The sequence below is a fragment of the Fictibacillus sp. B-59209 genome, assembly GCF_036216745.1.
Taxonomy (GTDB): Bacteria; Bacillota; Bacilli; order Bacillales; family Fictibacillaceae; genus Fictibacillus_C; species Fictibacillus_C marinisediminis.
In genome coordinates this window covers 2,951-58,978 of sequence record NZ_JARMMC010000020.1, presented here as the reverse complement: position 1 = coordinate 58,978, position 56,028 = coordinate 2,951, and the positions used below count along the sequence as shown (strand labels likewise).

At 43.7% G+C, this 56,028-nt stretch carries 65 protein-coding genes, 2 pseudogenes and 1 riboswitch; of the genes and pseudogenes, 46 read left to right on the top strand and 21 right to left on the bottom strand.

Annotation, left to right across the window (positions count from 1 at the left end; genetic code table 11):
• Positions 1-148: 148 nt before the first annotated feature.
• From P4361_RS16700 to P4361_RS16680, 4 genes are all read left to right on the top strand, one after another.
• Positions 149-808, top strand: a complete 660-nt coding sequence (locus P4361_RS16700) for a type 1 glutamine amidotransferase domain-containing protein (RefSeq protein WP_053355369.1) — start codon at positions 149-151, stop codon at positions 806-808.
• Between the two features lie 155 nt (positions 809-963).
• Positions 964-1,287, top strand: coding sequence for a hypothetical protein (locus P4361_RS16695; RefSeq protein WP_328090149.1), 324 nt, complete (start codon positions 964-966; stop codon positions 1,285-1,287).
• Positions 1,288-1,350: 63 nt separating this feature from the next.
• Positions 1,351-1,632 (top strand): DUF5316 family protein, encoded by a 282-nt coding sequence (locus tag P4361_RS16690; protein WP_053355367.1) that lies wholly within the window; start codon positions 1,351-1,353, stop codon positions 1,630-1,632.
• Positions 1,633-2,068: 436 nt separating this feature from the next.
• Positions 2,069-2,599: a PAS domain-containing protein gene (locus P4361_RS16680; protein ID WP_328090147.1), complete on the top strand. Its 531-nt coding sequence runs from the start codon at positions 2,069-2,071 to the stop codon at positions 2,597-2,599.
• Positions 2,600-2,697: 98 nt separating this feature from the next.
• Here the strand turns inward: P4361_RS16680 and P4361_RS16675 are convergent, their stop codons facing one another.
• A complete protein-coding gene (locus P4361_RS16675; RefSeq protein WP_328090146.1) occupies positions 2,698-3,282 on the bottom strand; it encodes a hypothetical protein in 585 nt (194 codons plus the stop codon).
• Positions 3,283-3,629: 347 nt separating this feature from the next.
• Between P4361_RS16675 and P4361_RS16670 the strand changes: the two genes are divergently transcribed.
• The 3 genes from P4361_RS16670 (at position 3,630) to P4361_RS16660 (ending at position 5,893) form a co-directional block, all read left to right on the top strand.
• A complete protein-coding gene (locus tag P4361_RS16670; protein ID WP_231689148.1) occupies positions 3,630-4,415 on the top strand; it encodes a transporter substrate-binding domain-containing protein in 786 nt (261 codons plus the stop codon).
• Positions 4,416-4,477: 62 nt separating this feature from the next.
• On the top strand, positions 4,478-5,140 hold the full coding sequence (locus tag P4361_RS16665) for an amino acid ABC transporter permease (RefSeq protein WP_053355363.1): 663 nt from the start codon (positions 4,478-4,480) through the stop codon (positions 5,138-5,140).
• Positions 5,141-5,152: 12 nt separating this feature from the next.
• Positions 5,153-5,893 (top strand): amino acid ABC transporter ATP-binding protein, encoded by a 741-nt coding sequence (locus P4361_RS16660; protein ID WP_328090145.1) that lies wholly within the window; start codon positions 5,153-5,155, stop codon positions 5,891-5,893.
• 70 nt (positions 5,894-5,963) lie between these two features.
• Here the strand turns inward: P4361_RS16660 and P4361_RS16655 are convergent, their stop codons facing one another.
• From P4361_RS16655 to P4361_RS16635, 5 genes are all read right to left on the bottom strand, one after another.
• Positions 5,964-6,251 (bottom strand): DUF3817 domain-containing protein, encoded by a 288-nt coding sequence (locus tag P4361_RS16655; protein WP_256226505.1) that lies wholly within the window; start codon positions 6,249-6,251, stop codon positions 5,964-5,966.
• A 109-nt stretch (positions 6,252-6,360) separates the two neighbouring features.
• Positions 6,361-6,777: a GNAT family N-acetyltransferase gene (locus tag P4361_RS16650; RefSeq protein ID WP_062236214.1), complete on the bottom strand. Its 417-nt coding sequence runs from the start codon at positions 6,775-6,777 to the stop codon at positions 6,361-6,363.
• Positions 6,778-6,895: 118 nt separating this feature from the next.
• Positions 6,896-8,143, bottom strand: a complete 1,248-nt coding sequence (locus P4361_RS16645) for a hypothetical protein (RefSeq protein ID WP_328090143.1) — start codon at positions 8,141-8,143, stop codon at positions 6,896-6,898.
• Positions 8,140-8,553, bottom strand: a complete 414-nt coding sequence (locus P4361_RS16640; RefSeq protein ID WP_053355358.1) for a DUF6114 domain-containing protein — start codon at positions 8,551-8,553, stop codon at positions 8,140-8,142. Before P4361_RS16640 ends, P4361_RS16645 begins: the two co-directional genes overlap by 4 nt.
• A gap of 17 nt (positions 8,554-8,570) precedes the next feature.
• Positions 8,571-9,170, bottom strand: a complete 600-nt coding sequence (locus P4361_RS16635; protein WP_328090142.1) for a DUF6230 family protein — start codon at positions 9,168-9,170, stop codon at positions 8,571-8,573.
• A 204-nt stretch (positions 9,171-9,374) separates the two neighbouring features.
• Between P4361_RS16635 and P4361_RS16630 the strand changes: the two genes are divergently transcribed.
• Positions 9,375-10,868, top strand: a complete 1,494-nt coding sequence (locus tag P4361_RS16630) for a helix-turn-helix transcriptional regulator (RefSeq protein WP_328090141.1) — start codon at positions 9,375-9,377, stop codon at positions 10,866-10,868.
• 61 nt (positions 10,869-10,929) lie between these two features.
• On the opposite strand, the gene P4361_RS16625 is transcribed toward P4361_RS16630, so the two are convergent.
• Positions 10,930-13,026: a DNA topoisomerase III gene (locus tag P4361_RS16625; RefSeq protein WP_328090139.1), complete on the bottom strand. Its 2,097-nt coding sequence runs from the start codon at positions 13,024-13,026 to the stop codon at positions 10,930-10,932.
• 158 nt (positions 13,027-13,184) lie between these two features.
• Here P4361_RS16625 and P4361_RS16620 point away from each other — a divergent pair, with 158 nt between their 5' ends.
• The 3 genes from P4361_RS16620 to msrA all read left to right on the top strand — a co-directional run bounded on the left by P4361_RS16620 (position 13,185) and on the right by msrA (position 16,858).
• Positions 13,185-14,861, top strand: a complete 1,677-nt coding sequence (locus P4361_RS16620; protein WP_328090138.1) for a methyl-accepting chemotaxis protein — start codon at positions 13,185-13,187, stop codon at positions 14,859-14,861.
• Positions 14,862-15,029: 168 nt separating this feature from the next.
• Complete coding sequence (locus tag P4361_RS16615) at positions 15,030-15,860, top strand: aldo/keto reductase (RefSeq protein ID WP_053355353.1); 831 nt, start codon at positions 15,030-15,032, stop codon at positions 15,858-15,860.
• Between the two features lie 452 nt (positions 15,861-16,312).
• A complete protein-coding gene (msrA, locus tag P4361_RS16610; protein WP_256226497.1) occupies positions 16,313-16,858 on the top strand; it encodes a peptide-methionine (S)-S-oxide reductase MsrA in 546 nt (181 codons plus the stop codon).
• A 17-nt stretch (positions 16,859-16,875) separates the two neighbouring features.
• On the opposite strand, the pseudogene P4361_RS16605 reads toward msrA, so the two are convergent.
• A pseudogene (locus P4361_RS16605) lies at positions 16,876-17,692 on the bottom strand (amidohydrolase family protein); the annotation flags it as partial.
• Positions 17,693-17,738: 46 nt separating this feature from the next.
• Between P4361_RS16605 and P4361_RS16600 the strand changes: the two are divergent.
• The 11 genes and pseudogenes from P4361_RS16600 (at position 17,739) to P4361_RS16550 (ending at position 26,609) form a co-directional block, all read left to right on the top strand.
• A complete protein-coding gene (locus P4361_RS16600; RefSeq protein WP_328090135.1) occupies positions 17,739-18,089 on the top strand; it encodes a hypothetical protein in 351 nt (116 codons plus the stop codon).
• Positions 18,065-19,270 carry a M20 family metallopeptidase gene (locus P4361_RS16595; protein ID WP_328090134.1) on the top strand — a complete coding sequence of 402 codons (1,206 nt, stop codon included), beginning with the start codon at positions 18,065-18,067 and terminating at the stop codon, positions 19,268-19,270. Before P4361_RS16600 ends, P4361_RS16595 begins: the two co-directional genes overlap by 25 nt.
• Positions 19,271-19,455: 185 nt before the next feature.
• The gene (locus tag P4361_RS16590) at positions 19,456-20,301 is read left to right on the top strand and encodes an STAS domain-containing protein (RefSeq protein ID WP_328090133.1); all 846 of its coding nucleotides are present in this window, start codon (positions 19,456-19,458) and stop codon (positions 20,299-20,301) included.
• Positions 20,302-20,326: 25 nt separating this feature from the next.
• Positions 20,327-20,803, top strand: coding sequence for a hypothetical protein (locus P4361_RS16585; protein WP_328090132.1), 477 nt, complete (start codon positions 20,327-20,329; stop codon positions 20,801-20,803).
• A 206-nt stretch (positions 20,804-21,009) separates the two neighbouring features.
• Positions 21,010-21,633, top strand: coding sequence for a YhbD family protein (locus tag P4361_RS16580; protein WP_091007195.1), 624 nt, complete (start codon positions 21,010-21,012; stop codon positions 21,631-21,633).
• Between the two features lie 12 nt (positions 21,634-21,645).
• Positions 21,646-22,368 carry a polymer-forming cytoskeletal protein gene (locus P4361_RS16575; protein ID WP_265408272.1) on the top strand — a complete coding sequence of 241 codons (723 nt, stop codon included), beginning with the start codon at positions 21,646-21,648 and terminating at the stop codon, positions 22,366-22,368.
• Positions 22,369-22,391: 23 nt separating this feature from the next.
• Complete coding sequence (locus P4361_RS16570; protein WP_091007190.1) at positions 22,392-23,102, top strand: cytoplasmic protein; 711 nt, start codon at positions 22,392-22,394, stop codon at positions 23,100-23,102.
• Positions 23,103-23,186: 84 nt separating this feature from the next.
• Positions 23,187-23,383, top strand: a pseudogene (locus P4361_RS16565) (pentapeptide repeat-containing protein); the annotation flags it as partial.
• A gap of 13 nt (positions 23,384-23,396) precedes the next feature.
• On the top strand, positions 23,397-24,158 hold the full coding sequence (locus P4361_RS16560; RefSeq protein WP_328090130.1) for an ABC transporter ATP-binding protein: 762 nt from the start codon (positions 23,397-23,399) through the stop codon (positions 24,156-24,158).
• Between the two features lie 2 nt (positions 24,159-24,160).
• Positions 24,161-24,919, top strand: coding sequence for an ABC transporter permease (locus P4361_RS16555; RefSeq protein WP_328090128.1), 759 nt, complete (start codon positions 24,161-24,163; stop codon positions 24,917-24,919).
• Between the two features lie 157 nt (positions 24,920-25,076).
• Complete coding sequence (locus tag P4361_RS16550) at positions 25,077-26,609, top strand: MDR family MFS transporter (protein ID WP_328090127.1); 1,533 nt, start codon at positions 25,077-25,079, stop codon at positions 26,607-26,609.
• Between the two features lie 80 nt (positions 26,610-26,689).
• Here P4361_RS16550 and P4361_RS16545 read toward each other — a convergent pair whose 3' ends face one another.
• A complete protein-coding gene (locus tag P4361_RS16545) occupies positions 26,690-27,529 on the bottom strand; it encodes a protein phosphatase 2C domain-containing protein (protein ID WP_328090126.1) in 840 nt (279 codons plus the stop codon).
• Positions 27,510-27,974 (bottom strand): HIT family protein, encoded by a 465-nt coding sequence (locus P4361_RS16540; protein ID WP_053355343.1) that lies wholly within the window; start codon positions 27,972-27,974, stop codon positions 27,510-27,512. Before P4361_RS16540 ends, P4361_RS16545 begins: the two co-directional genes overlap by 20 nt.
• A 92-nt stretch (positions 27,975-28,066) precedes the next feature.
• Here P4361_RS16540 and P4361_RS16535 point away from each other — a divergent pair, with 92 nt between their 5' ends.
• Entirely contained in the window at positions 28,067-28,750 is a 684-nt protein-coding gene (locus tag P4361_RS16535; RefSeq protein ID WP_328090125.1) for a diphthine--ammonia ligase, read from the top strand.
• On the opposite strand, the gene P4361_RS16530 is transcribed toward P4361_RS16535, so the two are convergent.
• The 3 genes from P4361_RS16530 to P4361_RS16520 form a co-directional block, all read right to left on the bottom strand.
• On the bottom strand, positions 28,737-29,051 hold the full coding sequence (locus P4361_RS16530; protein WP_053355341.1) for a hypothetical protein: 315 nt from the start codon (positions 29,049-29,051) through the stop codon (positions 28,737-28,739). The genes P4361_RS16535 and P4361_RS16530 overlap by 14 nt on opposite strands.
• A gap of 98 nt (positions 29,052-29,149) precedes the next feature.
• Positions 29,150-29,977, bottom strand: a complete 828-nt coding sequence (locus tag P4361_RS16525) for a serine/threonine-protein kinase (RefSeq protein WP_328090124.1) — start codon at positions 29,975-29,977, stop codon at positions 29,150-29,152.
• A gap of 5 nt (positions 29,978-29,982) precedes the next feature.
• Positions 29,983-30,168, bottom strand: coding sequence for a hypothetical protein (locus P4361_RS16520; protein WP_053355340.1), 186 nt, complete (start codon positions 30,166-30,168; stop codon positions 29,983-29,985).
• Positions 30,169-30,339: 171 nt separating this feature from the next.
• Here P4361_RS16520 and P4361_RS16515 point away from each other — a divergent pair, with 171 nt between their 5' ends.
• The 3 genes from P4361_RS16515 (at position 30,340) to P4361_RS16505 (ending at position 32,956) form a co-directional block, all read left to right on the top strand.
• Positions 30,340-31,995 (top strand): diguanylate cyclase domain-containing protein, encoded by a 1,656-nt coding sequence (locus P4361_RS16515; protein ID WP_328090123.1) that lies wholly within the window; start codon positions 30,340-30,342, stop codon positions 31,993-31,995.
• Positions 31,996-32,056: 61 nt separating this feature from the next.
• A complete protein-coding gene (locus P4361_RS16510; RefSeq protein WP_328090121.1) occupies positions 32,057-32,302 on the top strand; it encodes a DUF3949 domain-containing protein in 246 nt (81 codons plus the stop codon).
• Positions 32,303-32,419: 117 nt separating this feature from the next.
• A complete protein-coding gene (locus P4361_RS16505; RefSeq protein ID WP_256226472.1) occupies positions 32,420-32,956 on the top strand; it encodes a GNAT family N-acetyltransferase in 537 nt (178 codons plus the stop codon).
• Between the two features lie 242 nt (positions 32,957-33,198).
• Here P4361_RS16505 and P4361_RS16500 read toward each other — a convergent pair whose 3' ends face one another.
• Positions 33,199-34,560, bottom strand: coding sequence for an alkaline phosphatase (locus tag P4361_RS16500; RefSeq protein WP_328090119.1), 1,362 nt, complete (start codon positions 34,558-34,560; stop codon positions 33,199-33,201).
• A gap of 369 nt (positions 34,561-34,929) precedes the next feature.
• Here P4361_RS16500 and helD point away from each other — a divergent pair, with 369 nt between their 5' ends.
• The gene (gene helD / locus P4361_RS16495; protein WP_328090118.1) at positions 34,930-37,278 is read left to right on the top strand and encodes an RNA polymerase recycling motor HelD; all 2,349 of its coding nucleotides are present in this window, start codon (positions 34,930-34,932) and stop codon (positions 37,276-37,278) included.
• Between the two features lie 256 nt (positions 37,279-37,534).
• Here the strand turns inward: helD and P4361_RS16490 are convergent, their stop codons facing one another.
• On the bottom strand, positions 37,535-37,756 hold the full coding sequence (locus tag P4361_RS16490) for a hypothetical protein (RefSeq protein ID WP_062236130.1): 222 nt from the start codon (positions 37,754-37,756) through the stop codon (positions 37,535-37,537).
• Between the two features lie 237 nt (positions 37,757-37,993).
• On the opposite strand from P4361_RS16490, the gene P4361_RS16485 reads away from it, so the two are divergent.
• From P4361_RS16485 to P4361_RS16475, 5 genes are all read left to right on the top strand, one after another.
• Positions 37,994-38,626: an SDR family oxidoreductase gene (locus tag P4361_RS16485; protein WP_256227298.1), complete on the top strand. Its 633-nt coding sequence runs from the start codon at positions 37,994-37,996 to the stop codon at positions 38,624-38,626.
• Positions 38,627-38,690: 64 nt separating this feature from the next.
• Positions 38,691-38,843: a hypothetical protein gene (locus tag P4361_RS23280; RefSeq protein WP_256227297.1), complete on the top strand. Its 153-nt coding sequence runs from the start codon at positions 38,691-38,693 to the stop codon at positions 38,841-38,843.
• Between the two features lie 46 nt (positions 38,844-38,889).
• Entirely contained in the window at positions 38,890-38,985 is a 96-nt protein-coding gene (locus P4361_RS23275) for a hypothetical protein (protein WP_369795818.1), read from the top strand.
• Between the two features lie 4 nt (positions 38,986-38,989).
• Complete coding sequence (locus tag P4361_RS16480; RefSeq protein ID WP_328090289.1) at positions 38,990-39,607, top strand: sterol desaturase family protein; 618 nt, start codon at positions 38,990-38,992, stop codon at positions 39,605-39,607.
• A gap of 87 nt (positions 39,608-39,694) precedes the next feature.
• Positions 39,695-40,165, top strand: a complete 471-nt coding sequence (locus P4361_RS16475; RefSeq protein WP_248251831.1) for a DinB family protein — start codon at positions 39,695-39,697, stop codon at positions 40,163-40,165.
• A 112-nt stretch (positions 40,166-40,277) separates the two neighbouring features.
• Here P4361_RS16475 and P4361_RS16470 read toward each other — a convergent pair whose 3' ends face one another.
• The gene (locus tag P4361_RS16470; RefSeq protein WP_156418955.1) at positions 40,278-40,418 is read right to left on the bottom strand and encodes a hypothetical protein; all 141 of its coding nucleotides are present in this window, start codon (positions 40,416-40,418) and stop codon (positions 40,278-40,280) included.
• A gap of 149 nt (positions 40,419-40,567) precedes the next feature.
• Positions 40,568-41,923: a glycosyltransferase gene (locus P4361_RS16465; protein ID WP_328090117.1), complete on the bottom strand. Its 1,356-nt coding sequence runs from the start codon at positions 41,921-41,923 to the stop codon at positions 40,568-40,570.
• Positions 41,924-42,130: 207 nt separating this feature from the next.
• Positions 42,131-42,242, top strand: a riboswitch (TPP riboswitch).
• A 120-nt stretch (positions 42,243-42,362) separates the two neighbouring features.
• Between P4361_RS16465 and thiC the strand changes: the two genes are divergently transcribed.
• The 12 genes from thiC to P4361_RS16405 all read left to right on the top strand — a co-directional run bounded on the left by thiC (position 42,363) and on the right by P4361_RS16405 (position 51,963).
• Positions 42,363-44,132, top strand: a complete 1,770-nt coding sequence (gene thiC, locus P4361_RS16460; RefSeq protein WP_256227295.1) for a phosphomethylpyrimidine synthase ThiC — start codon at positions 42,363-42,365, stop codon at positions 44,130-44,132.
• A complete protein-coding gene (locus P4361_RS16455; RefSeq protein ID WP_328090116.1) occupies positions 44,129-44,353 on the top strand; it encodes a hypothetical protein in 225 nt (74 codons plus the stop codon). The genes thiC and P4361_RS16455 overlap by 4 nt, the downstream gene beginning before the upstream one ends.
• 64 nt (positions 44,354-44,417) lie before the next feature.
• Entirely contained in the window at positions 44,418-44,795 is a 378-nt protein-coding gene (locus P4361_RS16450; protein ID WP_328090115.1) for a hypothetical protein, read from the top strand.
• A 157-nt stretch (positions 44,796-44,952) separates the two neighbouring features.
• Positions 44,953-45,708, top strand: coding sequence for a sugar phosphate isomerase/epimerase family protein (locus tag P4361_RS16445; protein ID WP_256227292.1), 756 nt, complete (start codon positions 44,953-44,955; stop codon positions 45,706-45,708).
• Positions 45,709-46,069: 361 nt separating this feature from the next.
• Positions 46,070-46,858: an SDR family NAD(P)-dependent oxidoreductase gene (locus P4361_RS16440; protein ID WP_328090288.1), complete on the top strand. Its 789-nt coding sequence runs from the start codon at positions 46,070-46,072 to the stop codon at positions 46,856-46,858.
• A 372-nt stretch (positions 46,859-47,230) separates the two neighbouring features.
• The gene (locus P4361_RS16435; RefSeq protein ID WP_328090287.1) at positions 47,231-47,896 is read left to right on the top strand and encodes a class I SAM-dependent methyltransferase; all 666 of its coding nucleotides are present in this window, start codon (positions 47,231-47,233) and stop codon (positions 47,894-47,896) included.
• Positions 47,897-48,018: 122 nt separating this feature from the next.
• A complete protein-coding gene (locus tag P4361_RS16430) occupies positions 48,019-48,465 on the top strand; it encodes a hypothetical protein (RefSeq protein WP_139223409.1) in 447 nt (148 codons plus the stop codon).
• A gap of 88 nt (positions 48,466-48,553) precedes the next feature.
• Positions 48,554-49,015, top strand: a complete 462-nt coding sequence (locus P4361_RS16425) for a GNAT family N-acetyltransferase (RefSeq protein ID WP_256227291.1) — start codon at positions 48,554-48,556, stop codon at positions 49,013-49,015.
• A 51-nt stretch (positions 49,016-49,066) separates the two neighbouring features.
• The gene (locus P4361_RS16420; RefSeq protein ID WP_328090286.1) at positions 49,067-49,732 is read left to right on the top strand and encodes a GntR family transcriptional regulator; all 666 of its coding nucleotides are present in this window, start codon (positions 49,067-49,069) and stop codon (positions 49,730-49,732) included.
• A gap of 17 nt (positions 49,733-49,749) precedes the next feature.
• Positions 49,750-50,721 carry a multidrug resistance efflux transporter family protein gene (locus P4361_RS16415; protein ID WP_328090114.1) on the top strand — a complete coding sequence of 324 codons (972 nt, stop codon included), beginning with the start codon at positions 49,750-49,752 and terminating at the stop codon, positions 50,719-50,721.
• A 78-nt stretch (positions 50,722-50,799) separates the two neighbouring features.
• A complete protein-coding gene (locus P4361_RS16410; RefSeq protein WP_256227289.1) occupies positions 50,800-51,219 on the top strand; it encodes a hypothetical protein in 420 nt (139 codons plus the stop codon).
• Between the two features lie 126 nt (positions 51,220-51,345).
• Positions 51,346-51,963 carry a hypothetical protein gene (locus P4361_RS16405; RefSeq protein ID WP_256227288.1) on the top strand — a complete coding sequence of 206 codons (618 nt, stop codon included), beginning with the start codon at positions 51,346-51,348 and terminating at the stop codon, positions 51,961-51,963.
• A gap of 34 nt (positions 51,964-51,997) precedes the next feature.
• Here the strand turns inward: P4361_RS16405 and P4361_RS16400 are convergent, their stop codons facing one another.
• Entirely contained in the window at positions 51,998-52,504 is a 507-nt protein-coding gene (locus P4361_RS16400) for a cupin domain-containing protein (protein WP_328090112.1), read from the bottom strand.
• 179 nt (positions 52,505-52,683) lie between these two features.
• On the opposite strand from P4361_RS16400, the gene P4361_RS16395 reads away from it, so the two are divergent.
• A complete protein-coding gene (locus P4361_RS16395; RefSeq protein WP_248251845.1) occupies positions 52,684-53,283 on the top strand; it encodes a nitroreductase family protein in 600 nt (199 codons plus the stop codon).
• A 157-nt stretch (positions 53,284-53,440) separates the two neighbouring features.
• Here the strand turns inward: P4361_RS16395 and P4361_RS16390 are convergent, their stop codons facing one another.
• From P4361_RS16390 to P4361_RS16380, 3 genes are all read right to left on the bottom strand, one after another.
• Positions 53,441-54,436, bottom strand: a complete 996-nt coding sequence (locus tag P4361_RS16390; RefSeq protein WP_328090110.1) for an LLM class flavin-dependent oxidoreductase — start codon at positions 54,434-54,436, stop codon at positions 53,441-53,443.
• A 116-nt stretch (positions 54,437-54,552) separates the two neighbouring features.
• Positions 54,553-54,846, bottom strand: a complete 294-nt coding sequence (locus tag P4361_RS16385; protein ID WP_053355312.1) for a putative quinol monooxygenase — start codon at positions 54,844-54,846, stop codon at positions 54,553-54,555.
• Positions 54,847-54,959: 113 nt separating this feature from the next.
• Complete coding sequence (locus tag P4361_RS16380; protein ID WP_053355311.1) at positions 54,960-55,382, bottom strand: organic hydroperoxide resistance protein; 423 nt, start codon at positions 55,380-55,382, stop codon at positions 54,960-54,962.
• Between the two features lie 172 nt (positions 55,383-55,554).
• On the opposite strand from P4361_RS16380, the gene P4361_RS16375 reads away from it, so the two are divergent.
• Positions 55,555-55,992, top strand: a complete 438-nt coding sequence (locus P4361_RS16375) for a MarR family transcriptional regulator (protein WP_328090108.1) — start codon at positions 55,555-55,557, stop codon at positions 55,990-55,992.
• The last annotated feature ends 36 nt before the right edge of the window (positions 55,993-56,028 follow it).

The window sequence follows — 56,028 nt, the reverse complement described above, 5'->3', positions numbered from 1 at the left end:
CTTAGCAACGTCTTTCCTCATGGATCGACGTTTATTTTTATGAAGGAAAAGGAATAACTACGGGTGCAGGAGAGAACAAGCATATTCATTGAAATAAAAAGAAAAAGTAAGTATCTTTTAAAACATACTTTCAAAAGGAGTGAAGCAATTGTCTGCTAAAAAAGTATTAATCGTTGTGACGAGCCATGATAAAATCGGTGATCATAAAACTGGACTATGGCTTGAAGAGTTCGCAGTTCCTTACAATGAATTCAAAAAACAAGGATACAATATTAAGGTAGTCAGCATTGAAGGCGGAGAAGTGCCTCTCGATCCTAACAGCCTTGAAGGAGATAATGGAGATTTTGAAGAAGCGAAATCGCTGCTGAAGGATACACCAGCTCTAACAAGGGAAGACGCACACGGTTTTGATGCAATTTATCTTCCAGGCGGGCATGGTACCGTTTTTGATTTTCCGAACAGCAGGGATCTTCAAGTGGTTGTTTCCCAATTCGCACAAGACGGTAAAGTAATTGGCTCCGTTTGCCACGGTCCAACAGGGCTCGTGACAGCAGCCTATGAAGACGGAACGCCTATTGTTAAAGGGAAAAAAGTATCAGCGTTTACCGATTCTGAAGAGAGAGAAATGAAACTGACGGAAGAAGTTCCATTTCTTTTGGAAACAAGGTTGCGTGAACTTGGAGCTGAATTTGTGAATGGCGACAACTGGACAGACTTTGCGGTTGTGGATGGCAAGCTTGTAACAGGCCAGAATCCCCAATCCAGCCTCAGTGTAGCGCGAAAAGTAATTGATGTGCTGGAAAGCTAATTTTATAGTTTTGTTTTGATTGCCGGGTATTTTAAAATACCCGGCAATTTTTTATGTGCAAAAAACCTTCAGCACCTATTTTGTGGGAAGATAGGTGAACAATGATGCACTTTAGTTGGGGTGGAATAAGATGTATGGACAAAGGAGGAGTAATTTTGAACATAGACAAAGATATAAAAGCAACAGAATATTCGATGCCATCTGCTCCATCAGTAGGAAAAGAAGGTTCCCATCATCATTATTATCTATTATGCCAGCATTTTGTTGGACAACATATTGAGCTTGAAATGATCGATGGCAAGATTTATCATGGCAGGCTTCACACCTATGACAATGGCAATATGTATATGGTAATGCCGTTAAGAAGTGACGAAATGACGGACAGCCGTTTTCCGATTTTATCAGGCGGAGTGTTTCCAGGATACGGCTTGTACGGTTTTCCTTTTTATGGGATACGGCGATTTCGGCCTTTTTGGTAAAGTTTAAACGTTTACTAACTTAGTTGGAAGCGATGCTTTATCATTCATAATGGGGGTTAAGGAATGAGGAATTGTCTGTTTGCGGGTGTTGCAGTAGCTGCCATCATTATATTATTTGCCTGGTTTACGGATCGATGGATATTTTTATTAGAAATTGCAGGACCAGTAGGATTTGGAGCCTTTTTGTTATCAGGCATTATGCTCTGTCTCTTTCTTGACGGAAAAATGATTAAGAAACATCCAAGAAAGAAAAAATGGAAAGAATGCAGAAGTGATTATTCGTTTCATATTTTGTTATTTGGATTACCGAGCGCTGCTGCTGCTATTCTTTATTTGATGAGATAGAATTCATGCGCATATATACGCATAAAGGCCTCTTATCAGGATTTTGAAGATCTGATAAGAGGCCTTTATGTTTCTGCTGATTCAATTTTTCCCATTTTGTTTTAGTTTTTCTCGTCCTCATATCTTTGAGTGCATAGATACCGCGATTGTCCAAAGGATTTCTTCTTCCGTCCCTTATTAGTCGTTCTCTTTGTTTTCTTGCTTTGCTTTTGCTCATTGTAAATCACTCCTTTTCTTTATTATACGATAAATAAAACGAAAATGATTTTGCATCTGTTCGCCAGCTCTTAACATTTTCCGGGAAATAATTCATTTTTCGTGTCGGATTTTATCAAAGCAAGCAATGTATAAGGGGAAAGTTTATGAAACGCAGCCAATTATTGATATAATGGCAACTAACCCATTGGAGCCTTGCTCACGGAAGGGAGAAGTTGTTATGAAACAAACACCATACCTCTTTAAAGACAAGATTACACTCCTTGAACGTGCCCTCGATTTTACTAGAGCAGGCATCACGATTACAGATCCTTCTTTAACAGATATTGTTTATGTCAATGATGGGTTTCTTTCAATGTCTGGTTATACGCACGAGGAAGTTATAGGTAAGAACTGCCGCTTTCTGCAAGGTGACGAGACAGACCGGAGTAAGGTAAAGGCTATTAAGGATGCTATTTCAGAAGATGAAGCCAAATACTATTTTATTGGGATTCAAAAAGACATCACAAAGCAAGAAGAGTATCAGGATCGGCTGGAAACTACGTTAAAGGAGATTGACAGTTTGTCGACTCCGCTAGTTCCCATTACTGAAAATACGTTCATTCTACCGCTTAACGGAAATTTAACAGATGAGCGATTTGAAAAAATCACAGAAACAGTCATATCCTCCATAAATATCAGCCGTGCAGACTACTTGATCCTGGATTTATCAGGTTTGGCACCTTCAATGAAAATACTTTATCTTCACTGACAACCTTCTCGTCTGTCCAGGAGGCGGTAAAAAGTTTTCAAAAAAATTAATAATTTCAATAAACAAAGCGGCAGCCATATCGGCCTGCCGCTTTTATACTATTTGATATACATCATACGGTTTGTCATTGCCATACCTTTAGGATATTTAAAGCCGATTACCATCCAGGAAATAAAGAGAGCAAAGGACAGAAAGATAAATACAACCAAGAAACTGTTCCAAAATAGTTTGCTTTTTTCTTGTTTGAATTTATATTCGATGTGCCATTTGCCGTTGCCCATTCCGAGTGTATCATTTACTTCCTTTCCAGCAGTCGAGAAAACATAATCAGGAGGGCGTTTTTCCGATCTTTCTGTTCCTTGTTTTTCTGAAAATACAGCCAAATATTCCAATCCATTAATTTCAGAAGCCAATAAGGTGATCTTTTCTTTAACAGCGGGTGTCAGCGCCTCCGCATTCTGATTCTTCAGCAACTGAAAGATTTCGTCCGGGTTATGTGATAATAGGGTTGTGTGTTTAAAATCCTGCCACATGAATACACCGAAAATAAGGATGCTAGCCGTAATAAACAGAAGTGTAAGACGGAGAAGCAGGCGGGCAGGACCTGCTTCTTTACGCTCTTTTATTCGTTTCCTTCTTATATAATCCGAAAGAAGAATGACTTTCTGATGATCAGCAGCCATGGCAAATTGTCCTCCCTCTTAAAAAATGTATAAAACTCAGCAACAAAAGACCTAGAGTGCTCTGCTGCTGCCTTTTTGCTTCAAATAAAGAGATTACTTATGTATTCTTCAAAATTTCGAATATTCCTACGATTAATTTTGATTTTATTGGGGTAAATACTTCATAGGTATATCGTTTGATAAACGTGGATGATTCTTTGGGAAGAGCACCAAGAGGAAAAAAATGCATGAAATTCTACCCAGTATAGTACAAACTCTCTAGTACTCTTGTAGCTAGTATTTAATTTTTTCTCACGTTACCATTGTATTATTCAGAACTATCAAACAATATTAAAGGAGGAAAAGCAGTGAAAAAGTTCTATTTGCCAGTACTACTAATAGTCGCAATGGTTTTGTCGGTTGCCGGCTGCGGGTCCTCAACTTCCAAAACAAAAAGTGGAGATGAAGTGGAGCTGAAGGAAGATGGAGTATTTTCGTTTGTCGTATCAGGGGAGTTTTATCCTTTCAGCTACTCGGATAAGAACGGGAAACTTGATGGATTTGATGTAGCGGTAGGAAAAGCACTCGCAAAGGAAATGGGATTAAAAGCAAAAGTGGACAAACAAAAATTTCACGGAATAGTTACAGCGGTAAAAACCAATCGCTTTGACGCTGCGGTTGCGAGCCATACCATTACTCCTGAGAGGAAGAAAGCTGTTAATTTCAGTACGCCATATTATTATTCTGGTCCGGTATTATTTGTTAAGAAAGACAGCTCCATTAAAGGAGTCAAAGACATTAAAGGCAAAAATATTGCTGTTGCTAAAGGATCTACATATGAAAGCGAAGCTCAAAAATATACTAAAGACATATCGGTGTATGACAGTGATGTCACAGCTTTGCGTGCCCTGAGTGAAGGAAAGCACGATGGAGTTATCACAGATTCCATTACGGGCAAACAAGCGATTAAAAAAGGATTTAAGGTTTCAGAAGCAGAAACGCTTGGGACGAGTGAACAGGCGATCGCTGTATCCAAAAAAGATAAAAAGCTTTTGAAAGCCATCAATAAAGCACTCGAAGAACTTAGAAAAGATGGAACATTAGAGAAACTGAGCAAAAAGTATCTCGATATTGATATTACAAAAAAATCATAATTCACTTAAAGAATGTGTGAGTATGCGGCACATTCTTTTCTTTCAGAAGGAGCTGAACCTGTTTGCCAAATATCGGACATTTTTTTCACGTGTTCATCGACAGCTATCCGCTCTTTATGAAGGGATTGCTGCTGACCCTGCAGATTACAATCGTATCTATTTTAATAGGAACCGTAGTAGGATTGCTGTTTGCTTTTTTTAAGCTCTCGAGCAGCAAAGTTTTAAATGCGATCGCGAACGTTTACATTGCAATTATCAGGGGGACACCGCTGATCGTGCAGATTTTCTTCTTTTATTTTGGATTGGCAGAGCTCGGTATTTCGCCATACTGGTGTGCCACGCTTGGGCTTGCCTTGCATAACAGTGCATATATCGCGGAGATTTTCAGAGGATCGATTCAGTCTATCAATAAAGGGCAGCTGGAAGCTGGGCGTTCGTTAGGGATGAGTACGTCTCTTGCCATGAGGCGCATCGTATTACCACAGGCATTCCGGCGTGCGCTTCCGCCCCTTGGCAACCAATTTATAATCGGTTTAAAGGATTCCTCGCTGGCTGCTTTTATCTCTTCTTCAGAACTGTTCAACGTGGCGACAACTCAAGGATCACGGACGTTTGAAGAAATGACCTATCTTCTGATTGTTGCTATTTATTATTTAGTTCTGGTTCTTTTGTTTACCCTTTTGGTGAACAAACTGGAAGGTAAAATCGCCGGAGGAGACGAGTAGAGGGGGAGTGTCATGGAACAGAGAAAAGTTATGATTAACGTTAATGATTTAAACAAATCATTCGGTGATCTACACGTTTTAAAAAATGTGAATCTTGAAGTGCACGAACAGGATGTTGTCGTCTTGATTGGCGCCAGCGGTTCAGGAAAAAGTACGCTGCTTCGCTGTTTAAACTATTTAGAGTACAAAGAAAGCGGCACGATTACGATTGATGGCAAAGTGGTGGAACACGATAAGACCGACCTGAACAAGATCAGACAGGAAGTAGGAATGGTTTTTCAGCATTTTAACCTTTTTCCACATAAAACCGTATTGGAGAATGTCATAGAGGCTCCGCTGATGGTAAAAAAGGTGCCGAAAGATCAGGCCGTTCAAGAAGGCAGAGCGCTCTTGAAAAAGGTTGGACTGGCCGATAAAGAAGATGTGTATCCTTCAAAACTCTCTGGGGGACAAAAGCAGAGGGTGGCTATCGCTAGATCTCTCGCAATGAAGCCTAAAATCATGCTTTTTGATGAGCCGACTTCTGCTCTTGACCCCGAACTTGTCGGTGAGGTTCTAGCCACGATGAAGGACCTCGCGAGAGAAGGGATGACGATGCTCGTTGTAACCCATGAGATGGGCTTCGCTAGAGAAGCCGCCGACACGGTTGTTTATATGCATGATGGTAAAATTGTTGAAAAGGGTACCCCGAGCCAGATCTTTTCTGAGCCGCAGCATCAGCGCACAAAAGATTTCCTCAGCACAATACTATAGTTTTTATAAAAAAGGTGCCAGGCACCGTCTTTTGACAATTGTCAAAAAGCGGTGCCTGGCACCAAGTTTTTTACGCTTTTCTTTTCAAGTAAGAATCAAAGACAAAAGGGCCGAATGGAAGGACTGAGGCGACAAGTGCTCCCATGACCAATGTGAATGGCCAGCGATTTTTAAAGGTGACATTCGCGAGGGCAATTATGTAAAGTACAAAGAACAGCCCGTGCAGTGAGCCGGCAATCATAACGGCTATGGGATAACCTGCAAAATACTTCAGTGGCATGGCGATGCCAAGCAGAACGAGGAAAGATATTCCTTCAAGTGTTCCAATTAATATAAATCGTTTGAGGGATGGATTCATACCTGGTAACCTCCTGTATCTCATTTCCCTATTAATTTACCATATCGAGGGGAGGTGTTGAGGTAGAATCATGGACGATATGTGAACCCTTTTTGTCTATTTGGAGAGATTAAAGCAAGTATTCCGATTCCATTTCCTTGTTCAGATAGCGGGCCATCGCGGTTTTTGCCATTTTTAATCCCGCTTTCCGATAGAATTCCTCATTTCCAGTTGTTGAGATTAAGTGGACACAGGAAACATCTTGTAGCTGAGCAAGCAGATCTACTACAATCTCTCGTCCAAGCCCGAGGCCTTGATAATCGGGGGAAACGATAATATCATAGATGGCTGCATTGAATACGCCATCTGAAAGGGCTCTTCCCAGCCCGGCCAGTTGTCCATCCACATAAGCAAAAGAGGTATGGGTGGTGCTGTTATAAATTTTGATTATGTTTTCAGCATTATGCTTGCTCCAGCCAACGGCGTGATAAAGCTTCAGAACATCGTTCCAGATCACGTTTGATCGGCCTCTCTCAATGTGTGCCACAAACATTCCCTCCATTCACTCATCATTATTTTTTTATTTTACAACTGAGAAAAATGGAATGGAATAACAAAAAAGCAGTCGGGAGATAAATTTCCCGACTGCTTTTGTAAGAGTTTATTTACTGAAAGAGGCCATCCAACGGTTTTAATAGATTTGGCAGCAGTTTTAGTGTTGAATGTTTTTTCATCTCCTTTTCCATTTTCTCAAAAAGATCAGGAGAGGCGAGTTCTTCATCATTTTTCAGCAGAGAAAGCAGATCCAGATTTTTTAACAGCTGGTTTTGGAGCAGCTTCAGTTGTTTTTCCGCTTTGTCATTTTCTGAACAAAGATCTGTCAGCGGTACTTTTTCATTTTGGGCGGCATGGATTAAATCCAGCCCAAGCTGTTTGGGAACTTTTCCATCCATTTTGGCTGCGTCCTGGCAGAGCTGCTGTTTTGTCCGCATCAGATGTTTCTTCACAGGCCCTGTGACTTGTTGCGCCGTTTTTTCTGTGCGGTGAACCACTTTAGGGACGGTGTCTGTCACTTTTTTCACTGGTTTTTTAACAGTATCTACGGTATCATCTACCGGTTTCTTAATTTTTTTCAACGGTTCTGTTGTATGGTCAATCGTATCCTTGACCGGTTTAGTTACCTCGCCAACAGTATCACTTACTGGCTTAACGGCATCCTCAACCGGTTTTTTAAGTTTCTTATCAATCGGCTTTTTAGAATCAGGCAAGAGCGGATCTGTTCCTTTGTCTGCAGGCTGATTTTCCTTTGACTTGTCTTCACACGTAAGCGGAAGGTGACCCTTCATGAGTGAGCCAATCGCATCTTTCGCTTCTAACAAAGGTAAAGAAGAGAGATCCTGAAGAACCTTTGGCGCATCGGGCCTCTGTAGTTCATGATTGCCTTTTACGGTTGAAAGCTGAAGCCGCGAAAGCTCCCCTTGATCGGCTTTCATCTGATGAACGAGCATCGTTACATTCTTAAGACCAAGCTCAGGAACAGATTCGCCTGCGTTCAAACAGGCTCCTTTTAAAGAAAAGGCGGAAGCATCCACGGTCATGTTCGTCAGGTGAACTGGCCCGTTTGCCTTCATGATGATGGTGATCGGCCCTTGATCAGTAGAAAGGACTTTTGTCAGTTTCATGCCATAAAGTGTGGCATTGCGGTACTGAAAACGAATCATGGGTTTTTGTTTTTGGGCTGAAGTTTCCCCCATGACCACTTGAGGTAGCATGGTGCCCCCATCGACCCGATCTGCACTGATGACAAAGCCTTCCAAATTTTGATCAGCGCTCTCTGCCTTTGCTTGTGAAGAGCTAAAAAGCCCTGTCAGACCTAAAAGACAGATGATGGCCATCAGTGTTCGAACCATCATTTTGCTTGCACCATCTTATGAGGAACGTAGATTTCTTCCTCCGTTTCCTCTGAAGGCTGTTCGCCTGCCCGACGGTCAGAGGCAGGCGGACTCCAGGCTACCATCAAGGATCCCCCGGTAATACCAAGTAGGGTTCCTACAATAAAGCCGCCAAGAGCACCGATGATGGACAGGATGGATAAAAAGATGGCAACAATACCAAATACTTTAGAAAACTGAGGAAAGAAAAGCCCCATGATGCCGATTAATAGCACCAAGCCCCCGAATAGGATTCCAATAACGGATACTGTGCCTGGCAGGAAGGCTTTGACGATCAAATTTAAGGGAACCCACAAAATAAGTGCCCCGCTGAGAAGTGTCAGAATCGATCCAAGAAAGGGACGTTCCTGCTTCCATTGTCTTACGCTCATATTCTTCACCTCCCATTTTAGTTGCCCGGTTTGTTGATGCGTTCAACTGTTACTTTCATACCGTTCATGACAATCTTTTCTTGAAAAAGGTAGTGGGTTTTCAATTTTGCATGATCGAGCTGGATGGTAGACGACATTTGCTGAAATTGTTTTTGCCAGTCATTGCTATGTTTTTCCTGTAGAGCGAGGTTGCTGAATTTGGCATTGGCATTAATGACAGAAGCATCCTGCTGCAGCCCTGAAATATGCACGGGCTTGCTTGCCGTGATCTTTACACGAATCCATTTATCGCCGCTGATGTTGAAATCTTTGTAGAGCTGAAGGTTATTGATGGTAAGTTCTTTAATCAGGTTGGTGCCTTGCGGTGTGGATTTTTCCTTGCTGGATTCTCCCATTTTCGGATAGAATGTATAGCCCTTTCCTTCAAGATGGTCAAAAACAACGTAAAAGTCACCGACCCCTGCCATCGGAATGGCGTAAGCCGTACCCGAGATCCCCATAAAACTAAGGAGGGCAGTCAGTACAATCATTCCGGAACCAAAAGCTTTCCAGAAGACTTTCTTGTTGGTTCCTCCTTTTTTCATAGCAGGCTTTAACTGAACCGTTTTTTCATTCATCAACGCCACCTCTTTCATATTTATGAAAACGCTTTAATATACACTTACTTTACTTTTAGAACAGTAAACTGACAATTCCGATAAGTATCGTAATCAAGTTTTCTTACCCGACAAACGTAGGGGGTAATGGGTCATATATTGTAAAAATATTTCGAAAAATATGAAGTATGAGAGATTTAAGCAAAAATAGGGGGAGGAATTCGGATGGAAGAGCTTTTTTTGAATGGTATGGCTCTCCTGACAAAATATGGGGGAGACATCTTAACAAACTGGAAACGGGTGAAAAGTGAACTGTCCACTCAGCAAGACGACCTCATCTCTGAATTTGACGGCATGATGACCTATTCATTTGAAGAACTGCTGAAGAAAAATGACTATGAACATATTAATCAGCTGATTCTTGCCATGCTATCCCAATGGAGAGATCAGTACTCCATGGACATAGATTACAGCCAGGTGATTTTTTTGCTATCCGCGATTGAAAATATGATTCATCATATTCTGGAGGAGCAGGAGAACCCGAGTATTATTGACCATCAATCGATTCAGTATATCTTCAATAAGCTGCTCGACCAGGTTCTGATTCCATTGACAACAGAAACGAGCGGACATAAATGGCTGGATACAATGATAACTTCCAACATTATTCCGCTTCACTGGGCTGCGCTTTTACGAATAGAAGATTTCGAGTACAAACTGATTGAACTGAGAAGTGTCGATTCTACGAAAGAAACGAAGTCTATTATTGAAATCTGTATGACGATGTCAGCTCATACAGTGGAACAGCTTTCTCTCGCTTTATGCCGTCTCATGAATCCGGGAGAGACGCAGCCAAGAGTCATTCCGATTTCGTTTGCAAAAGAGACCCTGCTGCTTTGTCTGAAATCAACAGACGCTTCCAGCATCTCTTCTCAAAGGATTGAGCTCATTTCCAATATGTACAAACGGCAGATCAAGATGAATACACTGGAGAGCGAAAATGAATGGAAGGATGCTGCTCTCTTATATACTCTCAGGCTGCTCATGGCACAAACCTGTTCAGATACATTAAAAACAGTGGCTGATGGCTTTGTAGATTATCTATCCTATAAACGAAGCGCATTGTTTCTCTATTCACCTAAAGTGGAGAGTGCTATTTTTGCCGCTCATAAGAATTTGGGTAAGGATGTACAGAATATAAAGGTAGAATTCTCGGAAGTCTCATTTTTGAAAAAGTATCTGCAGAAAATTCTGCAGTCAAAGCCGGTTTACCTTGAAGAGGCAGCAGAGCATATTCCAAAGCGGCTGGCGGATGAATATCAGCTGGCTTCTCTTGTCGCCGTGCCGATCTTTACACCAAGAAAGGGAAGGCTGCTCGGACTGATTCTGTTAGATCAAGATGGGGAATGGTTTGAAGAGCCAAAACCAAATCAGCAGGCAATGCTCATGAAGTTTGGCCATTATGCAGGTGAAGCGCTCTATAAACAGTGGGGAAGCATTATCCAGCAGCTGGATGTCGGATCACCCTTGCTTACTCCGAGAGAAAAGGATGTATTGAAGCTTATGGCGCAGGGCGAAACGATCCAATGCGCTGCTGAACATCTTCATCTAAGCCCGTATACCGTCCGGGATTATGTAGCAGCCATCATTAAAAAATTAAAGGTGAAAAACCGGACAGAAGCCGTCGTAAAAGCCATCCGTCTGAATTTGATAGAATAAAAAATGGTGCCAGGCACCGCTTTTTGACATGTGTCAAAAGCAGGTGCCTGGCACCAAAACGTTAATCTTTTTTCTCTAAAGCGGACTTCAAGGCCTCGGCAAGGCTGTTCCCCATTGGAGCTTCTTCGTGTTTCGTATACTTTTTCATCAGTTGGCGTTCTTCACGCTTCGTAACCGTTTTTTTCCGGTCCTCAGCTTTTTCCACGACGTTGCATGGACGGCATTGGAAGTAAGTTCCTGCTTTACCGTTGTGGATCTCCATCTTTTTATGGCATTGGGGACAGCGGCGGTTGGACAGCTTCGGATCCTTTCGCTTCCTGAATCCGCATTCCCTGCTGGAGCAGACGAGCATTTTTCCGTCACGCCCCTTGACCTCTTTCATCAGTTCTCCGCATTCAGGACATTTGGAGCCGGTGAGGTTATGCGCTTTGTACGTTTGCTCGCTGCCTTTAATCTCCTGTACAAGCTGTTTTGTCTGCTTGCGGATATTATCAAGAAAGGCTTTCGGATTTCCTTTTCCTCGTGCAATGTCTTCTAGTTCTTTCTCCCACTTTGCTGTCAGTTCAGGAGATTTTAATTCACTGTTTACCAATTCAATCAACTGTTTTCCTTTTGGAGTAGGATGAAGGCGGTTGTTCTGGCGGTCGATGGCCTCTGTGCTCAAAAGGCGTTCAATGATATCGGCGCGGGTAGCCGGCGTTCCAAGGCCGAACTTCTCCATGCGGGACAGCAAGTCTGCTTCATTGAAACGGGCAGGCGGCTCCGTCAGTTTCTTCTGCAGGCGGGAATCTTTTACACTGAATTCCTGTCCAGTTTTAACTGCACCGAGCGGCTTCGTATCAGAACTGTCTTCATCTTTTCCTGTAACTTTCTTAAATCCGGCATCTACAATTTTGGTTTCTCTGGCAGAGAACATTTCGCCTTTTACATCAATGACTGCATGAATGGTCTCCGTCTGATAAGGTCCGTAAAATAAAGCAAGAAAGCGGCGGACGATGATATCGTACAGCTTTCGTTCATCAGTGGAAAGGTCGCCAAGATGAGGAGTTTCATCTGTTGGTATAATGGCGTGGTGATCCGATACCTTACTGTTGTTAAAGACCTTCTTCGCGGCCACTCTGCCTTTATTCCTTAACGCAGGCTGAACCTCATCCCGATAGGCAGAGGAGAGGGCCTGCAGCCGATCGTTCATCGTCTGCTCCATATCGGCAGTTAAATATTTGGAATCTGTTCGTGGATAGGTCACGAGCTTGTAGCGCTCATACAGGTTCTGCAGCACACTTGACGTTTTTTTCGCTGAGAATCCGAAGCGCCGGTTGGCGTCACGCTGAAGTTCTGTCAGGTCATAGGGCATTGGCTGCTGTTCAGACTTTGCCTTCGTTTGAACAGATGCGACAGTACCTTTCTCATTTTTGACCAGCTCAACGACCTTTTCAGCTTTGGAGCGGTCAAAAATTCTTCGTTCCCCATTATTCTCCCAAGCCGCATCAAGCGGTCCAATCTTGGCATCGATTGTAAAATACTCCTTTGGAACAAAAGCTTTGATCTCCGCTTCCCTATCTAAAATCATGGAGAGGGCAGGGGTCTGAACACGCCCTGCTGACAGCTGTTCGTTGTACTTAGTAGTCAGCGCTCGTGTTACATTCAATCCGATGAGCCAGTCAGCTTCTGAGCGGCATACGGCAGACTGATACAAAAAGTCATACTCTTTGGCAGGTTTTAAATTGCGAAACCCATCCTTGATCGCCCTATCTGTCTGTGATGAGATCCAAAGGCGCTTCACCGGTTTCTTCCAGCGGAGTTTTTCCAGGATCCAGCGGGCGACAAGCTCACCTTCACGCCCGGCATCCGTGGCGATAATAAATTCCCCAACATCTTTTCGTCTGGCCAGGTGTTCGATTCCTTTAAATTGGTGGCTTACCTGGCGAATAAGCTTTAGGCCCATTTCATTAGGAATAATAGGCAGATCTTCCATTCGCCATGTTTTATATTCTTTGTTATAGTCCTCAGGCATCTTCAGCTCTACCAGATGGCCAAGCGCCCAAGTGACAATGTACTTTGGTCCTTCTATATATTGTTTTGTTTGCTGACTGCAGCCAAGTACACGGGCCAGGTCTCTGGCTACACTCGGCTTTTCGGCAAGAACAATGGATTTCATGTAATGAAAAGCTCCTTTCTCGATCAGGCAGTTTGATTGAACTGCGTCCTTTACCAGTATAGCCGAAAGCAGGTTTCTTCGAAAATGTTTTGAAGCCTGGTCAAGAATCCTTTGTATTTTCCGATATAGAGAGTAGCTAAAATAAAGAGGTGCATCTAATGAAAATACGAAACAAGTTATTCATTCTAATCGGGACGACCATTGTTGCCCTGATTGTAGCTGGAGGTTTTTCATACTTCCATAGCTACAGGCAGGAACAGATGAGCGGGGAACTGCAAGACAAACAGGATCTGCAGACATCTTTAAAAGATCTGCAGTTTTACATTGCTGGCTACTCCAACGATGAGCGGGCGTATTTGCTGACCGGCGACAAAAAATACACAGCTGAAATGGCAGACAAAAAGAAGAGCATTGTGAGCCTTGCCAAACCGCTTCTGCCGCCGCTGGATGAAAAAATCCGCAAAAAATCGGAAGCGGGTCTAACCGGTTATTTTAATTCCAGTGAACGTACAATAAAAGCGTATGACGGCGGCGGAAAAGAACTTGCGATGACGGTTCACTTCGGCGATGAACGGAACATTCGCAAAGAAGTACTAAATCCGGTCATTGAAGGCTTGGACAAAAAGCTTGAAAAAGAAATTGCCACTGCAAAAGCAGACAACAAAAAAGCCATGATGATTCAAAATACGGTGTTCTCAGGTCTATTGCTTTTGCTGATGATCGGAAGCGTGATCTTCGGCACCCTGATTGTCCGTTCTATTATTCGTCCCATTCATCTTCTTAATCGTAATCTAAAAGAGATTGCAGAGGGAGAAGGGGATCTGACCAGACGAATCAAGTTAGATACGAAAGACGAACTCGGAGTCCTCGCCGGCACATTTGATCAATTTACAGAAAGTTTGCAGTCCATGATTTTACGAATCTCGGAAACAACCTCGCAAGTAGCAGCTTCATCACAGCAGCTGACAGCAAGCGCGGAGCAAAATAGCCATGCGGCAGGGCACATTGCACAAAGCATTCAGCAAGTCGCAACAGGCGCAGATATCCAGATGGAGAAATCAGCTGGCAGTGCAGAAATGATTGAGGAAACTGTTCAGCAGCTGGACGTTATTTCTGCGAATGCCTCCCATGCGGGTGAACTGACAGGCACCGCTTCTGGACAGGCTGAAGAAGGAAAAAAATACGTAAGCCGAACTGTAGAACAAATGAAACAAATCGAAGAATCGGTAAACATTACCCATGAGGGGATCGATGAACTAAGAGGACGGTCACAATCCATTGGAGACATCGTATCCATTATTACCGATATCTCGAATCAAACGAATCTTCTTGCTCTGAATGCATCCATTGAGGCTGCACGGGCGGGTGAAAGCGGAAGAGGGTTTGCTGTGGTCGCTGAGGAAGTAAGAAAGCTTGCCGAGCAATCCGGCCAATCGGCTCAAGAAATCAAGAGTCTTATTGAACAGATTCAGCATGGAACTGGGGCTTCAAGCCAGTCAATCGAGAACGTAAAAGAAAATGTTTCAGTGGGATTAACGGTTGTCCAGGAAACAGAAAAACAATTCCATCTGATCCAGGAGTCCGTCATGGATGTTAATGAAAAAATCATGGAAATTTCGGGCGCGATCCAGCTGCTGGCAAATGGTTCTAACTCTATTTCACAATCAGCCGATGAGATGGCGGCAAGCGCCAAAGAATCTTCAGAAAGCGCACAAAGCATCGCGGCTTCGACGGAAGAGCAGCTTGCTTCCATGGAAGAAATAACAGCTTCTGCACAGTCATTATCCTATATGGCAGAAGAGCTTCAGGATATGATCTCGAAGTTTAAAATATGAACGAAGCAATTAAAAAGGGACCCCTGAGGGTCCCTTTTTTAGATTGATGTTACTTGTAATTAATATCGGACGCCAGCCGGTTTTGTTTACGTTTTTTCATCTTTTTTTTAAATGAAAATCAGTTTGTCAGCATAAGGTATAGAAAGTATGAAAAACGGGGGAAGGACGATGATTCATCTGGATGAAGGAACGGTGCTTGCGAACGGGGTAAACATGCCTTGGGTCGGGCTGGGCACCTGCAAGCTTCGGCACCCGCAAGCGGTTGAACGAGCGGTGCATGCCGCTCTTGATGCCGGGTACAGGAGCATAGATACGGCCGCAATCTATCAAAACGAAACTGAAATTGGAAACGCTTTACAAAAAAGTACAGTCTCAAGAGAACTTCTTTTTATTACAACAAAACTATGGAATGCGTCCCACGGATACAATAATACGCTTGCAGCCTTTGATGAGAGCCGGCGAAAACTTGGTGTGGATTATATTGATCTCTACATGATTCATTGGCCGGTTAAAGGGCAGATCAAGGAAACGTGGAGAGCGCTCGAGATCCTATACAACCGTGGAGATGTAAGAGCAATTGGCGTTTCCAATTTTGGTGTATCAGATTTGGAAGAGTTGATCAGGCATTGCGAGATTAAGCCTCAGGTCAACCAGGTAGAGTATCATCCGAGGCTCTCTCAGAAAAAGTTGATGCATTTCTGCCATCAAAACAATATTCAAGTGGAAGCATGGAGCCCGTTGATGCAGGGAGAGATTCTGCATGAGAGCCTTATCCTGCAGATTGCAGAGAAACACGGGAAAACTCCGGCTCAGGTGGTATTGAGGTGGGCGCTTCAAAACGGAATTCCTGTCATTCCTAAATCAGCGACACCTCACCGCATACGTCAAAATATTGATGTTTTTGATTTTGAACTGCCGATTGAAGATATGGTGAACATTCACTTTTTGAATGAAAACAGGAGAATCGGACCTGATTCCGGCCTATATTTTTATGACTGACCATACAAACATCCAGTGATTTATTGCTGGGTGTTTTTTGCTTTTTCTCATGAAGGATGGACGTGATTTTGAATAGAATTCCGCTGACAGGGTATCCAAAACTATAAATAACCAAACGGAAGCCACTTAAAGATTAAGTTAGGCTTTAACTGGGTAATGTAGAAATAAGAGGTGAATGACAGCATGGAATCAATAACAGATTGGTTAAAAGACATACTATTATTCTTAGGCGGATTCTTGAACGTTAGTATCTTACTCATTATCATCATTGTCATTTTAGTGGTACGTTCAGCAAGACGCAATAAAAGGAATAAAAACCATAAAGATTATCTCGATGATTAATCGAAAAAAAGATAAGGCTGGTTCTGTTGAAGAACCAGTCTTTTTAATGGATTTTCTGGCTCCAACCATATATGATGAAAAGACTGATCATGAAATATGGGGGAGGCAAAATGAAAGAAGTTAATCAGCTTGAAAAAGCAACGTTTGCCGGAGGCTGTTTCTGGTGCATGGTAAAGCCATTTGATGAACTGCCGGGCATCCACGGCATCATTTCAGGGTATACTGGGGGCCATGTTGAGAATCCGGCATATGAAGAAGTCAAAAAAGGTACGACCGGCCATTATGAAGCGGTTGAGATCACCTTCGATCCCGTTCTATTTCCTTATCAAAAGCTATTGGACCTTTACTGGCCTCAAATCGATCCAACCGATGACGGTGGACAATTTTTTGACAGAGGAAGCCAATACAAAACCGCAATTTTTTTCCATAATGAAGAACAGCGGAAACTAGCCGAGCGCTCAAAACAAGAAGTGGCCAGCAGCGGCCGTTTCAACAAGCCAATTGTAACAGAGATTCTGCCGGCTTCAGCATTTTATTCAGCAGAAGACTATCATCAGGGTTTCTACAAAAAAAACCCTGAGAAATATAAGCAGGAACGCATAGATTCCGGAAGAGATACCTTTATTGAAGAAAACTGGACAAAGAAAGACAGCTGATAGACAGCTGTCTTTTTTTATTTGTTTGACGATATCCCTGAATCGTAAATGGTCTCTCCGTTAATCAGCGTCTTTTCAACAGTGCTCCGCGCATCGAATGGATCTCCGCTCCAAACCACTACGTCGGCATCCTTACCAGGTTCAAGAGAACCGACCCTCTCATCGACACCCAAATGTTTTGCGGCATTGATTGTAATAGCCTTCCAGGCGGTTTCCTCGCTTAAGCCGTGTTTCACCGCGGCAATAGCGCTTAAAATAAGGCTGTCGATACCTACAACAGGATGATCGGTCGTAATGGATACGTGCACACCAGCCTGATCCAAAGCATTCAGCGTGTGCCAGCCTTTATCGGAAAGCTCGATTTTGCTTCGCGTGGATAAAGTAGGACCGACGGAAACATGGATATTATGTCCTGCGATATAGGAAGCAATTTGGTGCCCCTCTATACAATGCGCAATCGTCACTTCAAAGTTAAATTCTTTGGCCAACCTTAGGATCGTAGCAATATCATTCGCACGATGAGCGTGGGCGCGAATGGGAATGACACCTTTCAGCACATTAATGAGCTGTTCTGCCCCAAGGTCAAAATCAATCACCTCTCCATTTTCAAGCTTTCGCAGATAATCTTGTGCACGTTTCATCTCTTTTCGAAACAACGCTGGTGCCCCCATACGGGTAACTAAACAGCCATCTCTCCGCCGATGACATTGGCGCTGCCCGCATCACCTGCACGGTCGTCACACCTGCTTTTCGAGCATCCTCAAAACCTTTTTCGTTAGGATTGATGCCGTCGATAGCCCCGACATAAGGAGTTACCGGGTCGCTCGTTACATTACTGAATGACGGGCCAATCGATAATAGCGGAGATGAGATGTCTGGCATGCCGATTATCGATGGAGGACCAGCGGCCATTTTTTCGACTCTTCCCGTCAGAAAATTTGCGAAAATTTTAAATAAAAGAGGTATTCCTGCAGAACTATCGAATACTGCAGGTGCCTACCTTTGTAATAATGTCATGTACAAGTATGCTGCATCACTTGGAAAAATCAAATCTCGATATACCTGCGGCTTCATTCATGTTCCTCCGTCCTATGAGCTGGCTGTGAACGACCGGTCCATTTCCGGATGGCCTAAGGAAACACTGCTGAACGCTATTGAAGTCGTGATTGATTCACTGGATAAAAAAATAACGGGAGATGAGCAGAAGTGGAAAAATTATATGACCGATTAAAAGAATTGTATCCAGAAATGGTGAAGATCCGCCGGCATCTGCATGAAAATCCCGAGCTTTCGTTTGAAGAAGTAGAAACACCGAAATATATCGCAGCCTATCATGAAGCGTTGGGACACGAAGTACGCAGAAATGTCGGGGGAAGAGGAGTCGTTGCTGTGCTTCGTGGCGGCAAGCCTGGCAAAACGGTAGCTCTTCGTGCGGATTTTGATGCACTGCCGATTCAAGAAGAAAATGATGTGGAATACAAATCGAAAGTCGATGGTGTCATGCATGCCTGCGGACATGACGGTCATACTGCCACATTGCTTGTCCTGGCTAAAGTGCTGAACAGCCTGAAGGATGAGCTCGAAGGAACGATCGTTTTTATCCATCAGCATGCGGAAGAACTTGCTCCTGGAGGGGCGATTGCCATGATTGAGGATGGTTGCCTGGATGGCGTAGACGTTATTTTTGGCACCCATCTTTGGGCGGTTGCACCGTTCGGCTGCATTGAACACCGGATAGGTCCTTTTATGGCAGCGGCCGATAAGTTTGATATTGTTATCCAAGGAAAAGGAGGCCACGGTGCACAGCCTCACCTTACAAAAGATGCGGTGGTAATAGGTTCACAGCTTGTTATGAACCTGCAGCAGCTTGTCAGCCGCCGTGTCAATCCGCTGGAGGCAGCCGTCCTGTCAGTTGGCGCTTTTGAAGCGATCAACGCCTTTAACGTTATTGCGGATACAGCTAAAATTACAGGCACTGTCCGTACGTTTAAAGAAGATGTCAGGGCATTGATGGAGCGGGAAATTGAACGAGTTGTGAAAGGAACGTGCATGTCTGCTGATGCGGGCTATAGCCTGTCCTACAAGCGCGGATATCCACCAGTCGTCAACCATAAAGAAGAAACTGATTTTATAGCAAGGATTGCAAAGGATGTTCCTGGCGTTACAAAGGTTGTTGAAGGTGAGCCGCAAATGGGCGGCGAGGACTTCGCCTATTTTCTGGAGCATGTGAAGGGAACGTTCTTCTATACAGGTGCACAGGATGAAAGCAAGAGTGAAACGTACCCTCATCATCACCCGAAATTTAACATTGATGAAAGAGCCATGCTCGTTGCGGCCAATACATTGGGAGCTGCATCATTGACCTTTTTGAAGGAAGCAGCAAAGAAAGAAGAGGCTGCTGTAACAAAATAGAAAGAGAACGAGAGCTGGTTCCGCACAGGCAAAAACGACAAGCCGGACCAGCTTTTTAAATGTTTAGGCGACACCTCTTCGTTTAGACAATTTTTGCAAGGATGCCCTAAAAATAAAGGGAATACTTTTATATTACAAGAATGAGAAAAGAGAACATTTCTTATCCTTGGAAGGAGAAAATACTAATGGAACAGTATGAGCAAAAGAAGATTACTGACTTTATCATCCTGCACAGAGAAGATTTTCAAAATAAGCTGTTATCCGAGGCTGTAGAAGTCGCCCCGAAAATAAATGATATTTTACAATCAGGAAATATTGATCTTTTGAAAAACGCTGAGAAGCTGGTAACGTATGTCGTGGAAAGGAAAGAAACTGAACTTACTTCCTTTGCTCAGCAAGAGGGGGTGGCTTGGGCAAAGCATTCTTTAACCCTTACTCTTAAACTGGAGTGGGTACATGCAATTAGAAGGACGCTGTGGCACTATCTGTTTGAATATGATCAACAGAACACATATGGACTCAGCATTTCAGACTATAGAGAAACGTTTTTTCAGATGGAGAAGCGGATCAATGACGGCATCGATAAATTTCTTAATAGTTTTTTCATAAGCTATTCGGCTTATAAAGATGAATTAATCAACGCTCAGCGAAAAATGGTTGAGCATTTATCGGTTCCTATTATACCGATCAATCCTCATATAGCGGTTCTTCCTTTAATCGGGGTTATTGATGTATACCGTGTGCATACCATTGAAGAAAAAGTATTAACGGACATTTCGAATTTAAAAATACGAACGTTAATTATGGATCTATCAGCCATTACAGATATGGATATTGATGTGATCCACCATTTTCAAAGAGTACTGAGCGGCGTTTCATTGATGGGATGTGAGGCGGTCATTACGGGTCTGCGTGCGGAACTCGTCAGGAAAATGATTCATTTGGATGTTTCGTTTGATGAGCACGCGGCAACTAAAGGTACGCTTCAGCAAACGTTAGCCGAATATTTTAAAGACGGTCTGCATTCATAAATTATTTCTAGTAGGGGGTATCACATTGAAAAAAACAATATCCAGGCTGCCGATGCCTGCTGGTCTAAGAATAGAACTTTCCAGAGCAGCCGGGCTGGATAACGAAACACTGTTTCGCGCACTGAAAGAAAAAGATGTGAAAGCCTTACGGCCAGCGGGAGAAAACTTGGATTGGGAGTACATGTTTTCGTATGCTGAACAGCATGAAGAAGAAGTAAAAGAAGCGATCTATCATGGCTACGAATTTAAATTCCTGACGATCAATGGATTGAGGAACTATTTGAAGATACGCTTTGGTTTCAAGGATGGCCATGGATTGGAAGTCAGTGAAGAGGGCATTGTTTCACTGAAAATGAGTGCTGAAGATGTAAAAGAGCTGGAGGGGGCACTGCCAGGTCACTGGAATCTTTCAACGCTGGATGTGCCAGAAGAAAAAGATGGCCAAAGAAAGATCCAGATCAAGCCAGCCGCTCTTGAGCAAAACAAAGCAGCAGGAAGCTAAAGAACAGTTGTAACTTAATGAAAAAATAGGGTAGCGGCAGAATATCATGTTCTGCCGCTTTTTGTTGTTTTTGGTGCCAGGCACTGCGATTACACAAGTGTCAAAAGCCGGTGCCTGGCACCAATAAAATAAATTTACATATACTGTATTTACAAACGTAACAGTGTTATGTTACATTGATATCAGAAGAGAAAGGAGCCGGTAACTTGATCAATGAACTGATATCAAAAAAAGACCTGTTGGATTTGGCTGGAATTTCTTATGGACAGCTGTACCGCTGGAAAAGGAAAAACCTCATTCCTGAAGAGTGGTTTGTGCGTAAATCAACGTTTACAGGGCAAGAAACATTCTTCCCGAAGGATAAAGTGCTGGAACGGATCGACAAGATTCAATCGATGAAGGAAACGCTTTCGCTCGATGAACTTGCTGAACGGTTCTCACCTTCCGTAAAAACGGAAACCAAAATCACTAAAGAAGAACTGCTGCAGCGAAACATTGTTTCGAAAGCGGTCCTTGATCTGTATTTGAATGAAAATGGAAATATCGAGCAGTTTCAGTTTGATGAACTGCTGGAAGTGTTTATCTTAGATAAGCTGCTGACTTCCGGAGACATCAGTCTCGACGAAGGAAAGATGCTCCTTCAAGTTCTTAAGGAAGCCCGAGGTTCACTCAGCAAGAGCAAATACGAACTTTTGTTTATCCGAAAGCTTGGCGTTACTTCATGCCTGCTGCTGTCAGGAGCAGAAAGTATAATGGTTGACCAGGGATCAAAGGTGACAGTTAGGCTTTCCGTAACGAGCTGTGTAGAAGAGCTAAAAACAAATTTGTAATGGAGGATGATTATGCAAAGCGGGATCAAAGGAAATCTCACCATCAATGGATACGGATCATCGAATGGCGGACATTTCGAGCAGGTCAAACTGAATGGCAGAGGCATTGTGAACGGCAGTATTGAATGTGTCCGGTTTGAGTGCAATGGGTCGGGAACTGTACATGGTCATTTAAAAATGCAAGATGCAAAAATCAGCGGAAGCGGAAAAGTTAAAGGTGCAGTGGAGGGAAACGATTTTGCCATTGAAGGGCACGGCTCAGTGTCCGATAGCGTCAGCCTAACCAACAAAATGAAATTATCAGGTTCAGGAAAAATTGGGGGCAGCCTTAAAGCCGATGAAATCAAGATCAATGGAAAAGCAACAATTGCAAACGATTGTGAAGCTGAAACCTTTAAAGCGGACGGCCAGTTTACCATCGGAGGCCTCTTGAGTGCGGATCATATTGATATCAGACTTTACGGTGATAGCTCTGTAACCGAAATGGGTGGCCAGTCCATTAAAGTAAAAGGAAAAAAGGGGCGTTTCTTTCATCTTTTCAAAGCCTTTTTCCCTGTCAAGCTGACAGTAAAATTAATTGAAGGCGATGACCTTGAGCTTGAAAGCACAAAGGCGGATGTCGTTCGGGGGAACAATGTTACGATAGGCCCTGATTGCGAAATTGATTTGGTTGAATACCAAGGGACACTCCATCAGGATGATAACGCAAAGGTAAGAGAAATCAAAAAAATATAACCGCAAACGGAAGGAGGATTACAATGGCGAAAGCAAATAACCTTATGATGAACGGTTCAGGAAGCGCATCGGGAGGCTTGTACAATAAAGTGAAAATTATGGGAGAGGGAACCATTACTGACGATTTTGAATGTGCCCTTTTTAAAACATACGGATCGAGTGAGGTGTCCGGGAACGCCAAAGCGGAGGTTTTTGAAATTTTTGGCGAGACCGAAGTGAAAAAGAATTTGGACGCGCGAAACATGAAAGTACTTGGAACGCTTTCAATCGGAGAATCAGCAAAGATCGAAAACACAAAGATCCTAGGAACGGTGGAGGTTGCCGGAAGATTTACCGGGGATAAGGTGGACCTCAAGGGCAGTATAATTGTTAAAGGGGATCTTGAAGCGGAGGAATTTGTATCAAGCGGCCTTTTTGAGGTTTCGGGCCTGTTGAATGCAGATGTTATTGACGTCAAGCTGAGGTACAGCACGAGCCATGTTCAAGAGATGGGCGGAGAAACAATTCGTGTCCAAAAGAAAGGAGCCTTCCTGCCTTTCATGAAAAATGAAGGATATCTTGAAGCTAAGACCATTGAAGGTGATGATATCTTTCTGGAAAATACAACGGCTGATGTGGTGCGGGGGAAATTCGTACGGATCGGTTCTGGCTGTGAAATTGGATTGGTTGAGTACTATGAAGAGTTTAAGGCTCTTTCTGGATCGTCGGTTAAAGAACACCGGAAAATAGATTAAGAGGATAAAAATTTGAAGGCAGTCGCCAGGAGCCAGGAGGAATATGAATGAAACTGCTTCTCCGAAGCGGGTATGGGAACCCTTGAAAAGGCAGCGATAAAAGAAGTTTCGTTTAGAGGCGCAACACTCAAAAATGTGTCTTTCATTTCGAGGATTACCTTGTTTAAGAAATATTACCGTGCTATTAAATCCATCTGTTTTGATGGCGCAATGATGGATAAACTGCCTATGCAGCGCTAAAAGGCAAGGAAGCAGATTTATCAAAGGTTACTGTTATATAAGGAGGAGAAGAATATGCCAAACAAGTCCATTCAAGTAAAAGGTTTGCAAAAATCCTTCAAGAAGCTTCAGGTCCTTAAGAGTGTAGATTTCGAGGTGGAAAAGGGAGATATTTTTGCTCTGCTTGGCTCCAACGGTGCAGGTAAGACAACGATTGTCAAAATCCTCACCACGCTGCTGAAACCGGATGGAGGGACTGCCTTCGTAAACGGATTCGAGGTTGTGTCAAAGGACGATGAAGTGCGGCAGTCAATCAGCCTGACCGGGCAATTCGCCGCTGTGGATGAGGTTTTGACAGGGCGGGAAAATCTGATCATGATTGCCAAACTGCGGCACCTTAAACATCCACGCCAAGTAGCGGATGAGCTGCTAAAACGGTTCAGTTTGCTGGAGGCCGCTGATCGCAGGACGTCTACTTATTCAGGCGGCATGCGCCGCAGGCTGGATATCGCCATGAGCCTTGTGGGAAAACCGCAGATTATTTTCCTCGACGAACCGACTACCGGACTGGACCCCGAGGGGCGCATCGAGGTTTGGAAGGTCGTCAAAGAACTTGCTGAGAGCGGTACGACTGTATTCTTGACCACTCAGTATTTGGAGGAGGCTGAACAGCTTGCAGATAGAATTGCCATTTTGCATGAGGGCAGGATTATTGCCAACGGCACGCTTGAGGAACTGAAAAAGCTATTTCCACCTGCAAAGGTGGAGTATGTGGAAAAACAACCTTCATTGGAAGAGATCTTCCTCGCAAACATCAATAAAAAGGAGGAAAAGTAACAATGAATTCACATTTTTTCAGCGACATGGGTGTTATGCTTGGACGTTCCATGCGCCATATTTTGCGAAGCATGGACACCATCATTACGGTCAGCATCACGCCGATTGCATTATTGCTGCTGTTCGTCTATGTGTTTGGCGGTGCAATCCAAACCGGTACGGATAATTATGTGAACTACCTGATGCCCGGCATATTGCTGATAGCGATTGCGAGTGGTATATCTTATACGGCTTACCGCCTGTTTTTAGATAAGCAAAGGGGCATATTTGAGAGGTTCCACTCCATGCCGATTGCACGTTCCACCGTGTTGTGGGGGCACGTGCTAACCTCGCTGGTATCCAATGCCATTTCTGTAGTCGTAATCATTCTCGTAGCGCTCATTATTGGCTTTCGATCATCGGCCGGGGTGCTGTCATGGCTCGCTGTAGCCGGTATACTCGCACTGTTTACGCTTGCCCTGACTTGGATCGCGGCGATTTCCGGACTGTCCGCAAAATCGGTGGACGGTGTAAGCGCCTTTTCCTATCCTCTAATCTTCCTGCCATTTATCAGTTCAGCGTTTGTACCAACCAAGTCGATGCCGTCGGCAGTTCGCGCCTTTGCCGAAAATCAGCCGGTAACCTCGATAGTGGAATCCATTCGTGCGTTGTTGTCAAGTCAGCCAGTGGGTAATGATATATGGATTGCTCTTGCGTGGTGCGTTGGAATTATGATAGTGGCTTATGTCTTTGCAATGAGAACGTATAAAAAGCGTGTATGAAGAATGTGACGGAAAAATAGTTTAGCAGAGGTACAGCTATAACCGCAATAAAAGGCACCACAAGGAATGGTTCATGAAGCACATTCGGCGGCATATAACAATAAGGCCGGGTTTTATAAGGGATTGAAAAATTAAAACGTGTATAGGGAGAATTAAAATGAGTCAAAAAAGGAGCAGGTTAGGATTTGTAGTAACGGGGCTGCTGCTTGCCATCCTGATGGCATCGATGGATAACACGATTGTTGTTACTGCGATGGGAACGATCGTGGGTGATCTGGGCGGCCTTGAAAGCTTTGTATGGGTTGTCTCTGCTTACATGGTAGCTGAAATGGCAGGAATGCCGATCTTCGGGAAGCTGTCGGATATGTACGGCAGAAAACGATTCTTTATTTTTGGACTGATTCTGTTTATGGCAGGTTCTTCACTATGCGGAACGGCCGACAGCATTCTTCAGCTCGGCATCTACCGGGCGATTCAGGGGATTGGCGGAGGAGCTTTGATTCCGATAGCGTTTACCATTGTTTTTGATATCTTTCCTCCAGAAAAGCGAGGAAAGATGGGCGGACTGTTTGGAGCGGTCTTCGGGCTTTCCAGCATTTTCGGTCCCCTTTTGGGAGCTTATATCACCGATAACATCAGCTGGCATTGGGTTTTCTACATTAACCTGCCGCTCGGAATCCTTGCGTTAGTATTCGTTGGCTTATTCTACAAAGAATCACACGTTCATACGAAGCAAAAAATTGACTGGCTCGGAGCTGTTACGCTGATTGGAGCAGTTGTTTGCCTTATGTTTGCGCTGGAGCTCGGCGGTCAGAAGTTTGATTGGGACTCTTGGCAGATCATCAGTCTGTTTGCCGGCTTTACTATCCTGTTCCTGCTGTTCCTGGGAGTTGAACGAAAAGCGGAAGAACCGATCATCTCCTTTAAAATGTTTCAGAACCGCTTGTTTGCGGGGAGCACTGTTGTCGCGTTCTTTTATGGTGCTACTTTCATGGCTGCTACCGTTTATATTCCTATTTTTGTTCAAGGCGTGTACGGTGGAACAGCGACCAACTCAGGGCTGATCCTGCTGCCGATGATGCTGGGTTCTGTGGTTACAGCACAGGTCGGAGGCTTCCTTACTTCTAAAATGAGTTATCGCAGCATCATGTTCCTTTCTGGAGTCATCATGATTGCTGGATTTGCTTTATTGAGCACGATCACGCCGGATACAAGCAGACTGGTACTAACGCTGTACATGATCGTCGTCGGCCTTGGAGTAGGATTCTCCTTCTCGGTTCTCAGCATGGCCGCTATCCATAATTTCGGCATGCATCAGAGGGGATCCGCTACATCAACGAGCAACTTTATCCGTTCACTCGGCATGACGCTCGGAATTACCATCTTCGGTACGATTCAGAGGAGCGACCTGGCATCACTGCTCAAGGAAACATTTAAAGGAATGGGAGGAACGATGCCGGGCAGCGGAGCAGGCGATGCCCGACAGATTCTTTCTGAACAGGCTAGGGCGGCGATTCCAGCGCCAATACTGGAAAAGATCACCGCCGCCTTGTCCGGCTCCATCGTCCATACCTTCATGTGGGCACTTATTCCGGCAGCGGTTGCCTTCCTGTTCGTCTTCCTCATGAGCAAGGACCGAATGACGGTGCAAGGCACCGGCATTACACAAGTGTCAAAAGAAGGTGCCTGACACCCGAAATATGACACCCGAAATAAAAAAACGCGATGCCATACTATTTGGCACCGCGTTTTCGCGTTTTTTACGTTCTTTTATTCTTTTCTCAGCTCTGGCGGAACGCGACCGTCGCTCGGTTCGCTTCCTTCTTCTGTGTTATGTACTGTCCAGGCTATCAATGTGGCACTGTCGCGGCAATGATGAGTCTCCACCAAATGCAGAAGCCGCTGTACACCTTCCTCCACCATGCTGTCATCAGCAAACTGACGATACACCTTCTGCGCATCCTCAAAACCAGCATCAGGGCACTCAATCATCCCATCCGTAGCAAGAAGCAGTACGGTTTTTCCTTTGCGAAGCTCACGCACACCTGAGCTGTAACTAGGAACAGGCAATTCAAACGTATTCACCTTCCCGATCCACTCATAAAAGTTCCGCTGATTCAATTGATACTGCTTAAAGTCCGCAAGTTCAGGATGGAACAGATAGAGCACGCAATCGCCGATTGAAAGCCACCACACATAATTTTCTTTGCGGAACGCGATCAGGCAGGCGGTTTCACCTTTTACCCTTTGGCACTTCCCGCGAAATTCAGCGCTCTTAAACAACGAAACTATGCGTGACTCCACCTCTGTAAAACAATCAGGTGCCTGAAGTCTGACCGCTTCAAGCAACCGCTCTTTTTCAGCTTCCAGCTCTTCAACGACAAGCTGGGCACTCTCTGCACTATAATGGGCATCCAGGATGACGGCAAACTCCCAATCTCCCTTTCCGCAAGCCCATACGAGGCATCCGTCTTCATTCTTATTGGCACCAGAAAGAGAGTTTCCACCATATCTTCCGACCGTGATATGATGAAGGGAAGAGATATCAGGCTGATCAATATAAGTATGAGAGCTGCCGACCCAGTTTATTTCATTCATTAACTGTTTCATAATCCATCTCCATATGTGCTCTCAGCCTCTCGCACACCGCATCGACTTCTTCTCCGGTGCCGTACGGAGCGTTCTCCCAGTCTAATACTTCCCATGGCCCCCAGTACTCTTCAGGTGTCCCGGGATAGCGGGGAGTAAGATGCATGTGAAGATGAGGAACACCATGTCCGGAAACACGGGCGTAAATGTGTTCGGCTCCTTCGCTTTTTTTGAGGGCTTTGCTGATCCTTGCCATGGCCATCCCAAAAGACTTTGCTTCTTCCAGGTTCATATCAGCCAATGTAGGCACATGGCGCTTTAAATCAATCATGACATAGCCGAGATAAGCCGGGTTGCAGCCTTTATCGATATGTCCGATGTATACATAATCATCTTCGAAAATCATTTTTCCGGCTGTGTTTATCGTACCTTTGTGCTTGTTGCATATAAAACAGGAATCACTCATACAGGACAGCCCCCTTTTTAGATTTTTTTCAAATTATATACGATATCAGTTAATTAAGGAATAGTTTTCCAAATAATAGAGGAGGAATCATAATGGCTAAAAGATGGGCGCTCTCATGGAGTGGAGGAAAGGATGCGTGCTTGGTGCTTGATCAGCTTGTGAAACAAGGAGAAGAAGTGGCATGTCTAATGACGACCCTTCCGAAAGAAATCGGCCGAACGTTTGGACATGGAGAGAGAACAGAACTCATTTTGGCCCAGGCTGATGCACTCGGCATTCCGCTTGAATGGATTCCGTGTTCTTTCGAGTCATACACAGCTAATTTTATATCAGAGCTAAAATCCTTCAAACAAAAATACAAATTGGATGGAGTGGCTTTCGGTGACCTGTATTTGGATGAACACAGACAATGGGGCGAAAACGTTGCCGAACAAACGGGTCTCGAAGCCGTTTACCCGCTATGGATGAAAAAAGAAGAAGCACCTTCAGCATTGAAAAATTTCGTTGAGTCTGGATATAAAGCTAAAATTATTAGAGTATCCAACGCGCATCTTGAAGAGAAGTGGCTGGGAAGAGAAATAGACGCTAAGTTCTTAAACGATATTCAAGAAACCGGCATCTGTCCGATGGGGGAGGCGGGCGAATACCACAGTTACGTATACAGTGGACCGCTGTTTCGCCGTGCCATTCCCGTAACATCGGGTGAAATCGTAGAACTCGAAACAACAAAGCGAATGGAGCTCTCATTGCAATCAGCAGCAATCAATAGGGAGTGAGCCAGCCTGGAAAGGATAATGGCGGCCATGGCGGAAACGGATAGGAGATGGAGTAGGAGTAAGGAGATGGGTAGGGTGAATAGTACGGTGATGAATAATGCGGAAATGAATAAGGAGAAGAAAAGGATAATGGCACGGGAGGATGAGGAGCCGTCGTGAAAGGCACCGCAGGAACAGCAGGAACGGCAGGGACCCCTGGTACAGCCGGCACAGCTACGGCAACTCGCCCGTATAAATCAAGTATTCTCCCATGATCAAGCCATCCGCAATGATGGTGCTGATCATCAAAAAGAGGAAGCATATGAACCCTCCTGTCATTTAAACGTCACACTAAATTATTCAAGGATTGGAAGAAAGTGAACAGAGAGAAAAGGAGAACTGAGACCAGTTCTCCTTTATTTATATCGTTTTCATTTCATGTTTGTTTTCGGGCAGCAGAAAGCTTATTTCATCAATGATTTCTACTGCAGACCTGAAGCTCTCGTCGATCTGAAGCAGTCTTCTTATCAGTCTGTGGACTTCCGGAGACAATGTAAGCTCTTCCTCCCAGCTTTTTTCTTTCTTTGTATCAGGTTCATAATTCGAATAGAGCAGAAACAGGAGAAAGTGGCCAAGAGCATAAAAGTCACTTTCGACAGATACCTCTCGCATCAGATTATTAACTGTCTTGCGCTGATTATGGTGTTCTTGTTTTCTGTAAAGCCTGCAAGCAAGACCGAAATCGATAATGTGCAATTTTCCATGGTCCGAAATAATATTGGGAATACGGAGATCCCGATGAACGATTCCTTTTTCATGGAAGGAACTGATAATGATCAGCACCTCTTTCAAAACGGCAAGAGCTTCCACCTCCGTATAGCGAATGCCCTCTTCAAAAATTAAATCCTCAAACGTTTTTCCGGAAACATAATCCATAACAATGAACCGGCCCCGTTTATCCTGCCCTGCTTGATGAACAGAAGGGATGGAAGGACATTTTAGCTGCTTATGAATTCCCGTCTCCCGCTCAAAGAATTGCCGGCCAGCTTTTGTCCAAGCCTTTGTTTTCCTCAGCTGCTTAACCGCCACTGTTTTTCCGGAATCCTTATCTAAAGCTGTATAAGTAATTCCGTAACTCCCCATGCCTAGCATTTTATTGATCCGATAACGGCCAAATAGGATAGTGCCCGGCTTAAGCGGCCGGTCTAGGATCAGCCGATAAAGATCCTTTGCCCAATGAAACATCATGGATATCAGCTGCTGAAGAAGCCGCTTTTTCTGCGTTTTCCTTTGTAATAAGAATGACCATGGCTTTTTCCGTAATGTTTTTTCCCATGGTCGCTGCTGCTGAACTTCTTATATGAATGTTTATGATAATCACTGCTGCTGTATCGTTTGTGGCTTCCGCCAAGTAATGATTTCAATAATTTTTTTAACATGAAAAATCAACTCCTTTCCTAACTATACGGCTCTACTTCAGTTTAGTTTCATTTTTGCCCAAATTTGCTGTAGGCTAATCCATAGAAATTACGTGAAGAAACTGCAACAAAAAGATTTTCTGCCGATATTAGAATAGTATTTTACTTGTTGTAGAAAGTGAGCAAACCAAGTTGTCTATTAAGCTAAGAACACTAGTCGCACTAACAATTGCTATTTTGATTTTTATTTTGTCGGGCATTTTAAGCATCACCATCAGCAAGAGGTCGGGAGCTGATATTAAAAAGGAAATTGGAGAAACGCTGTCACAGAACGCCTATCAGATGGCTGATAAGCTGGATTACTTTATGTGGTCGCGTTATGGTGAGATTAAAGTGCTGAGTGAACTCGATCAGCTTAAAGAACAGAAGCAGCACCCGGAAAGCATTGAAAAAATGCTAAATCGTCTGCATGACAGCATTCCCTCGTTTTCATGGGTTGGTCTGACTGATAAAAAAGGCAATGTCATCGCATCCACACAAGGAATTTTAAAAGGTAAAAACATTGAGGAACGCCCTGTATTCCAGCGAGCGAAAAAGGCTCCTTTCATAGGAGATGTCCATGATGCGGTTCTTCTGGCAAAGCTGCTTCCTAATCCGTCCGGTGAGCCGGTGCAGTTCGTGGATATCAGCACACCTGTATATGGGAAAAACGGCGATTTCAAAGGGGTATTGGCCGCACACCTGAGCTGGGAGTGGTCAAAAGAGATCCGGGATACTGTATTGCAGCCCATGAAAAGTGTGAGGGGCAATACTGAAATTTTCATTGTCAGCGCCAAACAGAACACGATCCTTCTCGGTCCAAAGCATTTGCTTGGAAAACCATTGCATCTTAAAAGTGTAAAACAGGCACAGCAAAAGAAAAATAATTGGAACCTTGAGAGATGGCCGGATGGAAAAACTTATTTAACCGGTTATGCATTGGGACAGGGTCATTTGGACTATCAAGGTCTCGGTTGGGCTATCATTGTCAGGCAACCGGAAGATGCTGCATTTATTCCTGCAAAAAACCTCCAGTCCTTTATCTTGTTTTTTGGAGGTATTTGTTCAGTGCTGTTCGCAATTGCCGGCTGGCTGCTCGCAGGAAAAATTGCAGGTCCGCTGCAGCAAATTACAAACGCAGCCTATGAACTTCGTAAAGGAAATAAAGTAGAGATTCCGCAAGTGAGAGGGATAAAGGACATTGAGGTTCTTTCGTCTTCCCTTCGAAATCTTGTTGCTTCATTAAGTGAAACAGAATCAGAGCTTGGCAGAATGGAAGATCTGGCGCATAACGATGCATTGACTGGACTGCCGAACCGCCTCTCCCTTTATTTGCAGGTTGAACAGGCTATCCGGAGTGCAAGGGTGGTTGCTGACGGGTATTTCACTCTTCTGTTTATGGATTTAGATGGCTTTAAGTATGTCAATGATACATACGGCCATCATATCGGCGATGAACTTCTGAAGGAGGTAGGAAAACGGTTAAAACGGAGCCTGAGGAAAGGTGAGTATGTCGCCAGATTGGGAGGAGATGAATTTGTTCTTCTCATCGAATCTTCATCAGGTGAACCGATTGAGGAAGGGAAGCGGATCGGGAGCAGGATCATCAGTGTGCTTAATGAACGTTTTATGTTCAATGGAAACAGTTTAACAATCGGCTGCAGCATTGGCGGTGCAGTTTGGCCCATGAACGGTGAAGATATTGAAGATGTGATGAAGCTGGCAGATCAGGCGTTATATCTTTCAAAAAAATCAGGTAAAAACCAAGTTAATTTTATCGATCTTCCATCAATACAAGCCGTGCAATAAGAAAAGAAAATGTACTGAAAAGAAACAGATGTTATAATATGGAAAAAAGAGGAGGGGTTTCATGACATCTGTGTATATCTTTTTCGGAGCTATTGCCATTCTGTATTTTATCATTATGATTCCTATTCAATATTCCTATATTTCCGGGATGAAAGAGCGGAGCCGAAACACTTCGTTAAGCCAGCAGGAAATGTATGATCAAATGCCAGTACAGGAAGAGCAGCTTCATTATCATGTGCAGGGCAACCTTTTTAATCTGCCGTCTGCTCTTGTCGCCAGTCTGATTTATAAATTGAAACATCGATAATGTTCTAAAAGCAGCGGTGCTTATTAAAAAGCGCTGCTGCTTTTCCTATGTCATTTAGTTGTTTTTTTACCGATTAGTTGATAATTTAAAAAGGAATGCGGAATGAGGAGGATCAGCTTGAAGAATTTTAACATTACAATTCCAGCAGTCAATCATGAAGTCCGGGCGTTCCAGGCTGCTGCAGGGGATACAGAGGAAGTTATGGCATTGCTTGTCCGGACAGCACAATGGCTGCAGAGCAAAGGATCGACGCAGTGGAGCGAGTTGCTTGAAGGTAAAGATGTTCATGGAATGGCTCAATCCATTTTAGACGGAGACGTGTTCGTTTTTAAAAATAAAGAAAATAAAATGGTAGGAGTGGTCATGCTCCCTCAGAAGGCGAGTGCTTGGGATCTTGAGCTTTGGGGAGATGATTTTGAGGAAGCGATCTACCTTCACCGTCTGGCGATTGACCGAAACACCGCTGGAAAAAATTTGGGAGCGGATATCCTGGACTGGGTAACGAATGGCATTTCGTTTAACGGAAAATCCGTCATCCGCCTGGACTGCATTGCCAGCAATGAAAGCTTAAACCGGTTCTACAGCGGTGCTGGCTTTACGTTTCGCGGAACAAGTGAAAGCGGCTTTAACATCTATGACAAGCCGAAACAATAAAAGAAAAGCAAAAACGCCCGGCGAAGAATCGCAGGGCGTTTTACTCTTCGAATATTCATGGTTGTAATGTCTAGCTCCAGCGCCAGGGTTGAAAACGGAAGTACCGTTTTCAATATAAGTCCTCGGAGGACGAAATGAAAAATCACAATTCGTCTTTGGTCGCTTCACTCTTTCACCTCAACACAAAAAGCGTGTTGCTGCGTAAGAGTTCCAGCGCTTGTCAGACTTGAACAGGACTTTTCTTATTTCCCTGTATGAATGATTTTGAAGATGTTTTTCGCCTGATCGGTATTGTTGATTAACCCGGCGAACTTCTCCTTGCCTGGTCCGTACGCATAAACGTTAACATCCTCGCCCGTATGGCCTGTGGTTGTCCAGCCTGTGTTGGAACGGAGATCGGCTATTTTTTCGATGGCAGCATCGATTTTAACCATATCTTTTGTTTTTGCAGCTTCTTTTACACTATGGATCTCAGACTCGGTTAACGTAAGATCTATATATTTTTGCAGTGTTTGTTCCACATCAGCTCCTGATGCAATGGTTTCACCGAGGAAATCAGGTGTGCGCTTAAAGGCTCTAACCGGATCAGCGAACCAGTTGTATTTGCCGTTCGCTCCGATTGATAAACCACCGGTTGAGTGGTCTGCTGTGGCGACAACGAGTGTATGCTTGTCCTTTTTGGCGAACTGGACAGCAGCCTGAAAGGCTTTTTCAAAGTCCTGCATCTCGCTCATCGTTCCGACGATGTCATTATCATGCTCCGCCCAGTCGATCTGGCTGCCTTCAACCATCAGGAAGAAGCCGTCTTTATCCCGGTCAAGCCTCTGGATCGCAGAGTTGGTCATCTCTTTCAGGGAAGGGAGGTCATGATTGCGGTCGATCATTTTAGGCATTCCGCCCTTAGAGAAAAGACCCAGGATCTGTTCGTTCTTGTTATGAAGAAGCTGTTCTTTAGTTGTAACATAACTAAAGCCTGCATTTTTGAACTCGTTCACCAAGTTTCTGTCATCACGGATAAAGTTGGCTGAACCACCCCCGAGGAGCACATCCACTTTATGTTTGCGGTTAATTTTCTCATCAAAATAGTCACTGGCAATCTCGTTCATGTTTTTTCGACTCGGGTCATGGGCACCGAAAGAAGCGGGGGTAGCATGGGCAAGTTCTGAGGTAGCAACTAGTCCGGTAGATTTACCACGAGCCTTTGCGGCCTCAAGGACAGTCTTCAATTCAGATTTGTCATTGTCAACAGCAATGGCTGCATTGTACGTTTTTTCCCCAGTCGACATGGCTGTGGCAGCAGAAGCTGAATCCGTTATGTTCTCATCAGGGTCATCAGCATAGGTCATTTGTTTACCGACAAAATAGCGGTCAAATGCTGTTTTCTCCATTTCAACCGTATTCAGATCATCTTTCCAGTAGCGCAGTGCGGTTGTAGCCGCAGGCCCCATACCATCACCGATCAGAAAGATCACATTCTTAATTTCCGGTTCCTTTTTTGTATTAAGGTTTTTGGCATCACCATGCATTGAGGTTGAAAGGCCTCCAAGCCCGACAGCAGTTACCATGGCCAGCGGAAGCCAGCGTTTAAAATTATCCCTTATCATTGTCGTCCCCTCCTGTAATTTTTTTATATTTATTTGTCAAATTAAGTATATTCATAATCTTTCAGGCACTCAATGGACCATAGGTATTGCCTAAATGGTACTAGATTACAAGAGGTGCTGAGGTGGTAAACAAAGGAGTTGACACAAAAAAAAGAGCCAGGAAAGTTCCCATGGCTCTTTAGCAGTTTTATTTACTCAATTATTTAGAAAAAGCATTGCTTGACGTACAGCCGGTGTGCTAAAATGAAGTTTGCGACTTACCGGAAATTGTTAATATAAGATTAAATTTACCCAAATTTATTATAATAGGTAAGTGGTTGTTTTGTCAAGAATTTTAGCATGGAAATTTGCAGATAAAGGAGAGGGGTTATGAACCAGTGGGAAACAGAATGGCAAAGAGAACAGGAACGCGTTAATTCGGTTGTTGATCAAGTAAAAAAGAAAATGAATGTTCTTGAGGAGCATCTTGGCGGGAAAAAAGAAGATGTGGTCCAGATCAGAAAAGACTTCTGGGAAGATGTGACCGTCAATTTTGATGATGCCCATGAGGCAGCAGAAACCGCAGCCAGTATTAAGCAGCAGGCAGAATTGCTGTCTGAATTGGAACGCAGCCATAAAAACGCAGAAGACCAGAAAAAAAGCCTTGTAAAACTGAGTGACTCCCCTTACTTCGGAAGAATAGATTTTAAAGAAGTGAAGGATGCCAAGACAGATCGAATTTATCTCGGAATCGCTTCGTTTTATGATGAAAAGGCAGATGAATTTCTAGTATATGACTGGAGGGCGCCCATCTCCAGTCTATACTATGACCATTCACTTGGCAGAGCGGAATACGAGGCGCCAGAAGGTACCGTTTCAGGAGAGATGGAGCTGAAACGGCAATATATCATTCGGAATGCCCAGATCAAGAGCATGTTTGATACGGGTGTGACCATTGGCGATGAATTGCTGCAGGAAGTACTGAGCCGGCAGGCTAATCCTCAGATGAAAAGTATCGTGGCCACTATCCAAAAAGAACAGAACCAAATTATCCGGAATACGAAGGGGAACCTTCTGATTGTTCAAGGAGCTGCCGGGTGCGGAAAAACGTCAGCGGCCCTTCAGCGTGTCGCTTACCTCTTATATCGATACAGAGAAACACTTTCTGCCAACCAGATCGTACTCTTTTCTCCCAACAACGTGTTCAACAGCTATGTCTCAAACGTTTTGCCTGAGCTGGGTGAAGAAAATATGCTGCAGACGACGTTTCAGCAGTATGTGTATCACCATCTTGGTGATTCCTACGATCTTGAAGATCCGTTGGAACAGATGGAGGCCGTACTTACTGAGGAAGACCATCCGGATCACAAAGTCAGGCTGGAGGGCATCCGTTTTAAAGCGTCGCTTGATTTCATGAACGTGATTGAAGCGTATATCACTCATCTGCGCAATGAGGATATGCTCTTTAAATCTGTTTCATTTAGAGGGAGAGTCTTGGTCTCAGCAGAACAGATCAAAGAAAAATTCTATTCTTACTCCTCTTCGGTTTCCATTCCGAACCGCATGAAGCTCGTATCCGAATGGCTCGTGAGTGAGGTCAGGAAACGGGAAAAGACCGAACGGAAAGAACCGTGGGTGGAAGAAAAAATACAGCTGCTCGATAAAGAAGTGTACGTCAGGCTCTATCAAAAACTAATGAAGAAAAAGCAATACACGGAAGATTCGTTTAATGATTTTGAACAGGAGCAGAGACTGTTATCGGCGTATGTGGTTTCCAAAGCATTTAAGCCATTGAAAAAGAGGATCAAGTCCTTAACGTTTATTAATCTTAAGGCGCTGTACATGAGGCTGTTTACAGGCGAGGGGTTATCCTGGGAGAGGGAGGAGAAGTATCTGCTTCCTGGCAGCTGGAAAGAAATCTCCAGGCTGACTGCTGAAACATTAAGCAATGGAGAACTTTTATATGAGGATGCAACTCCTTACTTATATTTAAAAGAACGGCTGGAAGGGTTTCAGACCAATACGGCAGTACGCCATGTATTTATAGATGAGGCACAGGACTATTCTCCGTTTCAGTTTGCCTTCATTCAGCGCCTGTTTCCACGAAGCAAAATGACCGTTTTGGGTGATCTCAATCAATCGATTTATGCCCATTCCACGGGTGATGCGTTTCAGATGCTGTATGAGCGTTATGGAAAAGACCATACAGAACGCATTATTTTAACGCGAAGCTATCGTTCCACAAGACAGATCGTTGAATTTACACGGGAAATGCTAAATGAGAAGGAATCCATCATTCCCTTTAACCGTGATGGAGAAAAGCCGGTGCTGAAACAGTGCGAAAAGAAAGAGGACCATACTCGAGCCATTGCAGGCACGATCCGTAAACTGCAGGATAAACAGGTAAAGACGATCGCTGTGATATGCAAGACCGCGAAAGAATGTGAGGAAGCTTACGAAAGCCTGAAAGACCAGGTTCATGTAGAACTCATGAAGAAAGATTCTTTTTCTTTCAAGCAGGATACGCTGATCATTCCATCTTATCTTGCTAAAGGGATCGAGTTCGATGCGGTTCTGGTATACAATGCGTCAAATTTGCAATACGGCAAAGAAAGTGATCGCAGGCTGTTTTATACGGTGTGTACCCGTGCCATGCACGAACTGTATCTGTTTTCCCGCGGAGCGATTTCTCCGTTCATCACTGCGGTTCCTCAAAATTCCTTTGTGAGAGAAAATTGACAAAAAACCTGCCCGAAATGCAGTTTTCCAAGACATGAAACCTGTCTTAAAAGCAGTTTTCCAACATCATGAGGGGCTGTCCAGAAAGTCGAAAATTGACCTTCAGGCAGCCCCTTTTTGGCTTGAAAAATCTTCAATGAAANNCCGCGGAAAGCGAGCAGCCTGGAACGGGAATCAACAGCTTAAAGACTTCTTGGACAGCCCCTTTTTGCTTGGATGCCAAGCTTAAACAAAAAACACACCCTGTTCGGGTGTGTTAATTGGTAGCTACGACCTTATAGCCAATTTCCTCAAGCTCGTGAATATTGTCGATATTTGTAACGCAGACGGAATCGTCATCGACTCTGCATACGACTGCTTCATTTTCATGGCAGTTCTGCAAAGCCCCTACTACAGATTCAAACTCTTTACCTAAAATCTCTTTCTGTCCAACTGACCAGGAACGCTGCCGGCAAACGTGATTGACTAACGAAACCATGACGGGACCACCTCCGTATGGATATATATGTTTATACCACAATTCTAGCATTTTACTCTTATAGAGGCAAAAAGAAATTTATTTGTAATAATTTATCTTTTTATATCGAAAATTCTGCAAAAACAGGAGAGGGAATGGAGCATTAAAATCCCCGTTTGGAAATGAGAAAAATACAGACTAAGTTAGGTTTGAAGAGGGTAAGTATCGTTAATAGTAAGCGGGAAGGGAGCTGTAAAAATGAAAGTATTAGTCGCAGGAGCAAACGGAACTACAGGAAGATTAATTCTGCAGGAACTAAAAAAAGCAGGACATGAAGCCAAGGCGATGATCAGGAAGAAGGAACAGGCCCATGATCTGGAAAGTTTAGGAGCCGAAATCGTGCTCGCTGATCTCGAAGGAGATGTCTCTGAAGCAGTAAAAGGCTGTGATGCGGTTATTTTTGCGGCTGGTTCCGGTTCGAAAACGGGTCCGGATAAAACGGAAGCAGTTGATCGGGATGGTGCGATCAACATAATGGAAGAAGCTGAAAAACAAAAGGTGAGAAGGTTTATTATGCTGAGCAGTATGGGAGCAGGAACTCCTGAGAAAGGACCGGAAGAGCTGCAGCATTATTTAGAGATGAAAGGGGAAGCGGATGACCGGCTTGAATCCAGCAGGCTCCATTATACGATCGTCAGGCCAGGTGCGCTCACCGATGAACAAGGAACAGGCAAAATTAATATTGGTCGGAACTTGGGGAGTGGGAGTATTGCCCGCGCCGATGTGGCCAAAGTGATAGTAGCATCCCTGGATCTTGAAAATGCAAATCATAAAATCTTTGAAATTCTTGAGGGTGATCAGCAAGTAGCTGATGCTTTAAAATCACTGTAAAATGCTTTTATGAATGTGCGAAAGCCGGCCGGCATGGCTGGCTTTTTTAGTTATAAAATAAAATATGGATGAGCTGAAGGACAATGCCCAGGAATATGCTGCTTTTGACTGGAACCTTCAGCAGAAGCTTGCGGGCTTATCACACAATCCGATCTATCACCTGATCATTAATAGTTTTAAAGAGGTTTATCTGCGTCTGGCAAAATCTTTTTTTTGAAAATCCGCTCCATCGTTCCGCTTCAAGAAAATTTTATAATGAACTATTGAATACATTTTTAAAAAGAGATGCAGATGCCGCAGGGAGCCTTACGAAGCAAATGATGGAGGACAGTTTGCGATTGTGGAAAACAGGAGGGTGAAATGATGAAGAGTAAGGGATTGTATCAGGACTTTTTCCTGCATTTAGACATTTTGGTCATGTCATTGATTATGTTAGGAATGGCTGTCTTTGTAGTGGCGTCCGGTATTAGTTGGCTGGCGGTTCTCTGCTTTCTTCTGGGGCTTGTTGCCTTTATGTTCAGTGAATATTTCACTCATCGCTTTTTATTTCATTTAAAAGCACCTAAAAATCCTCTGTTTCTTAAATTTTTAAAGCGGTTACATTATGATCATCATAAGTTTCCAGATGACCTGAAACTCCTTTTTCTGCCAATCTGGTACAGCATTCCCAGTCTGTTTGTGCTTTCGGCCCTATTTTATTTTATAACGGGCTCCATTTTAATCAGCTTGCCATTTGCGGTCGGACTCGTCTGTATGCTCCTCGTTTATGAATGGAAGCACTATGTCGCGCACCGGCCGATCAAACCTAACTCCAGATTCGGCAAGTGGCTGAAAAAGACACATACGCTTCATCATTATAAAAATGAAAACTACTGGTATGGAGTGTCCACTCCATTTGTGGATGTACTATTTGGTACGTTGAAGGATGAGAAAAGGGTAGAAATGAGTCAAACAGCAAGGGATCTTGAAAAAAGAGCGTAATTGAGCCAGATCTTTTAAATCTGCTTTTTTAGTGGATTTTTTGTTACAGTAGAAAAGAAGATAAAGATATTCGAGGAGATGATCATAATGAATCAGTACCTTTACAAGCAGTTTGAAATGACAAGAGGATTTTTTCTGAAAAATGCCAGCGCAGTTCCCGCTGAAATGGCTGATGTTCAGCCGGAAGGATTCAACAATACCATCCACTGGCACATCGGACATGTCTTAACCGTAACTGAGCAGTTTCTTTTCGGTTTTCCGAAAAAGTCAGCTCATCTGCCCGAAAACTATGTAGAATTGTTTGGCAAAGGAACAAAGCCGGCAGACTGGAAGGGAAATGTTCCATCCGTTGAAGAACTGGTCACTCAGCTGCAGGATCAGCTCGTACGAATTAAAGACATCCCGGAAGAAGCACTGGATGAAAAATTGAAAAAGCCGTTCCTTGGTCTGGAAACGTTCCGTGAACTAGCAAACATGGCTGTTTTTCATGAATCCAATCATTTGGGACAGCTGCACGCTATCAAACTTCTTATTGAACGCACGGTCGTTAAAAACTAAGAAAACCCAGAGAGCAAAAAACGGCTCTCTGGGTTTTTTATGGGTGGAATTTCAAACACAGACACAAGTGAAAAGTAAAGAACGAAACAGTGTTCATCATGAACAAATGAAATTATGAATGAATCACTGAATGCAGAAAATCGATATCATTTTTTATCTGTTCTTTCAGAAATCGGTCTCTGCAACGTAAATATTCATCCGTAAGCATGGCGATTTCCTTCATGAACAGCATAACCTCTGTTTTTTTTAGCATAAGTTAACCCTGCCCTGCACGTTTAGAATATGGAACAATTCTTCCTGATACTTTATTCCTCTTTATCAGTCAAAATAAACTAATATGTGCTAATTTTTTTGCCTCGTTCACAAATCTTTCAAGAAAACCACATTTGGGATAAAGCGTGTTTATGCGGCAGGGCGGGAGTCTGCCTGGTATTCACGGCCTGTTCTAGATACTTTATTCCAGTCCCGATTGAAGAAATAGGCGATGCTTCCATAAGCAACACATACCATTGTCACTATCCTGAAAATAAAGATATCAAAAAGAATAGTTGCTAAAAGGGGGTATGTGTCTTTTTCCTGAAAAGCGTAGCCATGATATTCTCCCATTCCGATGGCCACCATATCGTATACAAGGCCGAAAATAAAGATGTACAAAACATAGATGAGTACATATTCAAGAACGGACGAGTGCAGGGCGAATCCGTCAACGACAAAGATACTGGTCATAAAATAAACCGCGAGTGTACCGGAAATAAAAGCTTCAAAAATATAGAAAAAGGAAACAGAGCTCGTAAACAGATTTTTTCCAAGGAATGATCTGAAATGAATGACACAGTCAATGAATGCTTTTTGCCAGCGGACCCGCTGTTTGAACAGATCCCATAGGTTTTCAGGAAGCTCGGTATAGCATACGGCATCAGGTATGAAAGTAACCTTTTTGTTCTTATCACCAGAAATGTGGCGCTGAATCTTTAGAGTGATATCGATGTCTTCTCCAATCGTCGTCCGATAGCCGCCGACGTTGAGCAGCACCTGCTTTCTGAAAATACCAAATGCACCTGAAATGATTGAGAGCGCTCCAAACCTTGCATGGGAGACCTTCGTAATGTAGAAGGCCCGGAGGAAATCAAGCGCCTGTGCTCGAATCAGCAGGTTCGTCCCACGTAATGTCAGCCCTGAGAATGGATTCTTCGTTTTTGTCTGAAGCACATGAACCATGCCGCCAGCAGCGACCACATTTTGCTCTTCGAAAGTTTCATTGATGGCCGGCAGGGAATGGTCTGTCATGATGGTGTCTGCATCAAGAGTTACAACAAGTTCATTGCTAGAATACTCAATGCCTGCATTGAGCGCATCGGCCTTTCCGCCGTTCACTTTATCAAGCACATAAATATTGGGATAGAGCTCGGACTTGTAAAATTCGATCACTTTCTTATGTTTTAGCTGGTTGAGCGGGAGTTTTGAGCTTTCTTTTAGTTGTAATAGCTCATTAAGTTTTCCAAGTGTAGCGTCAGTTGAACCGTCATTAATATAAATGATATCTAACGAAGAATAGGTTAATGTTTTCATGTTTTCAACGGATGTTGCAATGATTTTCTCCTCATTGTAACAAGGAATTAGTATACTGACACTTTTTTCAAAAATCGGTTTTGGCAGATACCGTTTTTTTCTTTTTTGAAATAAGGGAAGGCAGTTAAAGGAATGAATGATTGGAAAAGCGATAGAAAGAAAGAAGAAAAAAAGTACTGCATATTCCACTATGATTGACCTCCTTTTATGCTTCGTTAAAGTAAATCATGACCAAAACACCTTTTCAATGGCAAACAAACAAGTTGGACTTTTCTGTCAATTGAAAGCCTATACATATTTTGGCGGCTAAACGACTACAGTGAATAAATACCTGTGCCAAAAGACGGATTGTGCATGAAAAGCAGAGAAGCTATGATTACGTTGAAAACAGAATACGTTTTCTGCTAGGGGAGCCCGTCAGTCGGGCTGAGAGAAGAGAGAATAAGCTCTTTGACCCTTTGAACCTGATCTGGGTTATACCAGCGTAGGGAAGTAGGAGTCGAAGTCATATATACATATCGTATATTTTTCTTTGTCTATCCTATCGGGTTCTTCTTACTAGAACCCGATTTTTTTATGCTGTGTGTAACTTTGGACTCAATTTTTGAAAAAACGAGGAGGAAGTTGCATGAACGTACAGAACGAAAGCAAGGTCTCATTAAAATCACAATTTCCAAACAGCACCAAAGTGTATAAGACCGGATCCCGTCCCGACATCCGGGTGCCAATGAGAAGGATCAGTCTGGCGGATACACAGACAGCAGGAAGAGATGAGAAGAACCCGCCCGTCGTCCTTTATGATACGAGCGGACCTTATACAGATTTGAATTATGCTGCAGATGTTGAAAAAGGACTGCCTTTGCTGAGGGAAAATTGGGTGAGAGACAGGAACGATACAGAGCAATACGATGGGCGCGGAATTAAACCGGAGGACAACGGCTACAGACAGCAGTCTCATGCGGGTCATGTGTTTCCGGTTCGCCCATTTAAGCCGATGCGGGCAAAAGGTGGCGGAAATGTTACTCAGATGCATTATGCGAAAAAAGGGATCATCACGCCTGAAATGGAATTCATTGCGATCCGGGAGGGGCTTGAGGCCGATTTTGTTCGAAGCGAAGTGGCGAGTGGGAGGGCCATCATCCCTGCCAACATCAATCACCTGGAACTGGAACCGATGATTATCGGAAAGAACTTTCATGTGAAGATCAACGCGAACATCGGAAACTCTGCTGTGACTTCGTCTATTGAGGAAGAGGTTGAAAAAATGACATGGGCTACCTACTGGGGAGCGGATACGATCATGGATCTGTCTACAGGAAAAGACATCCATACGACCAGAGAGTGGATCATCAGAAACTCTCCGGTCCCTGTGGGCACCGTTCCGATCTATCAGGCGCTTGAGAAAGTGAACGGGATAGCGGAGGATTTATCCTGGGAAGTCTACCGTGATACACTCATCGAACAAGCCGAGCAGGGAGTCGATTATTTTACGATTCATGCCGGTGTGTTGCTGCGGTACGTGCCATTAACGATCAATCGGGTCACGGGCATCGTTTCACGGGGCGGATCTATCATGGCGCAATGGTGTCTCGCTTACCATCAGGAAAACTTTTTATATACTCATTTCGAGGACATCTGCGAAATCTGTAAAGCGTATGACATCTCCGTCTCATTGGGTGATGGATTACGGCCTGGCTCGATTGCGGACGCCAATGACGAAGCACAGTTTGCAGAACTGGAAACGTTGGGAGAGCTCACAAAGATCGCCTGGAAACATGATGTGCAGGTCATGATTGAAGGACCGGGGCATGTGCCGATGCATCAGATCAAGGAGAACGTAGATAAGCAAATGGAGATCTGCCATGAGGCGCCCTTCTATACACTAGGGCCTCTGACGACAGACATTGCGCCTGGGTACGACCACATCACTTCTGCAATTGGGGCTGCTATGATCGGATGGTTCGGAACGGCTATGCTTTGCTATGTGACGCCGAAGGAACATTTGGGGCTGCCGAACAAGGATGATGTCAGGGAGGGAGTGATCGCTTATAAGATCGCTGCCCATGCAGCAGATTTGGCAAAAGGCCATCCAGGAGCATTGAAGAGGGATAATGCTCTCTCAAAAGCTAGATTTGAATTCAGATGGGAAGATCAGTTTAATCTATCATTGGATCCTGAGAAGGCAAGGGGTTACCACGATGAAACCCTCCCTGCACAAGGTGCAAAAACCGCTCATTTTTGTTCCATGTGCGGACCGAAATTCTGCTCTATGAGAATTTCACATGATCTAAGAAATATATCTGCACAAGAACTTTCGGGTCAGGAAAAAGATGTAAAGGAAGGAATGCGGGAAAAAGCCAAGGAATTTCATGACAAAGGCTCGAATATCTATTCATGAGCACCATTTCTATCCTTCGTGAAAGAATTGCTCTGCTGGAAATGCAGCTGCAGGAGATTCAGAGAAAATGCCGCCACGTATTTCTCGAAACCTCAGACTCCGATGAACGCATCTGTATGAGATGCAGCTATACAGAAAAAATCCTGTACAGGTTCCCTGAAGAAAGAGCAGTGGTGCCTGACACCATTTATGCGCATAAACGGTGCCTGGCACCCAAATAAAGCATAGAAAACACCGCTCTTTGGCAATGATAATGGAAAAGGAAGATTCAGGGAGGGATTTATATTGGGTACAAATTGGCTGCAGACTACATTAAACTGGACTGAGCAAAGAGTGGGGCAAGCTTCTGATGGATTCAGGGCGATCCTCGGAAAAATCAAGAACGAGCCGGCGATGTCGGTTACTGACCTGGCGACCTTCATCATGCTTCATCCTGAGACCCATAAAGAGAGAAGCGATTTTCTCGGACTTACGTATTACACTTATTCATTGCATCTGGGGAACGTTGATCTTCTTCTGGAAACAAAAGAAGGAAATGAGCATAAGGTTTTAGAATGCAGAGTAGATGAAAATAATCAGGTGATCTCCCATTACCGTTCCTATGATGCAAAGGCCAAAGAACGCTTGGCCATTCCGTTAGACATCAAACAATATCATAATTAGAGTGAGATTCCCGTCTGCCAAAAGGCAGACGGTTTTTTTACTGTGTAGCGTGTTATATTTTAAGAATATTTCAAAAAATATTGTATGAAGCAATAATATTTATTAAGATAATCTCGAATCGTTTCGTGAAAGACTTTTAATAAAGGAGGAATTAGAAATGCATAAAAGAGGGTTGCAGCTTTACACGATAAGAGAGCTTTGTGAAAAAGATTTCATTGGCACACTAAAAGAAGTTTCATCGTGGGGGTATAATGGTGCACAGTTTGCCGGTTATTATGACACTTCAGCAAAGGTTTTAAAGCAGGCACTGGATGAGTATGATTTAAAACCGGCAGGCAGCCACATCGGCCTCGATCAGCTTGAGGGAGATGCACTCAAACGCCAGATTGAATACAATCAGTTACTCGGAAACGACTTATTAATCCTGGCATATCTAACGGAAGAAAATCGAAAGAATATAGAAGATTATAAACGAGCAGCTGAGATTTTAAATAATGCAGGGTATTTATTGAATCGCGAAGGGTTGAAATTAGGGTATCACAATCATGATTTTGAGTTTGTTGATCATGGGGGTGCTTCGGGTTACGATATTTTATTGAATGAGACCGATCCCTCACTCGTTTCCTTTGAATTGGATTGCTATTGGGCAGCCTATTCAGGCTATGACCCAGCTGAGTTTATGGAAAGGCTTGGCGAACGTCTTGTTACTTTGCATATGAAGGACATGGCTGTAAAAGGGACCGAAAAACAAAGCACGATTTTAGGAAACGGAGAGTTGGATTTACAGTCTATTGTCAAAAAGGGCAATGATCTGAATGTATCATGGTACATTGTGGAACAGGAGCATTTTGAAAAAGACCTTGTCACTACTGCAAAAGAAAATGCCAGGGTTCTTGAAGAACTACTAAGTTAGAAAACTTTTTTGATAAAAAGCAGGCTCCAACGAGTTGCTCAGCCTTAGCAGCTGGAAAGGATTCTGCTTTTTATTATTAACGGGCAAAACCGAAATAAGTGGGTATTTAATATGAAAAGGCTCTTTTCTAAAAAATTGTTGCTTTGGGAACATTTTTGTAAAGAACCTTCATTGCTAAGTTGATTGGAGTGCAAGGTGCGAGACTCCTGCGGGAGCAGCGGGACAGGTGAGACCCAAAGGTGCTTGCGCCGTGGGGCTCACCGCACGCCCCGCGGAAAGCGAGCATCCTGGAACGGAAATCAGCCACTCTCAAGAGCAACAAAGGTTACGAAAACAGCCTATGAAAAAGAGGAGGTAGATGATGAGTATCTATAAGAAAGAAGAAGGAAAAGTGGCCATTGTTACAGGCGGCGGTTCAGGAATTGGACGAGCAGCAGCCCTGGCCTTTGCGAAGGAAGGCATAAGGGTTTGTGTGATGGATGTAAAAGAAGAACGAGCAGAAGAAGTGGCAGAGGAAATTAAGGATTCAGGAGGGGAGGCGATGGCTGCGGAAATCGATGTTTCCAACTCTCACGAGGTGCAGCGAGGAATAGAGCAAGCGGTACAGAAGTGGGGGAGGCTGGATGTTCTATTTGCCAACGCAGGGATTAACGGGACTCTTGCTCCTATAGAAAATTTGTCGATTGAAGAATGGAACACCACCATATCCACCAATTTAAACGGCACCTTTTTAGCCGTTAAGCATGCTATTCCCTATATGAAAAAAGCGGGAGGAAACATTGTGATCACGAGTTCCATTAATGGAAACCGTAAGTTTCACGGATTCGGGATGGCGGCATACAGTTCATCGAAAGCAGCACAGGTTGCTTTTATGAAAATGGCTGCTCTCGAGCTTGCCCGGTATAAGATAAGAGTGAATGCGATTTGTCCTGGTGCCATTAATACCAACATCGGAGAAAATACAGATGCAACCGAAGCGGTAAAGGAGATTACGATTCCGGTTAATTATCCAGAAGGAAACCAGCCCCTTGAACATAAGCCTGGGGAACCTGAACAAGTCGCCGATCTCGTTTTGTTTTTGGCGTCTGAACGCTCCAGCCATATTACAGGAACAGAAATCTACATTGACGGCGCTGAAACACTTCTATAAAAGAAAATGAAAGAGTACAAAAAGGGGCTGTCCNNGAAAGCGAGCAGCCTGGAGCGGAAATCAACAGCTTACAGACTTCTTGGACAGCCCCTTTTTTACCGCCCGCCCCTTGAGTTGGTTTAAGGTATCTGTAATGGGAAATTCAGAAAGATGATACACGGGTATTAAATAGGGGGTGAAATAGCGTCTATGCCGCTTTTTGGGACTTTAGACAGCGTTAGAAAGATGTATTTAGGGTTCGTTTGGTATGGATAGTAAAGGATTTTTAGTATTTATATAGAAATAGAATAAGGAACGTAAATTGACTAAGTTCGGGGAGAAGATCATTTGAATCAATCAGAGAACATTTTAAATCAAGATGATGTCTTGCACATGCTGGATTCTTTATTAAGAGATCCGGCACCCTTTTGGGATGAATTTTATCGTGACCGTAATAAAAAGATTCCTTTTTTTCATAATGTACCGGATGAAAACTTGGTTGAATACTTCGACAATGGCCGGTTAGGACCAGGCAGAGTCCTTGAACTAGGCTGCGGCCCGGGGAGAAACGCGATTTATCTTGCTCAAAAAGGCTGTGAGGTGGATGCGGTTGACCTATCTGAAGAAGCCTTGGACTGGGGAAAGGAACGAGCGCTGAAAAAAAATCTAGCTATTCATTTTATTCATCAGAATATCTTTGATCTGGATATAGAGGACGGATCCTATGACTTCATCTATGATTCAGGCTGTTTTCATCACCTTGCCCCGCATCGCAGGCTGACCTATGTGGAACTTGTAAACCGAGCTTTAAAACCAGGCGGCCATTTTGCGGTGACTTGTTTTGTGATGGGCGGCAGTTTGGGAGGCTCGGAAATTTCAGACTGGGAGGTGTACCGGGCGCGATCGGTGATGGGCGGATTAGGCTATACAGAGGAAAAGCTGAAAACTATTTTCAGGAGCTTTACGGCAGTAGAGGTTAGAAGGATGAAAGTGATGGGTGCAGGAAGTTCAACATTCGGTGTTCCTGATTTATGGACAGCTTTGTTTAAAAAGGAATAAAAAGTAGTACATTTTTACTAATTAACGTTATTTTGCAAAAATTTTTAAAAAACAGGTTTAAAATCTAAATCTTTTTTTGTATGATAAGATGATAACTATTAAGTCATTTTTTTGGGGGAAAGATGATGAATTCACTGAAACGGAGAATCCGGGGGCATAAAGGTATGGAGTTCGCTTTGATCTATCTTATCCTTTTGTTCGGTGTTGGTGCTTATCAAACAATTGAAGTCTTTATGAATATCAATCTTTATTCAGAACACGTTCTGTTCGGGCTGACTTCTCACTCGTTCATAGCTTCTATTTTGTTATTCTGGTCATTGATCAGTATTTTCTGGGTATTAAGCTTGCGAGTATTGGACTGGGCCCACCGTACATCCCTGTTTACTTTAAAAAATGCAATATTTGGCTCTGTCGTTTTATTTCTTGGCGTTCCGATCGGAGTCTCTATACAGATATACAGCGTTATGTCTTTGAATACGATTCTCAGCTCAATTACAGAAGCTTTATTAATTACAACGATTATCTCTTTTGCGATCGGGATTTCAGGAAAGTTCCGAAAAACAGCATAAATGCAATAACGGCTCTGCCTAATAGGCGGAGCCGTTTTTTATAATGGTGCCTGGCACCCTTATAGTAAACTAGCGGGAGGGAGACTTCATGATTGAGTTAAAACCTGTCGATCGCGGCAACTGGGAAGAAGCGCTGCTGTTAAAAGTGAAAAAAGAGCAGGAGCATTTCGTGCCTTCTGTCGCTGTATCGCTGGCTAAAGTCTATATTAAGCCGGACGGCGATAATGTTGAGTACCTTCCGTTTGCTATCTATGCAGAAGGAATGATGGTAGGATTCATCATGCATGCATTTGAAGAGCAGAATGATAACATGTATTGGATCAATGGTTTTCTCATTGATGAAAAGCATCAGGGGAAGGGATATGGAAAAAGAGCGATGATTGAAATGATTTCTTGGATTGAGGAGAGGTTTCCTCATTCCCGTGAAACACGGCTTACGGTCCATCAAGAGAACCAGAAGGCAGCCGGACTGTATAAGAGGCTAGGCTATCTGCAAACGGGAGATGTATATGATGGAGAAATTGTGTACAAACGGGAAAGAATTCAATAGAACAAAACCAGTGGCTTTTGCACTGGTTTTTTTATTGAGTTGTCAATTGATATGCGATATATTGGTTTTATGAAAAACATTCAACCAATTAGACGATTATCATTAAGAGAAGAAGTGTATCATCATTTGAAGAACGCAATACTCTTATTAGAATTGGAGCCTGAGGAACGATTGCATGACAAAGATCTGGCGGAGCAATTCGGCATCAGCCGGACACCGGTAAGGGAGGCTCTAAAAAAACTTGAAGATGAAGGACTAGTCGAAGCGATGCCGGGTTCCGCGACAAGAGTCGCTCCGTTAAATAACGATGAAGCGAACCATGCATTTACCGTCGTTGCAGCACTTCATGCATTAGCCGCCAGACTTGCCGTTCCACTTCTGGAGGAAAAGGATATTAAAGAATTAAAAATACAAAATCAAAAGCTGAGATCTGCTATGGAAGAAAGGAATGTTATAGCCGCCATTCAAGCGGATGAAGATTTTCATCAGGTGTTTCTAACAGCAGCCGGAAATCCTGAGCTGGTGAAAGCGCTGGAGGTAAGTACCGCTAAGATCCGCCGTTTAGAAATGGCCCAATTCGGCTCCGTAAAAGGGGTGAATTCAATACAGCAGCATGAACAAATCATTGATGCCTGCATAGAAAAAGATAGTGAGAAAACGGCTCTCCTGACGGAAGTAAACTGGCTGAGTCTCGGAGAACTGCTGATTCAAAAATGAAGAGAGAGGTGTACTCCATGCGGCCTGTCATCGTCGGAATTTGCTCTGCTTTCTTTTTTGCCTTTACATTTGTGCTAAACCGTTTAATGGAATTATCAGGAGGAAGCTGGATCTGGAGCGCTTCACTTCGCTATTTTTTCATGGTGCCCTTTCTGCTGATTATTGTAATGTTAAGGGGAAACTTGGGCCAGCTGATGCAGACCATGAAAGAACAGCCGAAAAGCTGGCTGTTATGGAGTTTGGTGGGCTTCGGCCTATTTTATGCTCCCATCTGTTTTGCTGCAGCCTATGAACCTGGATGGCTGATCGCCGGAACGTGGCAGATTACCATTTTCTCAGGCTCACTTCTCGTTCCTTTTTTTAAGGAACAGGTTCAAACATCACAAGGGCTTCAATCGGTAAGAGGGAAGATTCCGTTTAAGGGGCTCTCCATGTCGTTGATCATCCTTCTTGGCATTGTCCTGATGCAGATGGAGCAGGCAAGAACACTTTCGTTCAATGATGTGCTGCTAGGAGCACTTCCTGTGTTAGTCGCTTCGTTTGCTTATCCGCTCGGTAATCGAAAAATGATGGAGGTATGCGGAGGTCGGTTGGATGCTTATCAGCGGGTACTTGGCATGACGCTCGCCAGTCTTCCTTTCTGGATCGTTCTCGCTTTTATTGGCTGGCTGGCCGATGGACCTCCAACGGCAGTCCAAACCTTTCAATCCGCCCTTGTAGCTCTTTCTTCCGGCGTTATCGCCACGGTGCTGTTCTTTTATGCCACGGATCTTGTCAGGGGGAACATGCAGCAGTTAGCGGCTGTTGAGGCGACCCAATCTGCGGAAGTCCTCTTTGCGGCAATGGGTGAAATATGGCTGTTATCCTTGCCGATGCCCTCCGCTTTATCATGGCTTGGCATGGCATTAATCATGGTTGGAATGATTCTTCACAGCTATGTTTCACAGGTGAAAAAACGCTCAAACCTTAAAAGAGCTAACGTTTCATAAAAAGGGATTTATTTCCTTGTCTATTTTATTAATCATTCGGGTATTAACATTGGTAAAAGAGGAAGGGAAGACTTAGCCATGGCTTGGATTGAAGATCACTTGCTGCTTGTCATACTGGTGGTGCTTGCAATCATCGTGTTTGTGTTATTGTTTAAACTTGCTCTGCGTGCCGCCCTCATATTTGGAGTTATTGCCATCATCGCTATTGTCATATTTGGGGTAAGCCCCGACAAAATTATGAACATAGGAAAACAAGGCGTGAATTCTGCATCAACGGCATATAAAAAAACGATCGAGCCTGTGATAAAAAAAGAAATGGTCGATGCCAAACATGTTGAAAAGAAAGACGGAAGCTTTGTTATTCAGAGTAAAAGCGTAAAGATCACAGGCAAGGATGGAGACGAAAACGCAAAAGTCGTCTATAAAGGAAAAACCTATGATGTTGATATGAATGTGGTTAAGCCACTGCGTGAACAAATCGATACGACAAAACAATAAAAACGTGATAAGCAGGCCTGGAATGATAAGAGTGAGATTCCAGGCTTTTTTGTGTTCTCGAAGGATACATTCATATTTCTGGATTTGGTGGCAATAATTTATAAGAGCAGGAAATGAGGTGTATGAATGAAACGAAAGTCGGTCCTTATGATTAGTCTGGCCTACACACTTTTTATGGCGGTCTTGTTTTTTTATTACTTTCCAAAAGGAGAGGTTCACAGCTATCAGGTAGCATTAGGAGGAGTTCTGTGCGGAGCCATACCGCTTGTCCTTGCCCGGTTTACTAAATTAAAGTTTAACCTGCCCATATTGCTTTCCTATTTAGCTTTTCTTTTTGCATCACAATATTTAGGTTCCATTCTTCATTTTTATGGTCTGGGCTGGTGGGATACGTTTCTGCATTTACTGAGCGGAGCTTTGCTGGCTTTCGTTGCAGTGGCTCTTTATGAAAGGCTCGTTCATCGGGAAGGAGGCACGCATATTTCAGCATGGCTTGTCTTCTGGTTCGTTCTTTCATTTGCCGTTCTTGGCGGAGTCATCTGGGAGATGTATGAGTTCAGTATGGATCAGATCTTTGCTATGACGCTGCAGGGCGGGGGAAACAGCGATACGATGGTGGATCTTATCGCGGATACGTCAGGCGGCCTTATCATTGCCGTCATTTCACTGGTACGGACAAAACAAAAATTCGATGCACCAGACGGCGGGAAAGAACCTGGTCTGCCTCCTGAATCCTTGGCATAATGACAGCCCGAATCAACAAAGATTCGGGCTGTTCTTATTTTCTGTTCCAATGCTGAAGCAAAGGTCCATCCGTACCGAAAACAGGATCGGTTTCAGGGAGAGGAACATAACGTATTTCTTCTAGAACCGCAGGGCGTTCACCGTCGACTCCGCGCATCAGATTATAATCCATTCCGTTGGGGTAAGCACCAGCCACTTGAAAATCTGCGCTGGATTCCATGTTAATATGCCCGGTTCCAGCTGGCAAAACGATGACATCACCAGCATGAATCTGCAGCTCTTGTCCGGATTTTCCACCAATCTTAACTGTCGCAAATCCCGTTATGACACCTAATACCTCATGAGTGTTGCTGTGATAATGATGATAGTCGAAAATGCCGTTCCGCCAGCTGTTTAGCCAGTTGTTCTCATTAAAAATCTGTTCGGCTTGATAAGATCGTTCAGCCAAAACCCCTTCATAGAACAATACCGGCCAATCTGGATGATTAGGGATAAATCCATCATCTTCAAAATAATAGGTTTTCACCTCATACGTACTCATTTCGATTTGCCTCCTAAGTATACTTTTTAAGTGAATTCCCGCTATTGTTGAAGATTAACCACAATGAATCGCTTATTTTATTGAACTTCAACACTTGACGTAATGAAATATATTATTTATACTAACTTACATAAAGTAATAAACAATAAAAATGGTTTATTTAGTGGAGGGAAATTAACATGGCAAAAGATTTTTTAACTTCGGTTCAAGAGAGACGCTCTTATTATGGAATCAGTAAAGAAGCCGTTGTTTCTGATGAAAGAATTCAGGAAATTATCAATCATGCGGTAAAATACACACCATCTTCTTTTAATTCACAAAGTGCCCGTGTTGTTGTATTGCTTGGCGAAAACCACGATAAACTTTGGAATATCACGAAAGAAACTCTTCGCGCCATCGTTCCGGCAGATCAGTTTGCTCCGACAGAAGAAAAAATGAACGCGTTCGGAAGCGGATACGGAACCGTCCTATTTTTCGAGGATCAAAAAGTAGTGGAAGGGCTTCAAGAAGCATTCGCAGCTTATGCAGACAACTTCCCAATCTGGTCAAATCATTCTTCAGGAATGCTTCAATTTGTCGTTTGGACTGCACTAGAGAATGAAGGATTCGGTGCATCACTTCAGCACTACAACCCAATCATTGATGAAGAAGTAAAACAAGAATGGAATGTGCCAGAAAACTGGAAGCTTATCGCTCAAATGCCATTTGGCAAGCCTGTGGCAGCACCAGGCGAAAAAGAATTCCAGCCGCTTGAAGACCGTGTGAAAATCTATAAATAAAAATAAAAAGGGGCTGTCCAGAANNGGTGCTTGCACCAAGAGGCTCACCGCACGCCCCGCGGAAAGCGAGCAGCCTGGAACGGAAATCAACAGCTTACAGACTTCTTGGACAGCCCTTTTTGTTGTGTCATTTATTATCCAATCAATAAACATGCAGCTACTTAAATAGATGGGCCAATCTCTCATACGATTTTTTTCTTTCTGCAAAAGAAAATACATTTGTCAAAATCATAAATTCAGCAGTCTGATACTGTTCTGAAAGTAATATAAGCTTGTCTCTTACGATCTCTGGAGAACCGATCACCATACGTTCTCTGTTCTTTTTGATTTGTTCCCGGTCAAACTGTGTGAAGGAGTATGATTTTGATTCTTCAATGTTCGGTATCCGGCTGTCCAGGCCCTTTTCAACACGGAGAAGCCAAAGGTCCTGGCTTAAAGCTAGTTCTTCAGCATGCTCATCCGTTTCCCCGCAGATCACAAAAACCGCAGCGATACCAGCCGGTTCTTCGAAAAAGGCTGATGACTGAAAGGTTTCATGATAGGTCTGAAACGCTTCCTGTCCCCTCTCGGGATTGATAAAATGCCCAAATACATAACCGATACCAAGCTCGGCAGCCTGCCTGGCGCTGTTTTCGCCCATTCCCAGTTCCCAAAGGCCTGGCGGTGAGGGGACTTGAGGAGAAGTTTTTATCCCATGAAAAGGATGATCAGAAGGGAGGGAGTTCGTCAGGTAATACGATAGATCCTGGAGCTGCCGGGGAAATACGGTTAAGCTTTTCTTTATGTTGTCTGTTAAAGCAAGTCTCGTTTTCATCGTACCGCCGGGTGACCGGCCCACTCCAAGATCGATTCTGCCCGGCGAAAGAGCTTCCAGCTGCTGAAAGGTTTCTGCAACCTTAAACGGACTGTATTGCGGCAAAAGGACACCGCCAGAACCAAGCCGGATAGATTGGGTGAGTGCGGCGGTATGGGCAATCAGTATTTCAGGAGCGGTGCTTGCCAGCCCCTTTGTGCTGTGATGCTCAGCAAACCAATACCGGTGATAGCCAAGCTTTTCAGTAATCTGGGCGAGCTGTATACTTTGCTGCAATGTCTCTGCAGCAGTCTGCCCTTTTGGAACAGGAACTTGATCTAATATACTTAAGGATATCAAGAGAAAGCATCCTTTCTGTTAAAAATACTGTTACCTTATGTATGCAGCAAAATCACTGCTTTAAAACGCAAATGTGAATAATGAATAGGAAAAACGAGGTGCCAGGCACCCCGTTTTTAACCGATCTGATTCCATTTTTGGACATTGCGTACATCAATCAGGGGCTCAATGTTTGTTCTGTAAGTCTGATAATGTGCCGATTCAATATGACTGTCGATTGCATTCTGATCTTTCCATAATTCATACAGCATAAAAACTTTTGGATCATCCTGCGATTGATGAAGGTTATAGTGTAAGCATCCTTCCTCGTTTCTCGAATGCTTCAATACTTCAAGAAGTACGTTCTGCGCTTCTTCTTCACGTCCAGGTTTTGCTGTAAGCGTGGCTGAAACTGCGATAGGGCTCATCATTTTTTCCTCCCATTTTTGTTTAGTTAGAGTGAACCTACTATAACGGACACACTGTAAAAAGTCATCCCATTTGCCTAAGCAAAAACCAGTCCCGGATCATGAGCTTGCATTCATTATACAGCTGTAACGTGAAGAGTCACTTCAATGTTTCCGCGGGTTGCTTTTGAATAAGGACATACTTGGTGAGCCTGTTCGATCAGCTGCTGGGCTTCTTCCTGACTGGCTCCCTTAATGGCAGCATGTAAAGCAACTGCTAAACCAAAGCCTCCATCGGTATCTTTGCCGATGCTTACTTCTGCGGTAACACTGGATTCAACTCGTTTTCTTGCCTGGCGGGCTACAAGCTGAAGAGCACTGTCAAAGCAGGCTGCGTAACCTGCAGCGAATAATTGTTCAGGGTTGGTAGCACCTGCTTCTTCTTTTCCGCCAAGTGCTTTTGGCATGGATAGTGAAAAATCAAGAGTGCTGTCACTGGATTTAACTTTACCTTGTCGTCCGCCGTCTGCGGTTGCTTTTGCTGTGTATAAAGATTCCATGCATGATCTCTCCCTTTTGATTTATATTGTGCACAATTTAATTACTTGATATCAATTTAACATGAAGTGATTTATTTGTCAAAAATTAAATTGTGAAAAATTTAATTTGACGGTAATGTTTGGTTGAAATATAGTGGAAATAGAATTATGAAGTGAGAGGAGGCGAAGAAAAATGAGTAACGACCCATTGAAACTGGAAAACCAGATCTGTTTTATGGTGTATGCGGCTGCCCGTGAAATCACGAAGCAGTACCGTCCATTGCTGGAGGAGCTCGACGTCACCTACCCGCAATACCTGGTCCTGCTCGTACTATGGGAAAAGAAAGAGCTAGCTGTGAAAGATCTTGGTGAGAAGCTGTTCCTCGATTCGGGTACCCTGACACCAATGCTGAAAAGAATGGAAGCTCATGGACTGATCGTGAGGAACCGTTCCAAGCAGGATGAGCGAAGTGTGATGGTCTCCTTGACGGAAAGAGGGGAAGGTCTGCGTGAGAATGCAGCATGTATTCCCGGAGCCCTGCTTGAAAACATAAAGATGGAAGACGATGAACTGAAAAACTTAAAGAGAAGCCTTGGTAAAATACTGAACAACATTCAAGAAAAAGAGTAAAGGGGCTGTCCAAGAGGTCTGGTAGCTGTTGATCTC

Excerpts from the sequence above, each read along its gene's own strand:
- P4361_RS16690 (WP_053355367.1), top strand. The coding sequence starts at position 1,351 with ATGAGGAATTGTCTGTTTGCGGGTGTTGCAGTAGCTGCCATCATTATA.
- P4361_RS16680 (WP_328090147.1), top strand. The coding sequence starts at position 2,069 with ATGAAACAAACACCATACCTCTTTAAAGACAAGATTACACTCCTTGAA.
- P4361_RS16675 (WP_328090146.1), bottom strand. The coding sequence starts at position 3,282 with ATGGCTGCTGATCATCAGAAAGTCATTCTTCTTTCGGATTATATAAGA.
- P4361_RS16660 (WP_328090145.1), top strand. The coding sequence starts at position 5,153 with ATGGAACAGAGAAAAGTTATGATTAACGTTAATGATTTAAACAAATCA.
- P4361_RS16655 (WP_256226505.1), bottom strand. The coding sequence starts at position 6,251 with ATGAATCCATCCCTCAAACGATTTATATTAATTGGAACACTTGAAGGA.
- P4361_RS16645 (WP_328090143.1), bottom strand. The coding sequence starts at position 8,143 with ATGATGGTTCGAACACTGATGGCCATCATCTGTCTTTTAGGTCTGACA.
- P4361_RS16640 (WP_053355358.1), bottom strand. The coding sequence starts at position 8,553 with ATGAGCGTAAGACAATGGAAGCAGGAACGTCCCTTTCTTGGATCGATT.
- P4361_RS16635 (WP_328090142.1), bottom strand. The coding sequence starts at position 9,170 with ATGAATGAAAAAACGGTTCAGTTAAAGCCTGCTATGAAAAAAGGAGGA.
- P4361_RS16630 (WP_328090141.1), top strand. The coding sequence starts at position 9,375 with ATGGAAGAGCTTTTTTTGAATGGTATGGCTCTCCTGACAAAATATGGG.
- P4361_RS16625 (WP_328090139.1), bottom strand. The coding sequence starts at position 13,026 with ATGAAATCCATTGTTCTTGCCGAAAAGCCGAGTGTAGCCAGAGACCTG.
- P4361_RS16620 (WP_328090138.1), top strand. The coding sequence starts at position 13,185 with ATGAAAATACGAAACAAGTTATTCATTCTAATCGGGACGACCATTGTT.
- P4361_RS16615 (WP_053355353.1), top strand. The coding sequence starts at position 15,030 with ATGATTCATCTGGATGAAGGAACGGTGCTTGCGAACGGGGTAAACATG.
- msrA (WP_256226497.1), top strand. The coding sequence starts at position 16,313 with ATGAAAGAAGTTAATCAGCTTGAAAAAGCAACGTTTGCCGGAGGCTGT.
- P4361_RS16600 (WP_328090135.1), top strand. The coding sequence starts at position 17,739 with ATGCCGATTATCGATGGAGGACCAGCGGCCATTTTTTCGACTCTTCCC.
- P4361_RS16590 (WP_328090133.1), top strand. The coding sequence starts at position 19,456 with ATGGAACAGTATGAGCAAAAGAAGATTACTGACTTTATCATCCTGCAC.
- P4361_RS16575 (WP_265408272.1), top strand. The coding sequence starts at position 21,646 with ATGCAAAGCGGGATCAAAGGAAATCTCACCATCAATGGATACGGATCA.
- P4361_RS16570 (WP_091007190.1), top strand. The coding sequence starts at position 22,392 with ATGGCGAAAGCAAATAACCTTATGATGAACGGTTCAGGAAGCGCATCG.
- P4361_RS16560 (WP_328090130.1), top strand. The coding sequence starts at position 23,397 with ATGCCAAACAAGTCCATTCAAGTAAAAGGTTTGCAAAAATCCTTCAAG.
- P4361_RS16555 (WP_328090128.1), top strand. The coding sequence starts at position 24,161 with ATGAATTCACATTTTTTCAGCGACATGGGTGTTATGCTTGGACGTTCC.
- P4361_RS16550 (WP_328090127.1), top strand. The coding sequence starts at position 25,077 with ATGAGTCAAAAAAGGAGCAGGTTAGGATTTGTAGTAACGGGGCTGCTG.
- P4361_RS16545 (WP_328090126.1), bottom strand. The coding sequence starts at position 27,529 with ATGAAACAGTTAATGAATGAAATAAACTGGGTCGGCAGCTCTCATACT.
- P4361_RS16540 (WP_053355343.1), bottom strand. The coding sequence starts at position 27,974 with ATGAGTGATTCCTGTTTTATATGCAACAAGCACAAAGGTACGATAAAC.
- P4361_RS16535 (WP_328090125.1), top strand. The coding sequence starts at position 28,067 with ATGGCTAAAAGATGGGCGCTCTCATGGAGTGGAGGAAAGGATGCGTGC.
- P4361_RS16530 (WP_053355341.1), bottom strand. The coding sequence starts at position 29,051 with ATGCTTCCTCTTTTTGATGATCAGCACCATCATTGCGGATGGCTTGAT.
- P4361_RS16525 (WP_328090124.1), bottom strand. The coding sequence starts at position 29,977 with ATGATGTTTCATTGGGCAAAGGATCTTTATCGGCTGATCCTAGACCGG.
- P4361_RS16520 (WP_053355340.1), bottom strand. The coding sequence starts at position 30,168 with ATGTTAAAAAAATTATTGAAATCATTACTTGGCGGAAGCCACAAACGA.
- P4361_RS16510 (WP_328090121.1), top strand. The coding sequence starts at position 32,057 with ATGACATCTGTGTATATCTTTTTCGGAGCTATTGCCATTCTGTATTTT.
- P4361_RS16500 (WP_328090119.1), bottom strand. The coding sequence starts at position 34,560 with ATGATAAGGGATAATTTTAAACGCTGGCTTCCGCTGGCCATGGTAACT.
- helD (WP_328090118.1), top strand. The coding sequence starts at position 34,930 with ATGAACCAGTGGGAAACAGAATGGCAAAGAGAACAGGAACGCGTTAAT.
- P4361_RS16490 (WP_062236130.1), bottom strand. The coding sequence starts at position 37,756 with ATGGTTTCGTTAGTCAATCACGTTTGCCGGCAGCGTTCCTGGTCAGTT.
- P4361_RS16485 (WP_256227298.1), top strand. The coding sequence starts at position 37,994 with ATGAAAGTATTAGTCGCAGGAGCAAACGGAACTACAGGAAGATTAATT.
- P4361_RS23280 (WP_256227297.1), top strand. The coding sequence starts at position 38,691 with ATGGATGAGCTGAAGGACAATGCCCAGGAATATGCTGCTTTTGACTGG.
- P4361_RS16480 (WP_328090289.1), top strand. The coding sequence starts at position 38,990 with ATGAAGAGTAAGGGATTGTATCAGGACTTTTTCCTGCATTTAGACATT.
- P4361_RS16475 (WP_248251831.1), top strand. The coding sequence starts at position 39,695 with ATGAATCAGTACCTTTACAAGCAGTTTGAAATGACAAGAGGATTTTTT.
- P4361_RS16470 (WP_156418955.1), bottom strand. The coding sequence starts at position 40,418 with ATGCTAAAAAAAACAGAGGTTATGCTGTTCATGAAGGAAATCGCCATG.
- thiC (WP_256227295.1), top strand. The coding sequence starts at position 42,363 with ATGAACGTACAGAACGAAAGCAAGGTCTCATTAAAATCACAATTTCCA.
- P4361_RS16455 (WP_328090116.1), top strand. The coding sequence starts at position 44,129 with ATGAGCACCATTTCTATCCTTCGTGAAAGAATTGCTCTGCTGGAAATG.
- P4361_RS16445 (WP_256227292.1), top strand. The coding sequence starts at position 44,953 with ATGCATAAAAGAGGGTTGCAGCTTTACACGATAAGAGAGCTTTGTGAA.
- P4361_RS16440 (WP_328090288.1), top strand. The coding sequence starts at position 46,070 with ATGAGTATCTATAAGAAAGAAGAAGGAAAAGTGGCCATTGTTACAGGC.
- P4361_RS16435 (WP_328090287.1), top strand. The coding sequence starts at position 47,231 with ATGCTGGATTCTTTATTAAGAGATCCGGCACCCTTTTGGGATGAATTT.
- P4361_RS16430 (WP_139223409.1), top strand. The coding sequence starts at position 48,019 with ATGATGAATTCACTGAAACGGAGAATCCGGGGGCATAAAGGTATGGAG.
- P4361_RS16425 (WP_256227291.1), top strand. The coding sequence starts at position 48,554 with ATGATTGAGTTAAAACCTGTCGATCGCGGCAACTGGGAAGAAGCGCTG.
- P4361_RS16420 (WP_328090286.1), top strand. The coding sequence starts at position 49,067 with ATGCGATATATTGGTTTTATGAAAAACATTCAACCAATTAGACGATTA.
- P4361_RS16415 (WP_328090114.1), top strand. The coding sequence starts at position 49,750 with ATGCGGCCTGTCATCGTCGGAATTTGCTCTGCTTTCTTTTTTGCCTTT.
- P4361_RS16410 (WP_256227289.1), top strand. The coding sequence starts at position 50,800 with ATGGCTTGGATTGAAGATCACTTGCTGCTTGTCATACTGGTGGTGCTT.
- P4361_RS16405 (WP_256227288.1), top strand. The coding sequence starts at position 51,346 with ATGAAACGAAAGTCGGTCCTTATGATTAGTCTGGCCTACACACTTTTT.
- P4361_RS16400 (WP_328090112.1), bottom strand. The coding sequence starts at position 52,504 with ATGAGTACGTATGAGGTGAAAACCTATTATTTTGAAGATGATGGATTT.
- P4361_RS16395 (WP_248251845.1), top strand. The coding sequence starts at position 52,684 with ATGGCAAAAGATTTTTTAACTTCGGTTCAAGAGAGACGCTCTTATTAT.
- P4361_RS16385 (WP_053355312.1), bottom strand. The coding sequence starts at position 54,846 with ATGATGAGCCCTATCGCAGTTTCAGCCACGCTTACAGCAAAACCTGGA.
- P4361_RS16380 (WP_053355311.1), bottom strand. The coding sequence starts at position 55,382 with ATGGAATCTTTATACACAGCAAAAGCAACCGCAGACGGCGGACGACAA.
- P4361_RS16375 (WP_328090108.1), top strand. The coding sequence starts at position 55,555 with ATGAGTAACGACCCATTGAAACTGGAAAACCAGATCTGTTTTATGGTG.